This is a genomic window from Streptomyces sp. NPDC029956 (genome assembly GCF_055574655.1).
This window is the reverse complement of sequence record NZ_JBVHZJ010000017.1, coordinates 1-56,669: the sequence shown is the minus strand read 5'-3', so window position 1 is coordinate 56,669 and position 56,669 is coordinate 1. Positions and strand designations below refer to the sequence as shown.

Below are 56,669 nucleotides of genomic sequence, written 5' to 3'. Positions count from 1 at the left end.
AACCCCCGGCCGTCCGGTCCCGGGCCGGTGGCCACCGTCCCGCCGTGTGCGGCGGCCCGCTCCCGGATACCGGTGAGGCCGTGGCCGCCGGGGCCGCGTCCGGCCGGTACCTGCGAGGGGCCGCGTCCGTCGTCCGTCACCGTGACCCGCAGGACGCCGTCGGCGTGGGCGAGCCGGACGTCGGCCCGGCGGGCGCCCGCGTGCCTGACGACGTTCGTCAGGGCCTCCTGCACGATCCGGTAGGCGCTCGCGCCCGTCGCCGCCGGCAGCGCCCGTACGCCGCCCTCCGTCGTGTACTCCACCTGCAGACCGCCGGACCTCACCCGCTCCACCAGGGCGGGGATCCCGGAGAGGTCCGGCTGCGGCTCGCGGGGCGGCGCCCCCTCGGCGCCCTCCCGCAGCAGCCCCAGCATCTGCCGCAGCTGGGTCATCGCCTCGCGGCCCGTCTCCGAGATCGCGTCGAACGCCGCCTCGGCGCGCTCCGGCGCCGTGCGCACCGCCACGGGGCCCGCCTCCGCCTGCACGATCATCAGGCTCACCGCGTGCGACAGGATGTCGTGCATCTCCCGTGCGATCCGGGCCCGTTCCCGTGCGGCGGCCTGCTCGGCCTCGATCAGGTGCGCCCGCTGCCGGGCGTCCTGGAGCCGGCCGAAGACATAGGCGGCCCCGAACACGAAGAGCGAGAAGGTCAGTTCACGGGCCGACTGGGTGTTGAGCCACACCGAGGCCGGCACCGCGACCGTCATCAGTCCTGCCGTGGTGAGCCGTTTCCACGCCGGCGAGTGCAGCGCGATCGTGTAGACGATGACGAGCCCGGTGTACGGCAGCGGCTGGCCCGGCCCGTCCAGGGCCAGCACGTACAGCGTGCTCGTCGCGAGGATCGCCAGGAGTACGGCCACCGGCGCCCGCCGCCGCCAGACGAGCGGGATCACCGTGAGCGTCGTCAGTCCGTACGCGGGCCAGGTCGCCGGTTCGATCTCGGGCGGGCGCGGCACCACGAACGGCATCGTCATCGCCGCCTGGACGAGCAGCGCGATCCCGAGGTCCACCGCCCACGGGTTGGCACCGCTCCAGCTCCGCGCCCGCTCCCACCGGTCGCGGAGGTTTCCCCGTACGCGCTCGTTCCCCCGTACGGCCACTACGGCTTGCGGCCCACCGCGCCGAGCTGCGCGACCACGGGGGCGTCCCCGGTCGTCGCGCGCCAGCGCGAGCAGGACAGGATGCCCGGCTCCAGGAGGTCGAGGCCGTCGAGGAAGGAGGCGAACTCGGCGCGGCTGCGGGCGGTGATCGGCGGGGTCGCGTTCTCGTTCCAGAAGGCCATGGCGGCCTCGTTGCCCTCGCCGCCGAGCTCCGGCTCCAGGGTGGGGTGGGTCAGGACCAGGTAGCTGCCGGAGGGGACGGCGTCCATCAGGGTGCGGACGATCGTCCGGGCCGCGCTGGTGTCCAGGACGAAGTTGAGGATGCCGAGCATCATCACGGCGACCGGCCGGGAGAGGTCGAGGGTCGCGCCGGCCGCCGCCAGGATCTTCTCCGGGTCGTGGGCGTCGGCGTCCACGTAGTCGGTGACGCCCTCCGGCGCGCTCGTCAGGAGCGCGCGGGCGTGGGTGAGGACGATCGGATCGTTGTCGACGTAGACGATCCGGGCGTCGGGAGCGGCCCGCTGGGCGACCTCATGGGTGTTGTCGGCGGTCGGCAGGCCCGTACCGATGTCGAGGAACTGGCGCACCCCGGCGTCCGCGGCGAGGAAGGTGACGGCGCGGCCGAGGAACGCCCGGTCCGCGCGGGCCACTTCGCCGATGCTCGGGTAGAAGCCGGTGACCTGGTCGCCGACCGCGCGGTCGACCGGGTAGTTGTCCTTGCCGCCGAGCCAGTAGTTCCACACCCGGGCGTTGTGGGCGATGTCGGTCCGGATCCGGTCGTTCATCCCTGGGCCTTTCGCAGGACGGCGGCGAGTGCGTCGACCCGGTTCGTGGTGATGGAGTCGACCCCGTTCCTGATCAGCTTACGCATGGTGCGGGAGGTGTCCGCCGTCCAGGCCGAGACGAGGAGACCGTCCCGGTGCACCCGGTCGGTCAGGGCCCGACTCACCAGGCCGAAGCGGTAGTTGAGCCAGCGGGGCCGGACCACGTCGAGCAGGATCGGGCGGGGCGGGGCGAGCGAGGTCCAGGTGAGGGCGATCTCGGCGGACGGGTCGGCGGCCCGCACCTGGAGCATGGCGACGGCCCCCGCGCAGTAGTAGACGCGCTCACCGGCGCCGCACTCGCGGACCGTACGGACGATGGTGCGGACCGAGTCCTCGTCGCCGCCCGGCAGGTCCAGCATCAGCCGCTTGTCCCCGGCGGTGAGCAGCGCCTCGCGCAGGGTCGGGACCCCGTCGTACGTGAGCTCCCGGACCTGCTCGTACGAGAGCACGGAGAGCGGGCGGTCATGGCCCCACAGGCGCTTGAGGGTGTCGTCGTGGAGGAGGACGGGCACGCCGTCCTTCGTCAGCCGGACGTCGACCTCGACCGCGTCCGCCCCCCGCTCGATCGCCGAGGCGATCGAGCCGAGGGTGTTCTCGCGGACGCGGTACGGGTCGCCGCGATGGCCCACGACGGTGACGGAGGCCGTGGTCTCGGCGGCTTTCAGGACGGCGGTCGGGTCCATGGCGGTGTCGGAGTCCATGGGCCCATTCTCGCCGTCGTGGGCGTGCGAGCGAGTCGTCAGCGCGCGAGCCAGGCGTCGGTGTACGCGTCGATCTCGGCGGCGATCCCGGCCTTCCCGGCAGGGTCGAGGAACGAGGCCTCCACCGCGTTCTTCGCGAGGGCGGCGACACCGCGCTCGTCGAGTCCGAGGAGCCGGGCGGCCACCGCGTACTCGTTGTTCAGGTCGGTGCCGAACATCGGCGGGTCGTCGCTGTTGATCGTGACGAGGACACCGGCGTCCACCATCTGCCGGATCGGGTGCTCGTCCAGGGTGGCGACGGCCCGGGTGGCGATGTTCGAGGTCGGGCAGACCTCCAGGGCGATGCGGTGCTCCGCGAGGTGGGCGAGGAGCACCGGGTCCTGGACCGAGCTGGTGCCGTGGCCGATGCGCTCGGCACCCAGGTCGTTGATCGCGTCCCAGACGGTCTGCGGGCCGGTCGTCTCGCCCGCGTGCGGGACGGAGTGCAGGCCGGCCGCCCGCGCCCGGTCGAAGTACGGCTTGAACTGCGGGCGCGGCACGCCGATCTCCGGGCCGCCGAGACCGAAGGAGACCAGGCCCTCGGGGCGCAGCCCGTCGGTGGTGGCGAGGCGGGCGGTCTCCTCGGCGGAGGCCAGGCCGGCCTCGCCCGGGATGTCGAAGCACCAGCGCAGGACGGTGCCGAACTCGGCCTCGGCCGCCTTGCGGGCGTCCTCGATGGCTTCCATGAAGGCGTGCTCGTCGATGCCCCGGCGGGTGGAGGAGTAGGGGGTGATGGTCAGTTCGGCGTACCGGATGTTCTGCCGGGCCATGTCACGGGCGACCTCGAAGGTCAGCAGCCGGACGTCCTCGGGGGTGCGGACCAGATCGACGACCGAGAGGTAGACGTCGATGAAGTGCGCGAAGTCGGTGAACGTGAAGTAGTCGGTCAGCGCCTCCGGGTCCGTGGGGACCTTGGAGTCGGGGTGCCGGGCGGCGAGCTCGGCGACGATCCGGGGCGAGGCGGAGCCGACGTGGTGGACGTGCAGCTCCGCCTTGGGCAGGCCCGCGATGAAGGGATGGAGATCGGTCATCCCGTCATCGTAGGCCGGACGGGTCCCCCTCAGGAGTGAGGCCGTAGCATGGCGGGACCATGATGGGGGAGGCCCATGTCTGACAACCAAGACCAGTCGCGGGGCGGGTACGACCCGACGGACCCGTGGGCTCCGCCGAACCGCGACGGGGTGGAACTGAGCAAGCCGACGACTCCGTCGCCGGTGCACGACCAGCAGACCGTCACGTCCGTTCCGCTGGCACAGCCCGGCCCCACCGACGTGCCGCCGCCACCGGTGGCACCCGGCGGGCCCGCGGCCACGCCCGGCGCGTACGGCTATCCGGCGGCGCCCGCCTCCGGCGGGTACGGGTACCCGTCGGCGGTGACCCCGCCGCCCGCCCCGGCGAGCTCGGGGTACGGCTATCCCGGCTATCCGTCGACCGGCGGCGGATACCCCGGCCAGCCCGGCTGGCAGCAGTCCCCGTCCAACGGCATGGGGACGGCCTCGATGGTGCTCGGCATCATCTCGGTGGCGGGCTTCTGCCTGTGGGGCTTGGGCGCGATCCTCGGCATCCTGGCGCTGATCTTCGGCATCATCGGCATCAAGAAGTGCGGCCGGGGCGAGGCGACCAACCGGGGCATGGCCGTCGCGGGCATCGTGCTCGGCTCCATCGGCACCCTGGTCAGCGCCGTCTTCCTGGGCTTCATCATCTGGGCGGCCTCGCAGGACTCGTCGTCGTTCGACGACTCCGGATACGACGAGGACCCGTTCGCGTCGAGCCTGGTGGTCGAGAGCGGCAGCCGCTGAGCGACCCACGGTCACTCCGGGGGTTATCCCACGGTCAAGGGCCCCGCACCTCGTCGAGGTGCGGGGCCCTCGGCGTCCCGCCGGTGCGTCTCACGCGCCCTGGCGCAGCCGCTCCCGTGCCTCCATCAGGGCGAAGCCCAGGAGGTTGCCGCCGCGCCAGCTCGCCGGGTCGTGGGCGCGGGGGTCGTCGGCCGCCAGGCCGATGCCCCAGACGCGGTCCACGGGGCTGGCCTCCACGAGGACCCGGGTGCCGGTGCCCAGGAGGTAGGCGCGCAGGGACTCGTCCGAGGAGAACTTGTGGACGCTGCCCTCGACGACGATCCCGAAGCGCTCCCGTGCCCACACCGTGTCGTCGAAGCCCCGGACGAGCCGGCCCGCCTTCTTGGCCTCCGCCGGGGTACGGGCGGACAGCGCGGCCCGTTCCGCCTCGGCGTCCTCGAAGAGCCGGGCCTTGGCCGCCATCATCCAGTGCTCGGCCGTCGCGTACGACACGCCGGAGACCACGAAGGGTGCAGGCCACCACTGGCTGAGACAGCTCGCCGAGAGCCGACCGTCCGGGTGCGGACGGTGACCCCAGAAGTGCAGCCACTTCACCCGGTCACCCCTGTTGACCTGCTGTATCAGAGACTCGAGCTCGCTCATGCACGCGAGTGTGGCATCCGCCACGGACACTTGGTACGGAGATATTCCGGCCGCCTCGACACATGGTCGACCGATTCCGTCGCGTAATCAAAAGGCAACAACGGAATCACTTGTTGGGACATCGTCCCTCTGTCAGGATCGGCACTCAATTCGAGCTGGAACAACGGAGAGCGTCATGGGCAACCGCTTCCAGGTGACGGACCGCTTCGCGGACGGCGCACAGTACATCGGCGGGCGGCTCCGCGCCGGAACCTCCGGTCAGGAACACAGCGTGATCGATCCGGCGACCGGGGAGAGCGTGTACACCTACGCGCTCGCCTCCACGGCCGACGTCGACGAGGCCGTCGCCGCCGCCAAGGCCGCTTTCCCCGGCTGGGCCGGCGCCACCCCCGGGGAGCGCTCCGACGCGCTCCACCGCTTCGCCGGCGTCCTCGCCGAGTGGGCCGAGGACTTCGCCCGCGTCGAGTCCCTCCAGTGCGGCAAGCCGCTCAGGCTCACCACCGAGTTCGACGTGCCCGGCACCGTCGACAACACCGCCTTCTTCGCGGGGGCCGCCCGTCACCTCCAGGGCCAGTCCGCCGCCGAGTACAGCGGCGACCACACCTCGTACATCCGCCGCGAACCCATCGGCGTCGTCGGCTCCATCGCCCCCTGGAACTACCCGCTCCAGATGGCCGCCTGGAAGATCCTCCCGGCCATCGCCGCCGGCAACACGATCGTCCTCAAGCCCGCCGAGCTCACCCCGCTGACCTCCCTGATGTTCGCGCAGGCGGCGAAGGAGGCCGGTATCCCCGACGGTGTGGTCAACATCGTCAACGGCGCCGGGAAGACCGTCGGCGAACACCTCGTCGGCCACCCCGACGTCGTCATGACCTCCTTCACCGGCTCCACCCCCGTCGGCAAGCGGGTCGCCGAGATCGCCACCGCCACCGTGAAGCGCCTCCACCTCGAACTCGGCGGCAAGGCCCCCTTCGTGGTCTTCGACGACGCCGACCTGGAGGCCGCCGCCCACGGCGCCGTCGCCGCCTCCCTCATCAACAGCGGCCAGGACTGCACCGCCGCCACGCGCGCGTACGTCCAGCGCCCGCTCTTCGACGCGTTCGTCGCACGCGTCGCCGAACTGATGGAGACCGTCCGGCTCGGCGACCCCTTCGACCCGGCCACCGACCTCGGCCCGCTCGTCAGCCACCGCCACCGCGACAGCGTCGCCGCCTTCGTGGAGCGGGCCCGCGGCTACGCCACCGTCGTCACCGGCGGTGAAGCACCTGGTGGAGACCTCAAGGACGGTGCGTACTATCGTCCGACCCTGATCACCGGCGCCGCGCAGGACAGTGAGGTCGTGCAGTCGGAGATCTTCGGCCCGGTCCTGGTGGCCCTGCCCTTCGACAGCGACGACGAGGGCATCCGGCTCGCCAACGACACCCCGTACGGCCTGGCCGCCTCGGCCTGGAGCCGGGACGTCTACCGGGCCAACCGTGCCACCCGGGAGATCAAGGCCGGCTGCGTCTGGGTCAACGACCACATCCCGATCATCAGCGAGATGCCCCACGGCGGCACCAAGGCATCTGGCTACGGGAAGGACATGTCGGCCTACTCCTTCGAGGAGTACACGCAGGTCAAGCACGTGATGTTCGACAACACCGCGGTCGCCGCGAAGGACTGGCACCGCACGATCTTCGGGGACCGTCCGTAACCGAAATGCGGCTACCGCCGCGTGGCATTCGCCGCCCGACCAGCGGCGCAACCATCCCGAAAGGGCACAGCGCATGGAGCAGTACGAGCCCGACAGCCTCTCCGCCGCGCAGACGGCGGCGATACGTCGCAGCCTGACGAGCGGCCGGGGCGCCCTCAGCCGCCGTTCGATGCTGCGCGCGGGCGGTGTCGGCGCGCTCACCGTCGGAGGCCTCGCGTCGCTGAGCGCCTGCGGCATCCCGCCGGCCAAGCGGGAGGGCCAGGGGCCCGCCTCCACCGACGTGTCGGCCAAGGAGAAGACCCTCGCCTTCTCCAACTGGACCGAGTACATGGACGTCAGCGAGGACGAGAAGTCCCGCCCGACCCTGGAGGCGTTCGCGAAGCGCACCGGGATCAAGGTCAAGTACACCGAGGACATCAACGACAACGTCGAGTTCTTCGGCAAGATCAAGCCGCAGCTCGCGGCCGGCCAGGACACCGGCCGCGACCTGATCTGCGTCACCGACTGGCTCGCCGCGCGGATGATCCGGCTCGGCTGGGCCCAGAAGCTCGACCCCTCGAACCTCCCCCACGCGTACGCCAACCTCTCCGCCCAGTTCCGCAGCCCCGACTGGGACCCGGGCCGCGCCTACTCGTACCCGTGGACCGGCATCTCCACGGTCATCGCGTACAACGCCAAGGCGACCGGCGGGAAGAAGGTCGACTCGGTCACCCAGCTCCTCGACGACCCTTCGCTCAAGGGCCGGGTCGGCTTCCTCACCGAGATGCGGGACTCCGTCGGGATGACGCTGCTCGACCTCGGCAAGGACCCGGGCGACTTCACCGACGCCGACTACGACGCGGCGATCGGACGCCTCCAGAAGGGTGTCGACAAGAAGCAGATCCGCCGCTTCACCGGCAACGACTACACCTCGGACCTGGACAAGGGCGACATCGCCGCCTGCCTCGCCTGGGCCGGCGACATCATCCAGCTCCAGGCGGACAACCCGGACATCAAGTTCTCGATCCCGTCCGCCGGTTACATCACCTCCAGCGACAACCTGCTCGTCCCCGCCCAGGCCCGGCACAAGACCAACGCCGAGAAGCTCATCGACCACTACTACGAGCTTCCCGTCGCCGCCCAGCTCGCCGCGTACATCAACTACGTGTGCCCCGTCGACGGGGTGAAGGACGAGCTCGCCAAGATCGACCCCGAACTCGCGAACAACACGCTGATCCTCCCGGACAAGGCCATGGCCAAGAAGTCGCACGCCTTCCGCTCGCTCACCAGCGCGGAGGAGACGGCGTACGAGGAGAAGTTCGCCAAGCTCATCGGCGCCTGAGGCCCCCGTCGTCCACCTCTCTCACTCCCCGGGACCACAACCCATGACTGACAAGACTGCTCACACCGGAAAGAACACTGGCGGCGGCGACGTCCGTCTCACCGGGATCAGCAAGTCGTACGGCTCCTTCACCGCCGTCCACCCGCTCGACCTGACCGTCCCCCAGGGCTCCTTCTTCGCCCTCCTCGGCGCCTCGGGCTGCGGCAAGACCACCACCCTGCGGATGATCGCCGGACTGGAGGACCCCAGCACCGGCACCGTCTTCCTCGGCGACAAGGACGTCACCGACCTCCCGCCGTACAAGCGGCCGGTCAACACCGTCTTCCAGTCCTACGCGCTCTTCCCGCACATGGACATCACCGAGAACATCGCCTTCGGTCTGCGCCGCCGCGGCATCAGGTCGGTGAAGAAGCAGGTCGACGACATGCTGGAGCTCGTCCAGCTCGGCGACAAGGCCCGGCACAAGCCGCACCAGCTCTCCGGCGGCCAGCAGCAGCGCGTCGCCGTGGCCCGCGCGCTCATCAACCACCCGCAGGTGCTGCTCCTCGACGAGCCGCTCGGCGCCCTCGACCTCAAGCTGCGCCGTCAGATGCAGCTGGAGCTCAAGCGGATCCAGACCGAGGTCGGCATCACCTTCGTGCACGTCACCCACGACCAGGAGGAGGCCATGACGATGGCCGACCAGGTCGCGGTGATGAACGGCGGCCGCGTCGAGCAGCTCGGCGCCCCCGCCGACCTGTACGAGAACCCGAGCACCACCTTCGTCGCCAACTTCCTCGGCACCTCCAACCTCATCGAGGCCGAGGTCGTCGAGACCGGCGGCGACGTGATCGTCACGGCCGGCGGCGGCAGGCTCCGGGTCCCCGGCGACCGCTGTACCTCCGCCGTCCGCCAGGGCGGCAAGGTGCTCGTGGGCGTCCGCCCCGAGAAGATCTCGCTGACGCACAAGGACGACGCCGACTCGATAGCCGACGGCCGCAACCGGGTCACCGGCCGGATCGCCGACTCCTCGTTCATCGGCGTCTCCACCCAGTACGTGGTGAACTCGCCGGCCGGTGCGGAGCTCCAGGTGTACGAGCAGAACGTCGACAGGCGCGCGGGACTCCTTCCCGGCGCCGAGGTCGTCCTGCACTGGAACCCGGCGCACACGTTCGGGCTCGACGCGGCTCAGGACATCGACGCGGGTGTGGAGACGGTGGAGGACGCCGGATGACCACCTCCACGCTCCAGAAGGAGGAGGCGGCACCGGTCGAGGAACCGGTTCTGCGCAAGCCCTCCACCCGCAAGCGACTCGTCCCCTACTGGCTGCTGCTGCCCGGCATCATCTGGCTGCTCGTCTTCTTCGCGCTGCCGCTGGTCTACCAGGCCTCGACCTCGGTCCAGACCGGCTCCCTCGAAGCGGGCTTCCAGGTCACCTGGCACTTCCAGACCTACTGGGACGCCTTCCAGGAGTACTGGCCGCAGTTCGTCCGCTCCCTGCTGTACGCCGGGACCGCGACCCTGCTCTGTCTGCTGCTCGGCTACCCGCTCGCGTACCTCATCGCCTTCAAGGCCGGCCGCTGGCGCAATCTGCTCCTCGTCCTCGTCATCGCGCCCTTCTTCACCAGCTTCCTCATCCGGACCCTGGCCTGGAAGACGATCCTCGCCGACGACAGCCTCGTCGTCGACGCGCTGAACGCGCTGCACGTCCTCGACGTGACCAGCTGGATCGGCTGGACCGAGGGCGACCGCGTCCTCGCCACCCCGATGGCGGTCGTCTGCGGTCTCACGTACAACTTCCTCCCCTTCATGATCCTGCCCCTCTACACCTCCCTGGAGCGGATCGACGGCCGGCTCCACGAGGCCGCGCAGGACCTGTACGCCTCCCCGGCGACGACCTTCCGCAAGGTGACCTTCCCGCTGTCGATGCCCGGCGTCGTCTCCGGCACCCTGCTCACCTTCATCCCGGCGAGCGGCGACTACGTCAACGCCGAACTGCTCGGCTCGACCGACACCAAGATGGTCGGCAACGTCATCCAGTCGCAGTTCCTGCGGGTCCTCGACTACCCGACGGCGGCCGCGCTCTCCTTCATCCTCATGGCGATCGTCCTTGTCATGGTCACCGTCTACATCCGCCGTGCCGGAACGGAGGACCTGGTCTGATGCGCTGGATACGACGCAACCTCGTCGTCATCGCGGGCCTGCTGACGCTCGCGTACATGATCCTGCCGAACCTCGTCGTCATGGTGTTCTCCTTCAACAGGCCGAAGGGACGCTTCAACTACTCCTGGCAGGAGTTCTCGCTCGACGCCTGGAAGGACCCCTGCGGCGTCGCCGACATGTGCGAGTCGCTCTCCCTCTCGCTCCAGCTCGCCGCCTGGGCGACGGTCGGCGCGGTCGTCCTCGGCACGATGATCGCCTTCGCGCTCGTCCGCTACCGCTTCCGGGCGCGCGGTGCGATCAACTCGCTGATCTTCCTGCCGATGGCGATGCCCGAGGTCGTCATGGCCGCCTCGCTGCTCACGCTCTTCCTCAACATGGGGATCGAGCTCGGCTTCTGGACGGTCCTGATCGCCCACGTCATGTTCTGTCTGTCGTTCGTCGTGACGGCGGTCAAGGCCCGGGTCATGTCCATGGACCCGCGTCTGGAGGAGGCCGCGCGCGACCTCTACGCGGGGCCGACGCAGACCTTCCTGCGCGTGACCCTGCCGATCGCGGCCCCCGGCATCGCCGCCGGCGCCCTGCTCGCCTTCGCGCTCTCGTTCGACGACTTCATCATCACCAACTTCAACGCGGGCTCCACCGTCACCTTCCCCATGTTCGTCTGGGGCTCGGCACAGCGAGGAACCCCCGTTCAGATCAACGTCATCGGCACCGCGATGTTCGCGCTCGCGGTACTGGTGGTCGTGGCCGGGCAAATCATTACGAACCGGCGCAAGAAAACAGCAACGGCCTGAGCAGAACGCAGCTCAGGCACCGAAGGAGTTGGAAACCATGGCCCCAGTCGCCATGCGTCTCGCTGCACAATCTCTCTCCGACGCCCAGCCCGTCCCCTTCTGGCTGGAAGACCCCGGCAAGCCCGGCGCCCTGCCCGCCCTCACCGGCACCGAGAAGTGCGATCTCCTCGTCGTCGGCGGCGGCTACAGCGGACTGTGGACCGCGCTCCTCGCCAAGGAGCGCGACCCCGCCCGGGATGTCGTACTGATCGAAGGCCGTGAGGTGGGCTGGGCCGCCTCGGGCCGCAACGGAGGCTTCTGCGCCGCCTCCCTCACCCACGGCTTCGGCAACGGGCTCGCCCGCTGGCCGGGCGAGCTGCCGAAGCTGGAGCAGCTCGGCGAGCGCAACCTCGACGGCATCGAGGAGGCGGTCGCCCGCTACTCCCTGGACTGCGACTTCGAGCGCACCGGCGAGATCGACGTCGCCACCGAGCCGTACCAGCTCGACGAACTCCACGAGATGTACGAGGAGATCGACCGGCTCGGTCTCGCGGACGGCCTGGAACTCCTCGACCGGGACGCCGTCCGGGCCGAGGTCGACTCGCCGACCTTCCTCGGCGGCCTCTGGGACCGCCGCGGCGTCGCCATGCTGAACCCCGCCAAGCTGGCCTGGGGCCTCAAGCGGGCCTGCCTGGACCTGGGCGTACGGATCTACGAGAACACCCCCGGCCTCGACCTCGTCTCCGTCGGCGCCGGCATGGGCGTCCGCACCCCGTACGGCCGCGTCCTCGCCCGCCGGGTCGCGCTCGGCACCAACGTCTTCCCGTCGCTGGTCAAGCGCGTGCGCGCGTACACCGTCCCGGTCTACGACTACGCCCTGACGACCGAGCCGCTCAGTCCCGAGCAGCTCGCCTCCGTCGGCTGGAAGAACCGGCAGGGACTCGGCGACTCCGCCAACCAGTTCCACTACTTCCGGATCACCGCCGACCACCGCATCCTCTGGGGCGGCTACGACGCGATCTACCCCTTCGGCGGCAAGGTCAGCGCCGAGATGGACCACCGCCCGGAGACCTACCTCAAGCTCGCCGAGCACTTCTTCCACTGCTTCCCGCAGCTGGAGGGGCTCCGCTTCAGCCACGCCTGGGGCGGCGCGATCGACACCTGCTCCCGTTTCTCGGCCTTCTTCGGTACGGCCTACCAGGGCAAGGTGGCGTACGCGGCCGGCTTCACCGGCCTCGGCGTCGGCGCCACCCGCTTCGGCGGCGACGTGATGCTGGACCTGCTGGCGGGGGAGCGGACCGAGCGCACCGAGCTCGAGATGGTCCGCCACAAGCCGCTGCCGTTCCCGCCCGAGCCGATCGCCTGGGCCGGCATCGGCATCACCAAGTGGGCGATGGCGCGCGCCGACGAGAACGGCGGCCGCCGGAACCTGTGGCTGAAGGCGATGGACCGGATGGGCCTCGGCTTCGACAGCTGAGACTCCACCTCCCGGGGTGCTGGTGTGGCCTACATCACAACCGATGGGTAGCTGAAACCGCGTAAGAGCAGCCGCCCGAATGGCTCTCTCCGTACGGACACCGTGTCCACACGGAAGGAGACCGTTGCGATGACTGGTACGGGGGCCTCGGGCGCCAAGAGCGCGGTGGAGTGGCTGGTTTCGGTCGCACCCGATCCCGACGCCTGCCGGTGGGAGTGGGAGCGCAACCCGCACGGGGTCGCGCTCCTGCCCGCGGGCAGGCGCTGGGACGTCCTGATCCTGCCGGCGGAGCTCGGTTACCCCACCCTCGACGTCCTGACCCGCCTGGTGGGCCGACCGGGCCCGGTCCTCGCCGACTTCGGCGACGCCCGGATGGGCTTCTTCGTCCCGCCGGGCACGGTGACCCGCTGGCTCGGCACCGGGGTGCGCGGCGCGGGCGCCGGGACCTGGATCGTGGTCCCGTACCCGGGCCGGGTGACCGGTGGGGTGCGCTGGCTGGTGGCGCCGGACGGTGCGGGCACCCTCACCGACGCCTCGCTCCTGGAGCTGGCGATGCATGAGGCGGCGGGGCGGATCGGGCGGGCGGGAGGGGGGACGTAGGGGGAGTGGTCCGTACGGTGGGCGGACCGGTTCGTCCGCCGTGCGGACGTCGGGAACAGAGGTCTTGACCACTCGATTGGTCTGGACCATGCTGTGGCGCGCTCCCACCTCGATTCCCCCACCCCCGGAGGCAGTTGTGGACCGCGCCAGACCTCTCACCCTGCTCCTCGCGGGCGTCCTAGCCGCCGGAGGACTCGCCGCACTCGGCCCCGCCGCCCAGGCCGCCGACGCCGAACTCGCCCGCAACGGCGGCTTCGAGGCCGGCCTCGACGGCTGGACCTGCACCGCCGGCAGCGGCACCGCCGTCTCCACCCCCACCCGCAGCGGCGCGAAGGCACTCCAGGCGACCCCTGCCGGCAGCGACAACGCCCGCTGCTCCCAGACCGTCACCGTCAAGCCCAACTCCTCCTACACGCTCAGCGGTTGGGTGCGCGGCAGCTACGTCTACCTCGGCGCCTCCGGTACGGGCACCACCGACGTGTCCACCTGGACGGGCTCCGCCCCCGACTGGCAGCGGCTCGCGACCACGTTCACGACGGGCGCCTCGACGACCTCGGTCACGATCTACACCCACGGCTGGTACGGCACCCCCGCCTACCAGGCCGACGACCTCTCCCTCTACGGCCCGGGCGGCGACCCGGTGCAGCTCCCGGCCGCCCCCACCGGCGTCGCGGCGGGCTCCCCGACCTCCACCACCGTGCCGCTGACCTGGTCCCCGGTCTCCGGCGCCACCTCGTACAACGTCTACCGGGGGACCACCAAGGTCCAGACGGTCAGCGGCACCTCGGCCACCGTCACCGGACTCACCGCCTCCACCGCGTACACCTTCCAGGTCAGCGCCGTGAACAGCGCGGGCGAGTCCCCGAAGTCGGCCACCGTGAGCGCGACGACGACCAGCGGCGGCAACCCGGGCAACCCCGGCCTGCCCGCGCACGCCCTCGTCGGCTACCTCCACGCCAGCTTCGCCAACGGCTCCGGCTACACCCGGATGGCCGACGTCCCCGCCTCCTGGGACGTCATCAACCTCGCCTTCGGCGAGCCGACCTCGGTGACCTCGGGCGACATCCGCTTCAGCCTGTGCCCGGCGACGGAGTGCCCGAACGTCGAGTCGGTCGCCGACTTCAAGGCGGCCGTCAAGGCCAAGCAGGCCGCCGGCAAGAAGGTGCTGATCTCGATCGGCGGCCAGAACGGCCAGGTGCAGCTCTCCACCACCGCCGCGCGGGACATGTTCGTCTCCTCCGTCTCGAAGATCATCGACGAGTACGGCCTCGACGGCCTCGACATCGACTTCGAGGGCCACTCGCTGTCCCTCCAGACCGGCGACACCGACTTCCGGAACCCGACCAGCCCGGTCATCGTCAACCTGATCCAGGCGGTCAAGACCCTCAAGGCCAAGTACGGCCAGAACTTCGTCCTGACCATGGCCCCGGAGACCTTCTTCGTCCAGCTCGGCTACCAGTACTACGGCTCCGGCCCCTGGGGCGGCCAGGACCCGCGCGCCGGCGCCTACCTGCCGGTCATCCACGCCCTGCGCGACGACCTCACCCTGCTGCACGTCCAGGACTACAACTCGGGCTCCATCATGGGCCTCGACAACCAGTACCACTCGATGGGCGGCGCCGACTTCCACATCGCGATGACCGACATGCTGCTCACCGGCTTCCCGGTCGCGGGCAACACCGACCGCGTCTTCCCGGCCCTCCGCCCCGAGCAGGTCGCGATCGGCCTCCCGGCCTCCACCCAGGCGGGCAACGGCCACACGGCCCCCGCCGAGGTGAACAAGGCCCTGGACTGCCTGACGAAGAAGACCGACTGCGGCACCTACCAGACCCACGGCACCTGGCCGGCCCTGCGCGGCCTGATGACCTGGTCGATCAACTGGGACCGCTTCAACCAGTGGCAGTTCTCGAACAACTTCGACGCGTACAACTGGAGCTGACCGCCAGGATCAGCAGCGACAGGCAGAGGCTGGCCAGCACGTCCAGCGGCCAGTGGTAGCCCCGTAGGACAAGCCCGGTCCCCGTCACCGCCGTCAGCACGGCGGCGACGGGGATCAGCCGGTTCGAGACCAGGAAGGCCGCGCCGAAGTAGGCGACGGCGGCCGTGGCCGTGTGGCCCGAGGGGTAGTAGCCGTGCGCCCAGGGTTCCAGCGGGCCGGGGCGGGCCGTCCACTCCTTGAGGGGGATCACCAGGAGGGGGACGGCGGCCATGGCCAGCCCCGCGTACAGGGCGGCGAGCCGTCGGCCGCGCCACACCGCGTACGCCATCGCGCAGGCGAGGACGGGCAGGGCGACGGTCATGTTGCCGAGGTCGGAGGCGAGTTCGGAGAGGGGCCGGGGGACCGAGTCCACCACGGCCCGGGACACCCGCTCGTCGAGCCTGGCCGAGGGGCCGTGGACGAGCACCTGCCAGGTCACGACGACGAGGGCGACGAGCGCCGAGAAGAGAGCCGGCCGCCCTGGAACAGGGGGGGTGGTTCCAGAGCGGCCGAGAGGATCGGATCGCCGCACGCCCCGGGGGGTGTGGGGCGGGCGGCCGTCCGATCGGTGAGGAGTTCCGGAGCACGAGGCTCCAGGGGTGTGCGCGACGGCACGGTGTGGACGGGGCTGGGGAGGCTCCGCCCGGGGTGTTTCTCTCATCTGCAGAAACCGTACGTCAGAGAAAGGGGGACCGACAGCAGGAAACGCGTCCCGCCATCGGCCCCCCACACAGTCTTCACACGGAGTGTCAGATCCGAGGCCGGATCCGAACTCCGGTCCGAACCCGGACGCGAACCCGGTCCCATGTCCGATCCGCACTCCGGTCCGGCCCCGGACCCGTGTCCGGCGCCGTGTCCGGACCTTCTGTCAGATCTGGGCGAACGCGTTCTCGATGACGTCGAGGCCCTCGTTCAGCAGGTCCTCGCCCATGACCAGCGGCGGCAGGAAGCGCAGCACGTTGCCGTAGGTGCCACAGGTCAGGACCAGCACGCCCTCGGCGTGGCAGGCCTTCGCCAGCGCGGCGGCGGCCTCCGCGTACGGCTCCTTGGTGTCGCGGTCCTTGACCAGCTCGATGGCGATCATGGCGCCGCGGCCGCGGACGTCACCGATGGCCGGGAACTTCTCCTGCATGGCGGTGAGGCGGGCCTTCATGACCTCCTCGATGCGCCGGGCCTTCGCGTTGAGGTCGAGCTCCTTCATCGTCTCGATGGAGCCCAGCGCGCCGGCGCAGGCCACCGGGTTGCCGCCGTAGGTGCCGCCCAGACCGCCGCCGTGGACGGAGTCCATGATCTCGGCGCGGCCGGTGACGGCGGCGAGCGGCAGACCGCCCGCGATGCCCTTGGCGGTGGTGATGAGGTCCGGGACGATGCCCTCGTCCTCGCACGCGAACCACTGGCCGGTGCGGCAGAAGCCGGACTGGATCTCGTCGGCGACGAAGACGATCCCGTTGTCGTTGGCGAACTTCACGATCGCCGGCAGGAAGCCCTTGGCCGGCTCGATGAAGCCGCCCTCGCCGAGGACCGGCTCGATGATGATCGCGGCGACGTTGTCGGCGCCGATCTGCTTGGTGATGTTGTCGATCGCCTGGGCGGCGGCCTCGGGGCCGCAGTTCTCCGGGCCGGTGGGCCAGCGGTAGCCGTAGGCCACCGGCACGCGGTAGACCTCGGGCGCGAACGGACCGAAGCCCTGCTTGTACGGCATGTTCTTCGACGTCAGCGCCATCGTGAGGTTCGTACGGCCGTGGTAGCCGTGGTCGAAGACGACGACGGCCTGGCGCTTGGTGTACGAACGGGCGATCTTGACCGCGTTCTCGACGGCCTCGGCGCCGGAGTTGAACAGCGCGGACTTCTTGGCGTGGTCGCCCGGGGTCAGCTCGGCGAGCGCCTCACAGACCTCCACGTAGCCCTCGTACGGCGTCACCATGAAACAGGTGTGGGTGAAGTCCTGGAGCTGCGCGGAGGCGCGGCGCACGACGGCCTCGGCGGAGGCGCCGACCGAGGTCACGGCGATGCCGGAACCGAAGTCGATCAGGCGGTTGCCGTCGACGTCCTCGATGATGCCGCCACCGGCCCGCTTGGTGAAGACGGGGAGCGTGGAGCCCACGCCACCGGCGACCGTGTCGAGACGGCGGGCCTGAAGCTCCTGCGACTTCGGACCGGGGATGGCGGTGACGATGCGCCGCTCCTGCGGGACAGCGTTCATGCGGGGCTCCTGGGGGTGTTCTGGACGCACTTGCGGGTTTCCTCCGCAGGCTAGGCGCGGGGGAGGGGCTGAGGCATGCGCCGATCGGGAGTGGTGGGGGGTGTGTCGTTGTCCGGGATGGACAGGGCGGGCCTCGGGGCGGGTCCCCGGGCCGTCCCACCACGGCCCGGGCACACGGGTGGGTGAAACCCCTCCAGGGCGTCCCCGGGCCACTAGATTGACGGTGGCACAGAGACGGCGACCTGGCTGTTCAGGGGGCAGGGGTTCATGGAGACCGACGGCACGTACGAGTCGCGCGACCCGTTCGGCGGTGCGGCGCCACCCCCCGCGAGACGTGTCCCCCCGCCGGTTCCGCGTCCCGCGGGGCCGCCGGCCACCGGTTCGCCGTCCGCCAGGCCGCCCGCGCATCCGCCGGCCACCCCGCCGCCGCCGACCGGCCTCCCGCCGGTGCCGCCCGTTCCCGCCCACACGCCGCCCGCCCCGCCTCGGCCCACCGGGGCCCCCGGGGTGAGGCACCCCGTCGTCGAGTGGCTGGACGCTCCTCGCCCCAAGGCCGGGCTCGGTATCTGGCGGTTCCGGCACGTTCCGCCGCCGCCCGCCGGGCCCGCGCGGCTCGCCCCCGCCACCGTCGCCGGGATGCTGATCCCCGTGGCCGTCGGCCTGCTGATCTGGTCGGCCTACCGGCGCGGCACGCTCCCGTACATGTACGTCGTGCTCCAGACCCTCACCCCGAGCGACTGGTGGTACCACGGCACCACGGCGCCACGGGACTGGCACGGCCAAGCGGCCCACGCCGTCTTCGGCGGTGTCGTCTTCGTCGGGCTCGTCTGCGCGGTCGCCGCGCTGGGCTCCTGGGGCAAGATCGTCCGTCACTACCTCGGCCGGTTCCGTGCGCCCGTCCGCGCCGGGCTCGCGGGTGTCGGAGCCCTGATCGCCCTGGCGTTCGTCTGGCCGGAGGCCTTCGGCCTCGGCTGGGACCCGCTGCCCCTCGGCCTGCCCCTGCTCTCGCTCGTCTCCCTCGTCGGGGGCGGCTACGACGTCCTCGAATCCCCCCTCCTCGTCTATCCGCTGTACGCGCTCATCACCGCCCTCGTGGTCTGGCCCTTCGCCCGCGTCGGCGAGTGGGCGAGCCTCTTCCGGGCCTGGCGCGCCCGCGCGGCCGCCGGTGCCACCGCCCCGGCACCCGACCCCGGACCCGGCGTACCCCGCTCCCAATGGCCCGAACTGCGGGAAGCGGGGCAGCAGCGAGCCGCCGATCTGCTCGTCGGCGAACTGACCACCGGCCGCATGAACGACGTCGACTGCGCCCGCGTCCGCCGCGCCTGGCGGGACACCGACCAGGACGCCGTACGCCGCGCCGCCCTCGTGAGGACGCTGATCGACCAGGGCGCGGCCACGGGCGCCCACCCGTCCGGCGACCGAGACCTGCCCCACCGCTCGGCCACCCACGATCTGCTCCTGGGCCAGGTCAGAATGGGCCGGTACGCGCCCGCCGAGCGCACCCCGCACGCCTACCACGGCGCCGGTCTCGCGCTCGACCCCGGACTCGTCGGCACCTCCGTCCTCGCGGTGGGCCCCTCCGGGACCGGCAAGACCCGCTCCCTCGTCGCGCCCGTCGTCGAGTCCCTCACCCTCCAGGCGCTCACGGGTGCGTGCGCCGTCGTCGTCGTCGGCTCGGCCCGAACCCCGCTCGGCCCCGACGAGGCGTACGACGTCGTGATCCGGCTCGGCGACCCGTCGTCCCGGTACGACCTCGACCTGTACGCAGGGGTCACCGACCCGGACGAGGCGGCCGCCTTCCTCGCCGAGGGACTCGTCGGCGACATGGAGGGCATGGAGACCCGGCGCGCCGCGACCGTCCTCGCCCAGCTCATCGGCCCCTACCGGGCCGCGTACGGGTTCTTCCCGACCGTGCCGGTCCTGCGGGAACTGCTCGAAGCCCGCCCCGAGACCCTCGCGGCGCTGCTCGACCTGCTGCCCGCCGACGGTGCGCAGACCATGCGCCGGGAGCTGGACTCCCGGATCCGCCAGGTCGGCACGGCGACCGACCTGGGTCCGGTGCTCGCCGACCGGCTCGCCGCCCTCGACCGGCCCGTCTTCGCCGAGTTCTTCGGCGGCGGCCGCGAGGTGCGGCCCTTCTCCCTGGCTGCCGTCGCCCAGCACCCGATGCGGGTGCGGATCAGTCTGCCGGAGGGCGGCCACGAAGAAGCCGGGCGGCTCCTGAACCGGCTGCTCCTCGCCCAGTTCCAGTCCGTCACCCGGGACCGGTCGGGTCGCGGCCACACCGCCTTCCTGGCACTCGACGACGCGGCCGGCGCGCTCACGCCCGGGACCGTACGGGCCCTCCAGCGGCTGCGACCGCAGAAGGCGGCCGTCGTCCTCGCCCTCCGTACCCTCGCGGAGGTCCCCGAGGCGCTGCACGGGCCGCTCCTCGCGGTCGTCGGGTGCCGGATGGCCTTCTCCGGCCTGCCCACCTGGGACGGCCGGGCCTTCGCGGAGGCGTGGGGCACCGAACGGGTGGAGACCACCGAGGTGGCCCACCACACCGTGTTCGCGGATCAGCCCATGACCCGGGCCTTCCACGCCCTGCGCAAACTGGTGACGGGCAAGGCCGTGACCACCGAGGCCGTGACCGTACGGGAAGTGGAGCGACAGCGGTGGTCGGCATCCGATCTCGCCCACGACGTCCCCGCCGGGCACGCCGTCCTGTCCCTCACCCATGTGCGCGGCGAACACACGCCACCCCTGCTCGTGGACCTGCGGGGCTGAGACGGGGCAGGCGCATGGCCGGGGAGGGCCGAGGCGCGGGGCCGGCGGTCGGGTAATCGCCCCCGACGCGTCACCCTCGCCCGCGGCGTGCCACCCGCGCGTCCCCGAGCCGGAGCGGGCATCGCCCCGCCCTGGCACAATCGGGGGCGCCGCTCGGCTGAGCGGCGGCCCCTCGCTCAAAGGTCCGACGGTCCCCAATGCCGCCCACCCTCGCCTCCCTCGTCCAGCACTCCTCCCTGAAGCTCGTCGTCCGGGCGGGGGAGGACCGGCTGGACACCCCCGTCCGCTGGGCGCACGTCAGCGAGCTCAGCGACCCCGTCCCGTACATGGAGGGCGGCGAACTCCTCCTCACCACCGCGCTCACCCTCGACGCGGAGGACCTGGAGGCGATGCGCCGCTACGTGCGGCGGCTGCTCGGCGCGGGGGTCGTGGGGCTCGGCTTCGCCGTCGGCGTCAACTACGACGAGATCCCGTCCGCCCTGCTCGACGCCGCCCGCGACGAGCACCTGCCCCTCCTCGAAGTGCCGCGCCGGACCCCCTTCCTCGCCATCAGCAAGGCCGTGTCCGCGGCCATCTCCGCCGACCAGTACCGCGCCGTCACCGCCGGATTCGAGGCCCAGCGCGAGCTGACCCGCGCCGCGCTCGCCGAGGGCCCCGAGGCCGTCGTCGCCCGGCTCGCCGCCCACGTCGACGGCTGGGCCGCGCTCTACGACACCTCCGGCACCGTCGTCGCCGTCTGGCCCGAATGGGCGGCACGCCGGGCCGCCCGCCTCACCCCCGACGTCGAGCGGCTGCGCGACCGGCCCGCGCCCGCGAGCGCCGTCGTCGGCGGTACGGACGACCGCGTCGAGCTCCAGTCGCTCGGCACCGGACGGCGCGTGCGCGGCGCCCTCGCCGTCGGCACCGGCGCGCCCCTCGGGACGGCCGAGCGGTACGCCGTGCACTCGGCGATCGCCCTGCTCACCCTCACGACGGAACGCTCCCGTTCGCTCCAGGCCGCCGAACAGCGGCTCGGTGCCGCGGTCCTGAAGATGATGCTCGCCGGTCAGCCGGACCACGCGCGCGCGGTGGCCGGCGACGTGTACGGCGGGCTGCTCGACGCCCCCTTCCGGCTCCTCGTCGCCGAACCCGCCGGAGGCGACCCCACCGGCGAACCGGCGCTCCAGGTCCTCGCCGAGGCCCTGGAGTCGGCGGCCGCACGCGCGGGCGAGGCGGTGCTCACCGTCCCCGAGAGCGACCAGCGGCTCGTCGTCCTCGCGGGCGACGCGGGCGCGGTCGTCGCCGCCTGTGAGGGGTACGCCGAACGGGACGCCGAGGACGCCGGCCTCACCATCGGTCTCTCGGCCCCCGCCGGCCCGATCACGGCCGCCGCCGCGTACAAGCAGGCGGAACAGGCCCTCTCGGTGGCGAGGCGGCGCGGCAAGGCGCTCGTCGAGCACGAGGACCTCGCGGCGGGCTCGGTCCTGCCGCTCCTCGCCGACGATGCCGTCCGCGCCTTCGCCGACGGGATGCTCCGCGCGCTCCGGGACCATGACGCGACGGGCCGCGGCGACCTCGTCGCCTCGCTGCGCGCCTGGCTCTCCCGGCACGGCCAGTGGGACGCGGCCGCGGCCGACCTGGGCGTCCACCGGCACACCCTGCGCTACCGGATGCGGCGGGTGGAGGAGATCCTCGGCCGCTCGCTCGACGACCCGGACGTACGGATGGAGCTGTGGCTGGCGCTGAAGGCGACGGGGGAGGGCGGCGCGGAGTAGCGCCACGCCCCACGCGCCAAGCGCCGGGCGCGGGGCCGGTGGTCTTCGGTCTCCCGCCGCGGTCGCCCGGGGCGACGGCCTCTCGCGGCCCGCCGGGTGTCTCCGCCCCCGTCGCCGCAGGGACCCTAGTCGTCCCCGCCGCCGCCGTCCCCGCTCCCGACGCTCCTCCGCCGGTTGCTGCTGCGCACCATGCTCCCGAGCGCCAGGGTCACGGCGGCGACCCCTCGCACCCAGCGGGGCCCGCCCCGTGCCGCCCACACGACGCAGACGCATCCCCCGATCGCGAGCACCAGGACGCCGGTCAACGCGAGCACGATCATGCGAGTCCCCCTGTTCTTCGTCTCCGTCCACCGCTGCCGCGGTGGGGTGCGGACATCCTGCCATTCCCCGAAAACGGCCTCTACGCGACCGCCAACCGGCCTCCGCCTGCCCGAATACGGGCAATTCTCTTGGTCATCGGGCCCTTTACTCCTTACTCTCCTGCTCATGACAAGCCCCGCCGTCGATCCGGCTCCCGAGGTACCCCAGGTCGCTCCCGAGCCCGACTCCCGTGCCCCCGCGCGTGCGGTCGCGACCGCCGGAACCACCGCGACGACCGCGATGGCTGCGACGACCGTCGTCGACGCCGCCGCCACCGCCGTCCCGGCCCGCCGGATCACCGGGGCCGTCTGGGCCGCGCTCGGCATCGTCTACGTCGTCTGGGGCTCCACGTACCTCGGCATCCGGATCGCCGTCGAGACGATGCCGCCGTTCCTCTCCGCCGGCTTCCGCTTCGTCACCGCCGGCCTGCTCCTCGCCGGGATCATCGCCTGGCGCCAGGGTCCCGCCGCCCTCAAGGTCGACCGACGGCAGCTCGGGTCGGCCGTGCTCGTCGGTCTGCTCCTCATCCTCGGCGGCAACGCCCTCGTCGTCCTCGCCGAGACCTCCATACCCTCCGGCCTGGCCGCCCTCCTCATCTCCGTCGTCCCGGCCTGGGTCGTGATCCTGAAGGCCGCGACCGGCCAACGCCCGAGTGCCGGCGGGCTCGCCGGGGTGCTTCTGGGGCTCGTGGGACTCGCCGTGCTCACCGTGCCGGGGATCAGCGGTGAGGTGAAGGTCGGCGGGGTCGTCCTCGTCGTGGTCGCGACCCTGCTGTGGTCCGTCGGATCCTTCTCCTCGGCGCGCCTCCCGATGCCCGCGAACCCCTTCACGGCCAGTGCGTACGAGATGATCGCGGGTGGCCTCGCGGGCGTGGCCCTCGGCCTGTTCCGGGGCGAGCAGCACGGCCTCGACCTGGCCGAGATCTCGACCCGGTCGTGGGTCGCGCTCGGCTATCTGATCGTCTTCGGCTCGCTGATCGCCTTCACCGCGTACGCGTGGCTCCTGCAGGCCGCACCGCTCTCGCTGGTCGCCACCTACGCGTACGTGAACCCGGTCGTCGCGGTCGCCCTCGGCGCCCTCGTCCTCGACGAGGCGCTGTCGTGGCCCATCGTCCTCGGTGGCGCGATCGTCGTCGGCGGAGTCTGGCTCATCGTCTCGACGGAACGGCGCGGATGATCGACGTCCTCCGCCGGTACGGCGCCTCCTGAGCGGGCCCGTCCCCCGAGGCGAAGCCTCCTCTTCGGCCAATTCGGACAGAGGTTCCGACCCACCACTCCACACCGGACAAGCCCACGTCCGCCGCCCCGGCCCTAACGTGTCACGAGAGCAATCGCTCGCACCCCCCGATACGGAAAGGGCCGGGACGCAATGACGACCACCCACGCCTTCTGGCTCGCCGGCCGCGAGGCCACCGGCGAGGCCACCTTCGACGTCACGAACTCCTTCGACGGACGTCTGGTCGGCAAGGTCAGCGTGCCCACCGAGGCCCAGGTCGAGGAAGCCGTCGCCGCCGCGCACGCCGTCGTCGACGAGTTCGCCGCGACCCCGGCGCACGTCCGCGCCGCCGCCCTCGACCACGTGTCGAAGCGGCTCGCCGAGCGCACCGAGGAGATCGCCCTGGTGATCTCCGCCGAGAACGGCAAGCCCATCAAGTGGGCCCGCGGCGAGGTCGGCCGTGCCGTCTCCGTGTTCCGTTTCGCCGCCGAGGAGGCCCGCCGCTGGAACGCCGGCGAGGCCCAGCGCCTGGACACCGAGGCCGGCGGCGCGGGCCGTCTCGCGCTGACCCGCCGTATCCCCACGGGTGTCGTCCTCGGCATCGCGCCGTTCAACTTCCCGCTGAACCTCAGCGCCCACAAGGTCGCCCCGGCCATCGCCGTCGGCGCCCCGATCATCCTCAAGCCGGCGCCGTCGACCCCGATCTCCTCCCTGATCCTGGGCGAGATCCTGGCCGAGACCGACCTGCCGGCCGGCTCCTGGTCGATCCTGACCGTGCCGAACGACCGCATGCCCGCCCTCGTCAAGGACGAGCGCCTTCCGGTCATCTCCTTCACCGGCTCCGACACGGTCGGCTACGCCATCCAGCAGTCGGTGCCCCACAAGCACTGCACCCTGGAGCTGGGCGGCAACGCCGCGGCCGTCGTCCTCCCCGACTGGTCCTCCGAGGAGGACCTGGACTGGGCGGCGAGCCGCATCGCCACCTTCTCCAACTACCAGGGCGGCCAGTCCTGCATCTCCGTCCAGCGTGTGATCGTCGACTCCTCCGTCCACGACCGCCTGCTGCCGAAGATCGTCGCCGCCGTCGAGGCGCAGGTCACCGGTGACCCGTCCGACGCCGCCACCGACGTCGGCCCGCTGGTCGACGAGGCCGCCGCGAAGCGCGTCGAGTCCTGGGTGGACGAGGCCGTCGCCGCCGGCGCCAAGCTCCTCGCGGGCGGCAAGCGCGAGGGCGCGACCTACGCCCCGACCGTCCTCACCGAGCTCCCCGCGGACGTCACGCTGGCCCGCGCCGAGGTCTTCGGCCCGGTCCTGACCATCACCAAGGTCGACGGCGAGGCCGAGGCCTTCGCCGCGGTCAACGACTCCGACTTCGGCCTCCAGGCCGGTGTCTTCACCCGCGACCTCCAGGCCGCCTTCCGCGCCCACCGCGCCCTCGAGGTCGGCGGCGTGATCGTCGGCGACGTCCCCTCGTACCGCGCCGACCAGATGCCGTACGGCGGCGCCAAGCGCTCCGGCGTCGGCCGCGAGGGCGTCAAGTACGCGATGGACGACTACACCTACGAGCGCGTCCTCGTCCTGACGGGCCTCGCCCTCTAAGGACGACGCGTACGCGTCGCGAGACCAGGCGGTCCGAACCCACTGTGCGGGGGTTCGGGCCGCCTTTCGCCGTACAGCCCGGCGGCCTTTCGCCGTGCAGCCGGGCCGCCGTCGGGTCTCCCGCCTGTCCGAACCTCCCGAAATCGGGTACGACGGACAGTGAGACCGAGGAGGTGTCCATGTCCGCCCCCACCCAGCGGCCCAAGGTCACCGCGCACGAGGCCCGGCAGACCGCCGAGGCCGCACGTGAGCGGGACTGGCACAAGCCCAGCTTCGCCAAGGAGCTCTTCCTCGGCCGGTTCCGGCTCGACCTCGTCCATCCCCATCCGCTCCCCGCGGACGAGGACGCCCGCCGCGGCGAGGCCTTCCTGGCCTCGCTCCGCGCGTTCTGCGAGACCCGGATCGACGGCGCCCGCATCGAACGCGAGGCCCGCATCCCCGACGAGACCCTCGCCGGACTCAAGGAGCTCGGCGCGCTCGGGATGAAGATCGACCGGAAGTACGGCGGCCTCGGCCTCACCCAGCTGTACTACAACCGGGCCCTCGCGCTCGTCGGCTCCGCGAGCCCCGCGGTCGGCGCCCTGCTCTCCGCGCATCAGTCGATCGGGGTACCGCAGCCGCTGAAACTCTTCGGCACCCGGGAGCAGAAGGACGCCTTCCTGCCCCGGCTGGCCCGTACGGACATCTCCGCGTTCCTGCTCACGGAGCCGGACGTCGGCTCCGACCCTGCGCGGCTGGCCACCACGGCCGTACCCGACGGGGACACGTACGTCCTCGACGGCGTGAAGCTCTGGACCACCAACGGTGTCATCGCCGACCTGCTCGTCGTCATGGCCCGCGTACCCGCCTCGGACGGGCATCCCGGCGGCATCACCGCCTTCGTCGTCGAGGCCGGCTCGCCCGGCATCACCGTCGAGCACCGCAACGCCTTCATGGGTCTGCGCGGCCTCGAGAACGGCGTCACCCGCTTCCACGGCGTCAGGGTCCCCGCCGAGAACCGCATCGGACCCGAGGGCGCCGGCCTCAAGATCGCCCTCACCACCCTCAACACCGGCCGTCTCTCCCTCCCCGCCGCTTGCGCGGGCGCCGGGAAGTGGTGTCTGAAGATCGCCCGCGAGTGGGCGGGAGTCCGCGAACAGTGGGGCGGACCGGTCGGCCGGCACGAGGCCGTCGGCACCAAGATCTCCTTCATCGCGGCCACCACCTTCGCCCTGGAGGCGGTCGTCGACCTCGCCTCCCAGATGGCCGACGAGGACCGCAACGACATCCGCATCGAAGCCGCCCTCGCGAAGCTGTACGGCTCCGAGATGGCCTGGCTCATCGCCGACGAACTCGTCCAGATCCGCGGCGGCCGCGGCTACGAGACCGCCGACTCTCTCGCCGCCCGCGGTGAACGAGCCGTCCCCGCCGAACAGGTCCTGCGCGATCTGCGGATCAACCGGATCTTCGAGGGCTCGACCGAGATCATGCACCTGCTGATCGCCCGCGAGGCCGTCGACGCCCACCTCTCCGTCGCGGGGGACCTCATCGACCCCGGAAAGTCGCTCGCCGACAAGGCGAAGGCCGGTGCGCGGGCAGGCGGCTTCTACGCCCGCTGGCTGCCGGGACTCGTGACGGGTCCCGGGCAACTGCCGCGCTCGTACGCCGAGTTCGGAGAGCTGGCAGGGCACCTGCGGTACGTGGAGCGGACCTCCCGCAAGCTCGCCCGCTCCACCTTCTACGCGATGTCCCGCTGGCAGGGCCGGATGGAGCTCAAGCAGGCCTTCCTCGGCCGGATCGTCGACATCGGCGCGGAACTCTTCGCGATGAGCGCGGCTTGTGTACGGGCCGAACTGCTGCGCACCACGGGCGACCACGGGCGGGAGGCCCAGCAGCTCGCGGACGCGTTCTGCCGGCAGGCCCGGCTGCGGACCGAGGAGCTGTTCGGACGCCTCTGGTCCAACACGGACGAGGTCGACGGGCGGGTCGCCGAGGGGGTCCTGGCGGGCCGGTACACGTGGCTGGAGCAGGGGATCGTGGACCCGGGGGACGCGGGCCCATGGATCGCGGACGCGACCCCGGGCCCGTCGACCGAGGAGAACGTCCACCGCCGCGTCCCCTGACGGCCCGGCGGGTGGCTCGGCCGCCTGGAGCAGCTCCGGTGGTCGCCGTCCGGGGCCGCTCCTAGCGTCGGTGGGGCAACTCCACGAACACCGGGACACCAGGAGACCCACGATGGCGGACACCGACGCGATGGCCGAAACGGCCCCAGAGGACACCAGCGGCGTGGTCGGACTGGGGGTGACCGGGGTCGCCGGATACGCCCGGCCGGCCCCCCGGGACGAGGCCAAGGAGCGGGAGACGCGCGCGGGTGTCCTCGGCATCGGCGACGCCGACGCGCACTCCCCGGGAGTGGCCGGTTTCGGCGAGATCGGCGTGGTCGGCAGAGGGACCCGGTGCGGTGTGCGCGGCCGCGGGGAGACCGGTGTGCGGGGGGAGACGCTCTTCAGTGAAGGTGTTCACGGGGTGTCGAGGGCGACCGGCGCGGGAGTCGTGGGGGAGAGCAAGGACGGTCCCGGAGTCATCGCCCAGAGCCAGGGCGACGTGGGTCTGCGCGCCACGTCCGCGGCGGAGGTCGGCGGAACCTTCGGTTCCGCGAAGGCTGCGCAGATCGAGCTCGTGCCGCTGCGGGCCGAGCCCCCGGAGACCACCGCCCGGCTGCCCGAGGCGGGACGGCTCGGACAGCTCGCCGCCCTCAGCGACGACGCCGTGACCTGCCGCCTCTACCTGTGCGTCGAGGCACAGGACGGAACTCCGGCCAAATGGGCCGAGGTCCGACTGGGCGACCCGATCGAGCGCCGCCCTTCCTAGGTCCTGTCGTCACACGCCCACTGCCCCGTCCAGGGGTGCCCCCGCTCACCGGACCCGCAGTGGCGGGGCCCCGTCCCCCTTCCCTACCGCACTTCCGAGGAGCTGCCATGGCCGCCCTGGACCGCCTCCCCGCCGGCACGATCCTGCTCAGCGACTCCCGGGCCTTCGGCTGTGCCGGCGCGGTGTTCCGCGTCGACCCGGCGACCAGGGAGCAGCACCTGCTCTCTGTGGCCGGCGACCTCCAGGGGGCGAGTGGGATCGCCCTGGAGGCCGATGGCAGCGTCCTGGTCAGCAAGGACCGGTTCTTCCCCGGGACAGGTGCCCTGCTGCGGCTGCCCGCGGGCACCGGAACACAGGTCGAGGTGACGTCGGGCGGAACGTTCGCCACGCCGGCCGACGTGGCCGTCGAGGCCGACGGCCGCATCCTGATCGCCGACGCCTTCTCCGGAGGTTCCGGCGCGGTGCTCCGCGTCGACCCCGCCACGGGTGAGCAGACCGTCCTGTCCCGGGGCGACGGAGAGGGCGACACTCCGCCACGGCCCGTGAAGCTGTGCACGGCCCCGGACGGCACGATCCTCGTCGTCGAACAGGCCATGGTGGGCGGCGAGGACCTCTCGTCCCGTGTGGTCCGGGTCGACCCGGTCACCGGGGCACGGACGACGGTGACCTCGGGAGGCGAACTGCGCAGCCCGATCGGGCTGGCCGTGGCCGAAGACGGCGGCATCCTGATCGCCGACGCCAATGCCTTCGCAGGCTTCGGCGGCGGCGTGATCAGGGTGGATCCGGTCAGCGGGGCCCAGACCACCGTGGCCTCCGGCGGCGGCTTCGTCGGCCCGCGCGCGCTCGCGGTCGAGGCCGACGGCAGCCTGCTGGTCACCGACAACGAGGCCCTGAACGGCGTGGGGACCCTGTTCCGGGTGAACCCGGCGACGGGGGAGCAGCAGGTGCTCTCCTCCGGCGGTGAGTTCAGGTTCCTGACCGGGGTGGCGGTCGTACCGGCGACCTCGGGGTGAGGGGCGTGCGGGACGAGGGACGTACCGGGTGAACCGACGGCCCGAGAGGACGGGCGGACGGCGCGGGTCGACGGGACGAGCCGAGTGGCCCGGCGCGGGCGGCCCCGGCGCGGACGGGGCGTTCCGCCATGCGGAACGCCGGCCGCCCGGACGGGAAAGCCCGGCAGGATGGCCCCGTGACCGTCATCCACATCCCCGGCTCCAAGTCCGTCACCGCCCGCGCGCTCTTCCTCGCCGCCGCGGCCGAGGGCACCACCACCCTCCTCCGGCCCCTCGTCTCCGACGACACGGAGGGCTTCGCCGAGGGGCTGACCGCACTCGGCTACGCCGTCCGCCGCGAGAGCGAGGCCTGGCACATCGAGGGCCGCCCCGCCGGCCCCGGCGCGGACTCCGCCGACGTCTACTGCCGTGACGGCGCCACCACCGCCCGTTTCCTGCCCACCCTCGCCGCCGCCGGCCACGGCACGTACCGCTTCGACGCCTCCGCCCAGATGCGCCGGCGCCCCCTGGGCCCGCTCAGCACCGCCCTGCGCGAGCTCGGTGTCGACCTGCGGCACGGAGGGCAGGAGGGGCACCATCCCCTGGACGTCCATGCCCACGGCGTGAAGGGCGGCGCGCTCACTCTCGACGCCGGCCAGTCCTCCCAGTACCTGACGGCCCTCCTCATGCTGGGCCCGCTCACCGCCGAGGGCCTGGACATCACCGTCACGGACCTGGTCTCGGAGCCGTACGTCGAGATCACCCTGGCGATGATGCGGAGCTTCGGCGCCGAGATCCGCCAGGAGGGGCGTACGTACCGCGTCGCCCCCACCGGCTACCGGGCCCGGACGTACGGCATCGAGCCCGACGCCTCCACCGCCAGCTACTTCTTCGCCGCGGCCGCCCTCGAACCCGGCCGTTCCGTCACGGTCCCCGGTCTCGGCACCGGCGCCCTCCAGGGCGACCTCGGCTTCGTCGACGTGCTGCGCCGCATGGGCGCCGACGTCGAGATCACCGACACGGGCACCACCGTCCGCTCCACCGGCACCCTGCGCGGCCTCACGGTCAACATGCGGGACATCTCCGACACGATGCCGACCCTCGCCGCGATCGCGCCCTTCGCGGACGGCCCGGTCCGCATCGAGGACGTGGCCAACACCCGGGTCAAGGAGTGCGACCGCCTCGACGCGTGTGCCGAGAACCTGCGCCGCCTCGGCATCACCGTCGAGACCGGCCCCGACTGGATCGAGATCCACCCGGGCACGCCCACCGGGCCGGTGGAGATCGCCACCCACGGCGACCACCGGATCGTCATGTCCTTCGCGGTCACCGCCCTGCGCACGCCCGGCATCACGTTCGACGACCCCGGCTGTGTGAAGAAGACGTTCCCGGACTTCCACCGGGTCTTCGACACGTTCGTCCACACCCCGTGAAGCCCGCCCCCGTGAAGACCGCACGGCGTTTGCGGCAAGAATGGGGGGCATGAGCGACCGCCCCTCTCCTCTCGCCGACCCCCATATCGCCTTCGACGTCTCCGAAGGACGCCGGGACATCGTCGTCCTCGGCTCGACCGGGTCCATCGGCACGCAGGCCATCGACCTGGTGCTGCGCAACCCCGACCGCTTCCGGGTCACCGCCCTGGCCGCCTCGGGCGGCCGGGTCGCGCTGCTCGCCGAGCAGGCGCACCGGCTCAAGGTCGCCGCGGTCGCCGTGGCCCGCGAGGACGTGGTGGAGGAGCTCCGTACGGCCCTGAAGGCGCTGTACGGCTCCGAGCCGCTGCCCGAGATCCTCGCCGGGCCCGACGCGGCCACCCAGCTCGCCGCCTCGCCGTGCCACACCGTCCTGAACGGCATCACCGGCTCCATCGGCCTCGCGCCGACCCTGGCCGCCCTCGAAGCCGGCCGTACCCTCGCCCTCGCCAACAAGGAGTCGCTGATCGTCGGCGGCCCCCTGGTGAAGGCGCTCGCGAAGCCCGGCCAGATCATCCCGGTCGACTCCGAGCACGCGGCCCTCTTCCAGGCGCTCGCCGCGGGCACCCGTGCCGACGTCCGCAAGCTGGTCGTCACCGCCTCGGGCGGCCCGTTCCGCGGCCGTACGCGCGCGCAGCTCGCCGGCGTCACCCGCGAGGACGCGCTCGCCCACCCGACCTGGGCCATGGGCCCGGTGATCACGGTGAACAGCGCCACCCTGGTGAACAAGGGCCTGGAGGTCATCGAGGCGCACCTCCTCTACGACATCCCGTTCGACCGCATCGAGGTCGTCGTCCACCCGCAGTCGTACGTGCACTCGATGGTCGAGTTCACCGACGGCTCCACGCTCGCCCAGGCCACCCCGCCCGACATGGGCGGCCCGATCGCCATCGGCATCGGCTGGCCCGAGCGGGTCCCGGACGCGGCCCCGGCCTTCGACTGGAGCAAGGCCTCCACCTGGGAGTTCTTCCCGCTCGACACCGAGGCGTTCCCGGCGGTGGGCCTGGCCCGGCAGGTCGGCGAGCTGGGCGGCACGGCCCCCGCCGTCTTCAACGCGGCCAACGAGGAGTGCGTCGAGGCGTTTCTCGCCGGACGGCTGCCGTTCAACGGAATCATGGATACGGTCACAGCGGTCGTCGCGGAGCACGGCGTTCCCGCCGCGGGAACCTCCCTCACCGTGCCGGACGTCCTCGAAGCGGAGACCTGGGCGCGCGCCCGGGCCCGAGAGCTCGCAGCGAAGGCAACAGCGGAGGCCCGCGCATGACCGAAATGCTCCTGTACATCCTGGGCCTCGTGCTGTTCGCCCTCGGCCTCCTCGTCTCCATCGCCTGGCACGAGCTGGGCCACCTCTCCACGGCCAAGCTCTTCGGCATCCGTGTGCCGCAGTACATGGTCGGCTTCGGCCCCACGATCTGGTCGAAGAAGCGCGGCGAGACCGAGTACGGCATCAAGGCCATCCCGGCCGGCGGCTACATCCGCATGATCGGCATGTTCCCGCCGGGTGAGGACGGCAAGATCGAGGCCCGTTCCACCTCGCCCTGGCGCTCCATGATCGAGGACGCCCGGGAGGCCTCGTACGAGGAGCTCAAGCCCGGCGACGAGACCCGGCTCTTCTACACGCGCAAGCCGTGGAAGCGCGTGATCGTGATGTTCGCCGGTCCGTTCATGAACCTGGTCCTCGCGGTGGCGCTGTTCTTCGGCTCGATGATGACGCTGGGCATCGAGGGCCAGACGACGCAGGTCGCGGGCGTCCAGAAGTGCGTGATCGAGCAGGACGAGAAGCGCGACAAGTGCGTTGCGGGCGACCCCGTCTCCCCGGCCTTCAAGGCCGGCCTGAAGGACGGCGACAAGATCGTCGCCTTCAACGGCACGCCGGTGAGCGACTGGGACACCCTCTCCGACCGCATCCGCGACACCATCGGCCCCGCGACGATCACCGTCGAGCGGGCCGGGCAGCGCGTCGAGCTGCACCCCAGCCTCGTCGCCAACAAGGTGCTGGCGAAGGACGAGGACGGCAAGGTCGTCCAGCCGGTCAGGTACGTCGACGCTGGCTACCTCGGCTTCGCCTCCAGGACCGAGGTCGCGCCCCTCAGCTTCGGTGAGACCACCGACCGCATGGGCGACCTCCTGGAGAACGGCGTCCACTCGGTCATCGCCCTCCCCGGCAAGATCCCCGGCCTGTGGGACGCCACCTTCGGGGACGGCGAGCGCGCGGACGACTCGCCGGTCGGCGTCGTCGGCGCCGCCCGCATCACCGGTGAACTGATGACCGTCGAGGCCCCGCCGACGACGATCCTCGTGATGTTCATGAACCTGCTCGTCGGGTTCAACGTGTCGCTGTTCCTGTTCAACATGCTCCCGCTGCTGCCGCTCGACGGCGGTCACATCGCGGGCGCCCTGTGGGAGTCCGTACGCCGTCACACGGCCCGGATCTTCAAGCGCCCCGACCCGGGCCCCTTCGACGTGGCGAAGCTGATGCCCGCCGCGTACGTGGTGGCCGGAATCTTCGTCTGCTTCACGCTGCTCGTCCTCGCCGCCGACCTCGTCAACCCGGTGAAGATCACGTAGCCCGCAGGGGGGCCGGACCCATCGGTGTCCGGCCTCCCGCCCCCGGGGCGGTAACCTCGGAGACCTGAGCCCGCCGACGCACAACCTTGAGGTTGCACAAAAGATGACCGCGATTTCTCTCGGTATCCCGACCGTCCCGACCCGGCTCGCCGAGCGGCGCAAGAGCCGCCAGATCCAGGTCGGCAGTGTGGCCGTCGGCGGTGACGCACCCGTCTCCGTGCAGTCGATGACCACGACCCGCACGTCCGACATCGGCGCCACGCTGCAGCAGATCGCCGAGCTGACGGCCTCCGGCTGCCAGATCGTGCGCGTGGCCTGCCCCACCCAGGACGACGCCGACGCCCTCGCGGTCATCGCGCGGAAGTCGCAGATCCCGGTGATCGCCGACATCCACTTCCAGCCGAAGTACGTCTTCGCCGCGATCGACGCCGGCTGCGCGGCCGTCCGCGTCAACCCCGGCAACATCAAGCAGTTCGACGACAAGGTCAAGGAGATCGCCAAGGCGGCCTCCGACGCCCGCACCCCGATCCGCATCGGTGTGAACGCCGGCTCGCTCGACGCGCGTCTGCTCAAGAAGTACGGCAGGGCCACCCCCGAGGCGCTCGTCGAGTCCGCCCTCTGGGAGGCCTCCCTCTTCGAGGAGCACGGCTTCCGCGACATCAAGATCTCGGTCAAGCACAACGACCCGGTGATCATGGTGGAGGCCTACCGTCAGCTCGCCGCCCAGTGCGACTACCCGCTGCACCTCGGTGTCACCGAGGCGGGCCCGGCCTTCCAGGGCACCATCAAGTCGGCCGTCGCCTTCGGCGCGCTGCTCTCCCAGGGCATCGGCGACACCATCCGCGTCTCGCTCTCCGCGCCGCCGGCCGAGGAGATCAAGGTCGGCATGCAGATCCTGGAGTCGCTGAACCTGCGCCAGCGCCGCCTGGAGATCGTCTCCTGCCCGTCCTGCGGCCGCGCCCAGGTCGACGTCTACAAGCTCGCGGAGGAGGTCACCGCCGGCCTCGACGGCATGACCGTCCCGCTGCGCGTCGCCGTCATGGGCTGCGTCGTCAACGGCCCCGGCGAGGCACGTGAGGCCGACCTCGGCGTCGCCTCCGGCAACGGCAAGGGCCAGATCTTCGTGAAGGGCGAGGTCATCAAGACCGTCCCCGAGTCGAAGATCGTCGAGACCCTCATCGAAGAGGCCCTGAAGATCGCCGAGCAGATGGAGAAGGACGGCGTCGCCAGCGGCGAGCCGTCGGTCGCCGTCGCGGGCTGAGCCTCCCGGCTCCCCACGAGGCCGGCTCCCGGCTCCTCCCGAAGCCCCCTCCTCCCTCCGGGGAGGAGGGGGCTTCGCGTCCGTGGAGGGCCCCGCCACAGGCGAGAGGGGTAAAGTGCGGAGACCACGTAGAACCGTACGGTGAGGCCCCCTCGTGCTGACACAACCCGCCACCCGGGTGCTCGAACCCGCCGACCTCGGCGCCGCACTCGCCGTTCTGGAGAGCGCCCCCGTCGAGAACGCCTTCGTGACCGCCCGCGTCCAGGTCGCCGGGCTCGATCCCTGGCGGCTCGGCGGCGAGATGTGGGGCTGGTACAGCGAGGGCCGGCTGCGGTCGCTCTGCTACTCCGGCGCCAACCTCGTGCCGCTCTGCGCGACGCCCGAGGCCGTCCGCGCCTTCGCCGACCGTGCGCGGAGGACCGGCCGCCGCTGCTCCTCGATCGTCGGGCCCGCCGAGCCCACCACCGAGCTGTGGCGGCTCCTGGAGCCGAGCTGGGGTCCCGCGCGGGACGTCCGCGCCCGGCAGCCGCTGATGGTCGCCGAGGAGCCCTCCGTGACCGTCGCGCCCGATCCGCTCGTGCGCCGCGTCCGCAAGGACGAGATGGACGTGATCATGCCCGCGTGCGTGGCCATGTTCACCGAGGAGGTCGGCATCTCCCCGCTCGCCAACGACGGCGGACTGCTCTACCAGGCCCGGGTCGCCGAACTCGTCGGCGCAGGCCGCTCCTTCGCCCGCATCGAGGACGGCAAGGTGATCTTCAAGGCGGAGATCGGCGCCGCCACCCGCCAGGCCTGCCAGATCCAGGGCGTCTGGGTCGCCCCGGAGCACCGCGGCAAGGGCCTCTCCGAGTCGGGCATGGCCGCCGTCCTCCAGTACGCCCTTGCGGACGTCGCGCCCGTGGTCAGCCTGTACGTGAACGACTACAACACCCCGGCGAGGGCCTCGTACCGCCGTGTCGGCTTCCAGGAGACCGGTGCCTTCATGAGCGTGCTGTTCTGAGGCCACGGCCGCTTGTAGGGTGCGCCGCATGGATGACGCAGAGGTCATGATCGGGCCGGTCAATCTCGCCGCCCGGGTGGACGAGGCACTCGCCGTGCAGGCGCTCGCCTTCGGCCTGGACCAGGACGAGATCGCCGTACGCCGCCACATCGTGCTGCGCCACCTGCTGAACCCAGGCGCCCGCGCCTACGGGGCCACCACCCCCGAGGGAAAGCTCGTCGGGTTCGTGTACGGGATGCCCAACGACCGGAGCCACTGGTGGTCCACCGTCGTCGAGTCGTACCTGCGCGCCACCGGCACCGCCGACTGGCTCCAGGACTCCTTCGTCATCACCGAACTCCACGTCCACCCGGCCCACCAGGGCCGCGGCGTGGGCCGTGAACTGATCACCACCATCACCGACGGGGCCGCCGAACCGCGCTCGATCCTCTCCGCGATCGACACCGACAGCCCGGCCCGCGGCCTCTACCGCTCCCTCGGCTACCAGGACCTCGCCCGCCAGGTGCACTTCCCGAGCGCCGTCCGTCCGTACGCGGTCATGGGCGCGTCCCTGCCGCTCAAGCGCCGGAACTGATTTCTCCGACCCGGGGAGGCCCGGCTAATCTCGGGGCCATCATCCTTACCCGGCAGGAGTACGAGAACCATGGCCAACGCACCGGTCCAGCGCATGTCCCAGTTGATGGCGAAGACGCTGCGCGACGACCCGGCCGACGCCGAGGTCCTCAGCCACAAGCTCCTCGTCCGCGCCGGTTACGTGCGCCGCACCGCCGCCGGCATCTGGAGCTGGCTGCCCCTCGGCAAGAAGGTCCTCACCAACATCGAGCGCATCGTCCGCGAGGAGATGGACGCGATCGGCGCGCAGGAGGTCACCCTCCCCGCGCTGCTGCCGCGTGAGCCGTACGAGGCGACGGGCCGCTGGGACGAGTACGGCGCCGAGCTCTTCCGCCTCCAGGACCGCAAGGGCGGCGACTACCTTCTCGGCCCGACGCACGAGGAGATCTTCACGCTCCTGGTCAAGGACCAGTGCTCGTCGTACAAGGACCTGCCGGTCATCCTCTACCAGATCCAGAACAAGTTCCGTGACGAGGCCCGCCCCCGTGCCGGCATCCTGCGCGGCCGCGAGTTCCTGATGAAGGACTCGTACTCCTTCGACACGGAGGACGAGGGCCTGGCCCAGTCCTACGCCCTGCACCGCCAGGCCTACCAGCGGGTCTTCGAGCGCCTCGGCCTCGACTACCGCATCGTCGCGGCCACCGCCGGCGCCATGGGCGGCTCGAAGTCCGAGGAGTTCCTGGCCCCGGCCGAGGCCGGCGAGGACACCTTCGCCGACTGCCCGAACTGCGACTTCGCGGCGAACACCGAGGCGATCTCCTACGAGCTGCAGACGGTCGACGGCTCCGCCGTCCCGGCCGCCGAGGAGATCCCCACCCCCGACACCCCGACGATCGAGACCCTGGCGGCCTCCCTCGGCGTCCCGGCCTCCGCCACGCTGAAGAACCTCCTGGTGAAGGTCGACGGCGAGATCGTCGCCGTGGGCGTCCCCGGCGACCGCGAGGTCGACCTGGGCAAGGTCGAGGAGCACTTCGCGCCGGCGACCGTCGAGATGGTCACCGAGACCGACTTCGCCGAGCGCGCCGACCTCGTACGGGGCTACGTCGGCCCGCAGGGCCTGGAGAAGGTCACGTACATCGCCGACCCGCGCGTGGCGCCCGGCACCGCGTGGATCACGGGTGCCAACAAGGACGGCATGCACGCGAAGAACGTCGTCGCGGGCCGTGACTTCGAGGTCGAGGAGTACGTCGACGTCGTCGTCGTGCAGGAGGGCGACCCGTGTCCCACGTGCGGCACCGGCCTCAAGCTGGACCGCGCCATCGAGATCGGCCACATCTTCCAGCTGGGCCGCAAGTACGCCGACGCCCTCAAGCTCGACGTCCTCGGCCAGAACGGCAAGCCGGTCCGCGTGACCATGGGCTCGTACGGCATCGGCGTCTCGCGTGCCGTCGCCGCGCTCGCCGAGCAGACGGCCGACGAGAAGGGCCTGTGCTGGCCGGCCGAGGTCGCCCCGGCCGACGTGCACGTCGTCGCCGCGGGCAAGGCCCTCCAGATCGAGCTGGCCCTGGAGGTCTCCGACAAGCTGTCCGCCGCGGGCCTCCGCGTCCTGGTCGACGACCGCGCGGGCGTCTCGCCCGGCGTCAAGTTCACCGACGCGGAGCTCATGGGCGTCCCGAAGATCCTGGTCGCGGGCCGCCGTTCGGCGGAGGGCGTCGTGGAGCTGAAGGACCGCCGGACGGGCGACCGCGAGGAACTGACGGTCGACGAGGCGCTCGCCCGCCTCACCGCCTGATCGCGGGAGACATGAGGGAGGGGCGGGGGCCCGGGGCCCCCGCCCCTCCCGCGCGTCGGGGGAGGCTCAGGCGCCCTCCTCCGGTGGTGCCGGATCCACCGACGCCCCCGTCAGGTCGCCGACCGGCTCCACCCGTTCCGCCGCATGGGCCGCGCCCTTCAGATACGCGTCACTGACCGGCGGCGTCGACGGAGCCGAGGGCGTCGACGGAGCCGAGGGCGTCGACGGAGCCGAGGGCGTCGACGGAGCCGAGGGCGTCGACGGAGCCGAGGGCGTCGACGGAGCCGAGGGTGGCGACGAGGACGGTGCCGTGGAGGGGGACGGTGCCGTCGACGGGGCGGGCGCTGCCGACGCGTCCGACACCACGGCGGGCGCCTCGCTCCCGGCCGCCGCCTGCCCCATCGTCGACCGTTCCAGGAACCGCAGCAGCTCCACCGGGAACGGCAGCACCAGCGTCGAGTTCTTCTCCGCCGCCACCGCCACCACCGTCTGCAGCAGCCGCAGCTGCAGCGCGGCAGGCTGGTCGGACATGACCGCCGCCGCCTCCGCCAGCTTCTTCGAGGCCTGGAGCTCCGCGTCCGCGTTGATCACCCGCGCCCGGCGCTCCCGGTCCGCCTCCGCCTGCCGGGCCATCGAGCGCTTCATCGTCTCCGGCAGCGAGACGTCCTTGATCTCGACCCGGTCGATCTGCACGCCCCAGCCGATCGCGGGGGAGTCCAGCATCAGTTCCAGGCCCTGGTTGAGCTTCTCCCGGTTCGACAGCAGGTCGTCGAGATCGCTCTTGCCGATGATCGACCGCAGGGACGTCTGCGCCATCTGCGAGACCGCGAACTTGTAGTCCTCGACCCGGATCAGCGCCTCCGCCGCGTCGACGACCTTGAAGTAGACGACCGCGTCGACCCGCACCGTCACGTTGTCCCGCGTGATGCCCTCCTGCGCGGGCACGGGCATCGTGACGATCTGCATGTTCACCTTGTGGAGGCGGTCCACCCCCGGAATGATCATCGTGAACCCGGGCACGCGCACGTCGTCGCGCAGCCGGCCGAAGCGGAAGACGACTCCTCGCTCGTACTGCTTCACGACCCGCGCGGCCGCACCGGCGTAGACGGCCATCGCCGCAGCCGCCCCGGCAGCCGCCACCAGCAGCTCTTCGATCATCACGGCCCCCTGGATTGAGCCGAACGGTACAGAAAGGGTATTCCCCTACAGCCAGCTCGCGAACTCCAGAAGCAGCTCGGCGTCCTGCCGCCGCCCCGCCGTCAGCGCCCGCGTGCCCGACTCGACCGCGCGGAACAGCGTCCAGCCGCGCAGCCGCTCCCGGTCGAGATCCAGGGAGTCGGCCAGCTTGTTGACCCGCCGCCGGGCCGCCGAGGCGCCCGAGGACGCGGCCACCAGATCCTCGACCCGGTCCCGTACGAGCCGGGCGAGGTCGTACGCCCGCTCGCCGACCAGCGGCTCGGGGCCCACGGCCAGCCAGGGCGCCCGGTCACCGCCGAGCACCTTGCCCTGCCGGAAGTTCCCGTGCAGCAGCATCGTCTCGGAGGAGGCGGCCACCAGCTCCTCGCGCGCCGCGAGCGCCGCCGTCGTCAGCTCGGCGGTCGCCGCCCCGGTCAGATGCGGGACCATCGCCGCCGCCTGCCGGGCGGTCCGCTCGGCCACCGTCTCGAAGCCGTGCTCCGCCGCCGGCTCGACCCACAGCTTGCGTACGGTCCCGGCCGCCTCCAGGAGCGCCTTCGCCTCCGGGAGCGAGCGCAGCGAGACCTCGGGGTGCAGCCGTTCGAGGACGAGCGCGCCCTCCGCGGTCTCGTCGAGGAGCTGGACCGCGCCCCAGCCGTTCCAGTGCGCGAGCGCGTCCCGCTCCAGGTCGGGCCGGGCGAACGCGGGTGCGATCTTGAGCGCGGCGGGGGAGCCGTCGGACCGCCGGACGAGCACGACCAGGCTGCTGCGTCCGCCGGGTGCCATCACCCGTTCGCTGTCCAGGGAGGCGTGGTCGAGCACCTGGGCGGCGAACTCGGGCAGCTTCCCGAGCCACTCGGCCGCCGCGGCGTCCCCGTACGTCTCACCGAGCGTCCTGATCAGTCGCTGCGGCGGTTCGAAACCCATGCGTACGTTGTTCCTTCGGTCGGGGCGGGGCTCACACCCGCTCGGCGAGCCCAGGAAAGGTTACGTCGCTGCCGCGCCAGCGCACCGCGCGTACGGCCGCCTCCCGCAGCGCGGCGGCCGCCTCGCTGCGCCGCGGGCCCTCGGTCGCCCGGACGAGGTCGGAGTAGACCCCCGCCACCCGGTCCTCCAGGACGGCCGCGAGGCGTACGGCGCCGGCCGGGTCCGCGACCCGGAAGGGCAGCTCGTACGCGGCCTCCGCCACCACCGGCGTACCACCGAGGTCGCGCACGCTCCGGCGCAGCGCGTCCCGGCGCGCCCGGTGGGCCTCGTACGCGGAGGTGGCCTCGGCCCGCCGTTCCGTACCGATGCGGCCGCCGACGACCCCGTACCCGTACACCGCCGCGTGTTCGGCGGCCAGTGCGGCCTGGGTCGCGTCGAGGGCGCTCATGCCCGGGCTCCTTCGGTCAGCAGGTAGGCGTGGACGGCTCCGGCGGCGGCCACGGAGGCCAGCAGCCGGGCGTACTCGGGCGGGGCGGTGACGAGGGCGGCGGTGTGGGCGTCGGAGGCCGTGCGCTCGGCCGCCGCGAGCTCCTTCAGCGCCGACCGGGGGTCGGCCGCGACGGGCACGGGGGGCGCGGTGGGCCGCGCGGAGGCGGAGGCACCGGCGGAAGGGGAGGCGGAGGCGGTCGGCGGGGCCGTCGCCGGTCGCACCGTCGTACCGCCCTCGCCGAGCGCCTCGGCGTGCGCCGCCACGGAGCGTCGCAGCGGGGTCAGCAGGGGTGCGAGGGCCGGGTGGGCGCCGAGCACCGCGTCGTGACGTTCCAGCAGGGTCCTGGAGGCGGTCACGGAGCGCAGCCGCAGCGCGGCCTCGGCGCGTGCCACCCGTTCGGCCTCGACCTCGGCCGCATCCGGCTTCCGGGGACCGGGGTCCACGGAGGCGGTGCAGCCCGGGAGCGCCGCCGCGGCGACGGCCGAGACCGCCGCCGTCAGGAGTGCGCGCCTGCCCGTCGTCGTCACGCTCTCTCCCTCAGCTGTGGTACGTCGTCGAAGATCGTCGGGATCACCGCAGGCGAGCGTACCCGCGGGCCCCGGGGCGGTGGACGGCAACACCCTCCCGGACCGGATACCCTTTGGTCTGACACGCGAGGAAGACGCGACGAACCCACAACAGCACACGCGGCCGAGGAGTCACCCGGATGAGCACCACCCAGAGCGACAGGCTGCGCGGACTCGTGGAGCCGCTGGTCCACGCGAAGGACCTGGATCTGGAAGAGATCGAGGTGTCCCGGGCCGGCCGCCGTGGACTGGTGAGGATCGTCGTCGATTCGGACGAGGGCGTGGAACTGGACGCCTGTGCCGAGCTGAGCCGCGCGATCTCCGAGAAGCTCGACGAGACCGACGTGATGGGCGAGGGCGAGTACGTCCTCGAAGTCAGCTCCCCCGGCGCCGACCGCCCGCTGACCGAGCACCGCCACTACGTGCGGGCCGTCGGCCGCCTCGCCAAGCTCCAGCTGACCACCGACGGCGCCGCCGAGGAACTGGTCGCGCGGATCCTGGCCGTGGACGAGGACGGCCTCGACCTCGAAGTGCCGGGCGTGAAGGGGCGCAAGCCCACCGCCCGCCGGGTCGCGTTCGCCGACATCGTCAAGGCGCGTGTCGAGCTCGAGTTCAACCGCAAGGACAAGAAGGAAGAGGAGGCGTAGCCGTGGACATCGACGTGAAGCTGCTCAAGGGCTTGGCGCATGAGAAGGAGATCTCCTTCGACCTGCTGGTCGAGGCGATCGAGTCGGCCCTCCTCATCGCCTACCACCGCACCCCCGACGCCCGCCGCCACGCGCGTGTGGAGCTGGACCGGCTCACCGGTCACGTGACGGTGTGGGCGAAGGAAGACCCCTCCGATCTGGAGGAGGGCCAGGAGCCCAAGGACTTCGACGACACCCCGTCGGACTTCGGCCGGATCGCGGCGAGCACCGCCCGCCAGGTGATCCAGCAGCGTCTGCGGGACGCCGAGAACGACGTGACGTTCGGCGAGTACGCCCGCCGTGAGGGCGACGTCGTCGCCGGTGTCGTGCAGCAGGGCAAGGACCCGAAGAACGTCCTGGTCCGCCTGGACGACAAGCTGGAAGCCATTCTTCCGGTGCAGGAGCAGGTGCCGGGCGAGGACTACACGCACGGTCTGCGGCTGCGGACGTACGTCGTCCGGGTGGCGAAGGGTGTGCGCGGTCCGTCCGTCACTCTTTCGCGCACCCACCCCAATCTGGTGAAGAAGCTCTTCGCCCTCGAGGTGCCGGAGATCGCCGACGGCTCGGTCGAGATCGCGGCCATCGCCCGTGAGGCCGGTCACCGCACCAAGATCGCCGTCCGTTCCACCCGTTCGGGCCTGAACCCCAAGGGCGCCTGCATCGGCCCCATGGGCAGCCGCGTCCGCAACGTGATGGCGGAGCTGCTCGGCGAGAAGATCGACATCGTCGACTGGTCGGACGACCCGGCCGAGATGGTGGCGAACGCGCTCTCCCCGGCGCGGGTGTCCAGGGTCGAGGTCGTCGACATGGCGGCCCGTTCCGCCCGCGTGACGGTGCCGGACTACCAGCTGTCGCTGGCGATCGGCAAGGAGGGCCAGAACGCCCGCCTCGCCGCGCGTCTCACCGGCTGGCGGATCGACATCCGTCCGGACACCGAGCCGAGCGGTCCGGAGGACTGAGACCGTTTTTGGCCAACAACTGTTCGATTCTTGCCCCAAACAGGTGAGGTCGGTACGGGGAGGTAGACTTAATCGTGTCTGGCCGGACGCATGCCCGCGCGTGCCCTGAGCGAACCTGTGTGGGATGCCGGGTGCGAGCGGCCAAGAGCGATCTGCTGCGGATCGTGGTGAACAAGGACGAGTGCGTTCCTGATCATCGCGGTACGCTGCCCGGCCGGGGTGCGTACCTGCATCCCGCCGTGGCTTGTCTCGATCTGGCGGTCCGCCGCCGGGCGTTCCCGAGGGCCTTCAAGGTCCAGGGTCCGCTCGAAACAGCGGAACTGCGTCATCACGTCGAACAGCCGGCACCGCAGTGAACAAGAAGTACGGCACGGAACACCGTGCGGTCAGGTACCTCGCGAGTTGGAAGTAGGTCGAGATTGCGATGAGCACTCGATGAGTACGCGATGAGTACGCCCATGAAGTAGCGACGGTCCGGCGGTAACCCGGACCTCACAAAGGAGCAAAGTGGCTAAGGTCCGGGTATACGAACTCGCCAAGGAGTTCGGTGTGGAGAGCAAGGTCGTCATGGCCAAGCTCCAAGAACTCGGTGAATTCGTCCGTTCGGCGTCCTCGACGATCGAGGCGCCGGTCGTGCGCAAGTTGACTGACGCTTTGCAGGGTCCCGGCGGCAACGCCGGCAAGACCGCTGCCAAGCCCGGCGCGCCCCGCAAGGCGGCGCCCTCCCCCGCGGCGCCGTCTCCGGCCGCCGCGGCTCGTCCCGCTGCCCCCAAGCCCGGCGCCCCGGCCCCCAAGCCGGCCCCCGCCGCGCCTGCGGCGCCGGCCCCGGTCACTCCGGCCGCGCCCGCCGCGAGCAGCACCCCCTCCCCGGCTCCGGCCGCCTCGGGCCCCCGCCCGGGCCCGAAGCCCGCGCCCAAGCCGGTCACGCCGGCTCCGGCCGCCCCCGAGTTCACCGCTCCGCCGTCGGCTCCCGCCGCCGGCCAGCGCCCCGGTGGCGCCGGGCAGGGAGCCCGTCCCACCGGCGACCGCCCCGAGCGTCCGGCCCGTCCGGGTCAGGGCGCGCCGCGTCCGCAGGGCCAGGGTGCCCCGCGTCCGCAGGGTCAGGGCGCTCCGCGTCCGGGCGGTGCCCGTCCGGCCGGTCCGCGTCCGGGCAACAACCCCTTCACCTCGGGTGGCTCCACCGGCATGGCGCGTCCGCAGACGCCCCGTCCCGGTGGCGGCGCTCCCCGTCCCGGCGGCGCCGGTGCCGCTCCGGGCGCCCCGCGTCCGCAGGGTGGCCCCGGCGGCGCTCCGCGTCCGCAGGGTCAGGGCGGCGCTCGTCCGACCCCCGGTGGCATGCCTCGTCCGCAGGCTCCCCGTCCGGGCGGCGCGCCCGGCGGTAACCGTCCCAACCCGGGCATGATGCCGCAGCGTCCCGCTGCCGGCCCGCGTCCCGGTCCTGGCGGCGGTGGCCGTGGTCCCGGCGGCCCCGGCGGCCGTCCGGGTGGTCCCGGCGGTGGCGGCGGCGGTCGTCCCGGCTTCGCCGGTCGTCCGGCCGGTCCCGGCGGTGGCGGCGGCGGCTTCGCCGGTCGTCCCGGTGGTCCCGGTGGCGGCGGCGGTCGTCCGGGTGGTCCCGGCGGCGGTGGCGGCGGCTTCGGCGGTCGTCCCGGTGGCTTCGGTGGCCGTCCCGGTGGTCCCGGTGGCCGTGGTGGCACGCAGGGCGCCTTCGGTCGCCCCGGCGGTCCCGCGCGTCGCGGTCGCAAGTCGAAGCGTCAGAGGCGCCAGGAGTACGAGGCCATGCAGGCCCCGTCCGTGGGCGGCGTGATGCTGCCTCGCGGCCACGGCGAGACCATTCGCCTGTCGCGCGGTGCCTCCCTCACCGACTTCGCCGAGAAGATCGGCGCCAACCCGGCGTCGCTCGTCGCGGTGATGATGAACCTCGGTGAGATGGTCACGGCCACGCAGTCCGTCTCCGACGACACGCTGACGATGCTCGGCGAGGAGATGAACTACACCGTTCAGATCGTCTCGCCGGAGGAAGAGGACCGCGAGCTCCTCGAGTCCTTCGACATCGAGTTCGGCGAGGACGAGGGCGGCGAAGAGGCTCTGGTCTCCCGTCCGCCGGTCGTCACCGTCATGGGTCACGTCGACCACGGTAAGACCCGACTTCTCGACGCGATCCGCAAGACGAACGTCGTCGCGGGCGAGGCCGGTGGCATCACCCAGCACATCGGTGCCTACCAGGTGGGTACCGAGGTCAACGGCGAAGAGCGTCGCATCACCTTCATCGACACCCCGGGTCACGAGGCGTTCACCGCCATGCGTGCCCGTGGTGCGAAGTCGACCGACATCGCGATCCTCGTGGTCGCGGCCAACGACGGCGTCATGCCGCAGACGATCGAGGCGCTCAACCACGCCAAGGCCGCCGGCGTCCCGATCGTCGTCGCGGTCAACAAGATCGACGTCGAGGGTGCGGACCCGACCAAGGTCCGCGGTCAGCTGACCGAGTTCGGTCTGGTGGCCGAGGAGTACGGCGGCGACACGATGTTCGTCGACATCTCCGCCAAGCAGGGTCTGCACATCGACTCCCTGCTGGAGGCCGTCGTCCTCACCGCCGACGCCTCGCTCGACCTGCGGGCCAACCCGAACCAGGACGCGCAGGGTATTGCGATCGAGTCCCACCTCGACCGCGGTCGCGGTGCCGTCTCGACCGTCCTGGTCCAGCGCGGAACGCTGCGCATCGGCGACACCGTGGTGGTCGGCGACGCGTACGGCCGCGTCCGGGCGATGCTCGACGACAAGGGCAACAACGTCGAGGAGGCGACCCCGTCGACTCCCGTCCTGGTCCTGGGTCTCACCAACGTCCCGGGTGCCGGCGACAACCTCCTGGTTGTCGACGAGGACCGTACGGCCCGTCAGATCGCCGAGAAGCGCGCGGCGCGTGAGCGCAACGCCGCCTTCGCCAAGCGCGTCCGCCGGGTGTCCCTCGAGGACCTCGACAAGGTGCTCAAGGCCGGTCTCGTCCAGGAACTCAACCTCATCATCAAGGGCGACGCGTCCGGTGCGGTCGAGGCTCTCGAGGCCTCGCTGCTCCAGCTCGACGTCGGCGAAGAGGTCGACATCCGTGTCCTGCACCGCGGTGTGGGTGCGGTCACCGAGTCGGACATCGACCTGGCCATGGGCTCCGACGCCATCGTCATCGGCTACAACGTCCGTGCGGCCGGCCGTGCCGCGCAGATGGCGGAGCGCGAGGGCGTCGACGTCCGGTACTACTCGGTCATCTACCAGGCGATCGAGGAGATCGAGGCGGCGCTCAAGGGCCTCCTCAAGCCGGAGTACGAAGAGGTCGAGCTCGGCACGGCGGAGATCCGCGAGGTCTTCCGCTCGTCCAAGCTGGGCAACATCGCCGGTGTCCTCATCCGCTCCGGCGAGGTCAAGCGCAACACCAAGGCGCGCCTCGTCCGCGACGGCAAGGTCATCGCCGAGGACCTCACGATCCACGGTCTGCGCCGCTTCAAGGACGACGTCACCGAGATCCGCGAAGGCTTCGAGGGTGGTATCAACCTCGGAAACTTCAACGACATCAAGATCGACGACGTCATCGCGACGTACGAGATGCGCGAGAAGCCGCGCGCCTGATCGCGTCCGATCGCAGCAGTGAGCCGGGGCCGGTCGGCGGAAACTATTCCGTCGATCGGCCCCGGCCGTTGCGTGTACGGTTTCGGATGTCCCCGCCGAGTGGTCGGCGGGCACACCGAACCCGAACCGGCGGGATATCCGGACATACATGTATGTGGGGACACTGTCCTTCGATCTGCTCCTCGGCGACGTTCGTTCGTTGAAGGAGAAACGCTCCGTCGTCAAGCCGATCGTCGCCGAGCTCCAGCGGAAATTCGCGGTGAGCGTGGCGGAGGTCAGCGGCCAGAACCTCCATCGACGGGCCGAGATCGGCGTCGCGATGGTGTCGGGGGACCCGGGACACCTCAGCGACGTACTGGACCGGTGCGAGCGGCTCGTCGCCGCCCGCCCCGAGGTGGAGCTGCTGTCGGTGCGCCGCAGGCTCCACACTGATGAAGACTGATGTTGAGCAAGGCAAAGAAGGAGAAGGACCAGTGGCCGACAACGCGCGGGCGAAGAAGCTGGCAGACCTCATCCGGGAGGTGGTCGCCGAGAAGCTGCAGCGCGGCATCAAGGACCCCCGCCTGGGCACGCACGTGACCATCACGGACACCCGTGTCACCGGCGACCTGCGGGAGGCCACGGTCTTCTACACGGTCTACGGCGACGACGAGGAGCGGGCGAGCGCCGCAGCCGGACTGGAGAGCGCCAAGGGCATCCTCCGTTCGGCCGTGGGCCGCGCGGCGGGGACCAAGTTCACCCCGACCCTGGCCTTCGTGGCGGACGCCCTCCCGGAGAACGCGAAGACGATCGAGGACCTCCTCGACAAGGCGCGGGCCTCGGACGCCCAGGTGCGGGAGGCGTCCTCGGGCGCCCACTTCGCGGGCGACGCCGACCCCTACAAGAAGCCGGGCGAGGACGAAGCCGCCGAATGAGCAACGCAGCAAAGGTGCCCGACGGCCTTGTCATCGTCGACAAGCCGTCGGGCTTCACCTCGCACGACGTCGTGGCCAAGATGCGCGGGATCGCGAAGACCCGCAGGGTCGGCCACGCCGGCACGCTCGACCCCATGGCCACCGGCGTCCTCGTCCTCGGCGTGGAGCGGGCGACGAAGCTCCTCGGTCACCTCGCGCTGACCGAGAAGGAGTACCTGGGCACCATCCGCCTGGGCCAGACGACGATCACCGACGACGCCGAGGGCGAGATCACGGCGTCCGTCGACGCGTCCAAGGTGACCCGAGAGGGCATCGACGCGGGTGTCGCCGAGCTGACCGGCGCCATCATGCAGGTGCCGTCGAAGGTCTCCGCGATCAAGATCGACGGCAAGCGGTCGTACGCGCGCGTGCGTGGTGGCGAGGAGTTCGAGATCCCGGCCCGCCCGGTCACCGTCTCCTCCTTCCAGGTGTACGACGTCCGTGAGGCGACCGCCGAGGACGGCACCCCCGTCGTCGACCTGGTCGTCTCCGTGGTCTGTTCGTCCGGTACGTACATCCGGGCGCTCGCGCGGGACCTCGGCGCCGGACTCGGCGTGGGCGGGCACCTGACCGCGCTGCGCCGCACCCGGGTCGGCCCGTACAAGCTGGACGCCGCGAAGACGCTCGACCAGCTCCAGCAGGAGCTCACGGTCATGCCGGTCGCCGACGCGGCCTCGGCGGCGTTCCCCCGGTGGGACGTCGACGAGAAGCGGGCCAAGCTGCTGCTCAACGGGGTCCGCCTGGAGATGCCCGAGTACCCGGCGGGTCCCGTCGCGGTCTACGGGCCCGGGGGGACGCTGCTGGCGCTCGTGGAGGACCAGCGGGGCAAGGCCAAGAGCCTCGCCGTCTTCGGCTGATCCGAGCGGTTCGGAGCTCATCGTCGGCTCACAGTGAGGGCGGGCACGCGCGCGTGCCCGCCCTCACGTGTCTCCCCCCCCTGTTTCCCCCGCGAGATCCTGTCCGGCGAAACGCCGAAGAATCACCCGATCAGGGAGGCGCTCGGAGTGAAGGGGGGAGTGCCAGGGGGCGCGTTCCCCTCTCGTGGTCCTCCGTGTGATCACCGGCGACCTACCGTCGACCCCATGGGACGCGGGGACCTGGCGACGCTGGTGCGGATCTGCGATCTGGCGGGCCGGCCTCGCGGTACCGGATTCCTCGCCGACCACCACGGAACGGTCGTCACCAGTCACGAAGCCGTCGACGGGCTCAGCCGTGTCGTCCTGCACGCTCCCGGCGACCGGACCTGGCTCGCCGAGGCAGAGGCCGTCACCCCGCTGCCGGAGAACGGCCTCGCGCTCGTACGGACCGAAGGCCTCGGCGTACGGCCGCTGCCGCTCGCGACCCGAACCGAGATCGAACCCGGCACATACGTGCGGATCGCCGCCCACGGCTGGCGCGAGGCGCGCGTGCTCGGCCCCACCGCCGTCACGTACACCGCCACCGACCGCTTCCACGTGCTCGCCGACGCCCTCGAACTCGCCATCGGCACCGAAGGCGCAGAGGCCCTCCGCCTCGGCGGCCAGGCCGCCGGCGGCCCCGTCCTCGACACCACCACCGGCACCGTCCTCGCCGTCCTCGGCACCGCCCTGCACGGCGACCGTCCCGCCGCCGGATACGCGGTGCGACTGCGCCCCGAAGGCCCCTTCGCCGCCCTCCTCCGGCGCAACGCGGCCACCGTCCCCGCCTACGGCCCCGACCTCAACCTCGCCGGAATCCTGGAACTCACCGCCACCTCCACCGGACCCGTGCGGGACCCCGACCCCTGGCCCGAGCCCGTCGAACGCCCCGAGTGCGTCCGCGGGTTCGCCCGCTTCGCGGCGGGCGAGGCGCCGGTCCTCGCCCTCGTCGGAGCCCCCGGCACCGGCCGCACCACCGCCCTGGCCTCCCTCTGCGCCCGCCGCGCCCGGGGCGTCGCACCCGCCCCCACCGTCCGGCTGCGCGGGGCCGACCTGCGCGCCGGGGACCGCTCGCTCGCCGAGGCCGTCGGCCGCGCGCTCCAGCAGGCCGGCCGGATCGCCGCCGCCTCCGGGGCCCTCGGCGACACCACCACCGCCACCCCCGAACGGGCCGCCGCCCTCGCCCACGAGGCGGGCCGCCCGCTCCTCGTCGTCCTCGACGGCCCCGAGGAGATGCCGCCGCACCTGGCCCACCGGCTCGCCGACTGGACGACCGCCACCGAGGACTGGCTCCGCGCCCACCGCGTCCGCCTCGTCACCGCCTGCCGCCCCGAGCACTGGGAACGCGCGGGCGCCCTCTACCGGCCGGGCGCGTTGCACCGGCCGGCGCCGGGCCCCCGCGGCGGAGCACCCGGCGGACCGCAGGCCGCCCTCGTCCTCGGGCCGTACTCCGCGGCCGAGGCCCAGGCCGTACGCGAGGGGTACGGGCTCGGCGAGACGGACCTCGCCGAGGCCGACGCCCGCCACCCGCTGGCCCTGCGGCTGCTCGCCGAGGTGCGGGCCGCGCTGCCGGGCGACGTCCCCGGGCGGCCGGGACGCGAGGAGATCTTCACCGCGTACCTCGACCTGATGTGCCTGCGGATCGCCGTCCGGATCGCCGCGGGCTCCCGGCCCCTGCCCCCGGGGAGCGCCGTACGCCGCCTGGCCGCCCGCGTCACCGGCCAGGTCCACGAGGCGGCCCGCCGCTGCCTCGGCCCGGGGCACGGCGTCCTCGACCGGCCCTCCTTCGAGGAGCTCTTCCCCTGGCGGGCCGGCTGGGCCTCGGCGGTCCTCACCGAAGGCCTCCTCGTCCCGGCCGGCTCCGGCTACCGCTTCGCCCACGAGGAACTCGCGGACTGGGTGCAGGCGGCCCACCTGGACCTGGACGGCGCCCTGGAGGCACTGCTCTCCCCGGGGCTCGGCTCCCTTGCCGGCCCCGGGGCCGCGGCCGTTCCCGCCGCCCTCGCCGACCCCCTCGCGCCGCCCGCCGTCCCCCGGCAGCGGACCCCCGACGAAGCGCCCCCGCCCGTCCCGCGCCATCGCATCGGCCCCGTCCTCCAGGCCCTCCTGCTGCTCCACCGGGAGCGAGGTCCGGCCGGCCTCGCCCCACGGCTCGCCGTGCTCGCCGAGGCCCTCGGGCGGTACGCCGACGAGGCGGACGGAGCCTCCGGGGACGGGCCCTGGTGGGCCGCCCGGCTGTTCGGCGAGAGCGTGCGGAGGCTGCCGGACCTCCGGCCGTACCTCCCCGTCCTGCGGCTGCTCGCCGACCGGATCGGGGGCGGGGCCGAGGCGCACGACGCCGGCGCCGGCCGGATCGGCGCCCGTGGCGGGCGGCACGCGGTGTTCGCCGCGTTCGGGCCGGAGTTCTGGCTGGGGCTGCCGCTCGGGGAGGACGAGCGGATCGACCTGCTGCGGCGGCTCGTCCCCGCCGACCCGCCCCCAGCCGCCCCGCCCGCCGGCGAGGACCGCGGCGGCGACCTGGGCGAGGACCGGGGCGAGGGCCAGGGCGAGGACCTGGGAGAGGACCCGGGCGGCGGCCCCGGCGGCGGCCGGGCCCTCGCCGCCGTCGCAGGGATGCTCGCCGCCGACCCCCGGGGCGTCCAGCCGCTGCTCTGCCGCTGGTTCGTCGACGACCGCGCCCTCCCCGCCGTCCCGGGCGCGACCGTCGCCACCGCCGCCCAGGCCCTTCTGCACACCCATCGGGCGCTCGCCGTCGACGATCTCTGCGAGGCGCTCGTCGCCACCGCCCACCCGCTTGCCGACGGCCTCCTCGCCGCCCTCGCCGAGGACGAGCCCTCCGCCGTCTGCCGGGCCGTCGACCGCTGGGCCCACGACGACGGGCGCCCTGAACGGAGGGTGGCGGCCGCCACGTACGGGCATCTCGTCGCCGGTCACGCCACCAGCCCCACCGACCGGGAACTCCTCCGCTTCGCCGCCCTCGCCCTCCTCGCCCGACCCGGCGACCAGAGCCTCCACGGCGCCGCCCTGGGCCTGCTGATCCGCGACCCGCACACCCGGGACCGCCACCTGCCCCGCGCCCTCGCCGAGCCCCGGGTGCCCGCGAGCGCCCTCGTCGAGGCCCTCGCGGCCGACCCCGGACCGGTCCTCGCCGCCTTCGGGGCCCGGCTGGACGGCACCGGCGAGGTGCCCGCCGCCGCCCTGCGGGCCCTCGCCGACGTCGACACGCCCGCGCTCGCCCGCCGGGTGGCGTCCCTCGTCCGCGGGTACGTCGCCCGCCACCCGGAGGGCGCCGGGCACGTGGCCGACTTCGTCGACCGGCGCTTCGAGTACGGCCCGGCCGCCCGGGCCGTACTCTTCCCGCTGGTCTCCGGCCTGATCCGGGGCCGTCCCGCGCGGGTCCGCGGCGCCCTCGCCCCCGTCCTCGCCGCGCCCGGCACCGGCGCCTCCCGGCATCTGCGCGCCGAACTCCTCGACGTACTCCTGGAGCACGAGCGCTACGAGGCCGAGACCGGGGAGTTCACCGTTCTGGCCGTCCTCCTGGAGGCCGCGGCGGAGGGCGCCGAGCGGCGCAGCGAGCCGCGCAACCGGGCGCTCACCCACCAGGTCGGCGCCCTGTGGGCCCGTACGCCCGAAGGCGCGAGGCAGCTCGACCCGTTCCTCGCGGGACTCGTCCGCGCGCGGCCCGCGTTCGCCACACAGCTCGCCCGCTGGACGGTCGGCGACCCCGCGGCATGGGCGCCGCTGCTCGGTCCGGAGACCCTCCGGGCGCTGCGGAGCCACGGCACTTCCATGCCGATGCGAACCGACGGCCTCGGGCATGGCAGTCTTAGACCTGCGTAATCGGCGAACAGGCGGACGAGGAGCGGTCACAGTGCAGCGCTGGCGTGGCTTGGAGGACATCCCCCAGGACTGGGGGCGCAGCGTCGTCACCATCGGCTCCTACGACGGTGTGCACCGCGGGCACCAGCTGATCATCGGGCGGGCCGTCGAGCGCGCCCGGGAACTCGGCGTCCCCTCCGTGGTGGTCACGTTCGACCCGCACCCCTCCGAGGTCGTGCGGCCCGGCAGCCACCCGCCGCTGCTCGCCCCGCACCACCGGCGTGCCGAGCTGATGGCCGGCCTCGGCGTGGACGCGGTGCTCGTGCTGCCGTTCACCGCCGAGTTCTCCCAGCTGTCACCGGCCGACTTCATCGTCAAGGTGCTCGTCGACAAGCTGCACGCGAAGGCCGTCATCGAGGGCCCCAACTTCCGTTTCGGACACCGGGCCGCCGGCAACGTCGCCTTCCTGTCCGAGCTCGGCGCCACCTACGACTACGAGGTCGAGGTCATCGACCTGTACGTCAGCGGCACCGCGGGCGGCGGCGACCCGTTCTCCTCCACCCTCACCCGCCGGCTCGTCGCCGAGGGCGACATGACCGGCGCCGGTGAGATCCTCGGCCGTCCGCACCGCGTCGAGGGCATCGTGGTCCGCGGCGCGCAGCGCGGCCGCGAACTCGGCTTCCCGACGGCCAACGTCGAGACCCTCCCGCACACCGCGATCCCGGCCGACGGCGTCTACGCCGGCTGGCTGACGGCCGACGGGGAGCGGATGCCGGCGGCCATCTCCGTCGGCACGAACCCGCAGTTCGACGGTACGGAGCGGACGGTGGAGGCCTACGCGATCGACCGTGTGGGCCTCGACCTGTACGGACTGCACGTGGCCGTGGACTTCCTCGCGTACGTCCGAGGGATGCTCAGGTTCGACACCCTGGACGACCTGCTCGAGGCGATGGCCGGCGACGTGAAGCGCTGCCGGGAGCTGACGGAGGCGTACGACCTGGAGAACCCCCAGGCCGGCTAGGGCCTGCCGTCGCCCTCCCGCCTGCCGGGCGACGAGGGGAGTTCGACGACACCCCCTAGCCCCGCGCCACCCAGTGGCAGGCCACCTCCTGCTCCCCGCCGCCGCCCAGGACCGGCAGGCTCTCGCCGCGGCAGCGGTCCGCGACCGCCGCCGCCTCGCCCGAGGCGAGGATCTGGCAGCGGGCGTGGAAGCGGCAGCCGGACGGGATGCGGGACGGGTCCGGGGGCTCGCCGGTCAGCACCACCGGAGCGCCCTCCGATTCCGGAAGCACCGACAGCAGCGCCCGGGTGTAAGGATGCCGGGGCCGGGTCAGGACGGACTCCACCGTGCCGGTCTCCACGACCCGGCCCAGGTACATCACCGCCACCCGGTCCGCGATGTTCCAGGCGAGACCCAGGTCGTGCGTCACCACCAGGGCGGAGAGGCCGAGTTCGTCCCGCAGGCGCAGCAGCAGCGCCAGGATCTCGCCCCGTACGGAGGCGTCAAGTGACGCCACCGGCTCGTCGGCGACGATGAGTTCGGGCTCCAGGACCAGCGCGCCCGCGATGACGACGCGCTGCCGCTGACCACCGGACAGTTCGTGCGGGTAGCGCAGGAAGAAGCGCTCCGGCGGGCGGAGCCCGGCCCGCGCGAGGGCTCCGGCGACGGCCTCCCGCTCGTCACCCGTGTACCCGTGGATCCGCAGTCCCTCCGCCACCGCGTCGTACACCGTGTGCCGGGGGTTCAGCGAGCCGCTCGGGTCCTGGAGGACCAGCTGGGCCCGCTTCCGGTACGCCTTGAGGGCCCCGGCGCCGTACGCGAGCGGCTTCCCGTCGAAGGAGACCGTCCCCGCCGTGGGCCGGACCAGGCCGAGGAGCGAGCGGGCCAGCGTCGTCTTGCCGCAGCCCGACTCCCCGACGAGGGCCACGATCTCGCCCGCGCCGATGTCCAGGTCCACCCCGTCGACCGCCCGTGCGGGCGGCGCGCCGCGCCGCCCGTGGAAGGTGACGTGCAGTCCGCGCGCCGACAGCAGTGACGCCGCCGTCGTCTCCGTACGCACGGCCGTCTCGGTGCTCATGACGCGCTCCCCACATGGACGCAGGCGGCCCGGTGATCCGCGCCCGCCTCCCGTAGTTCCAGATCGATCTCTCCGCACGCGTCCACCGCCACCGGGCAGCGCGGACGGAAGGTGCAGCCGCCCGGCAGGTCCGCCGGGTCCGGCGGGTCGCCCGGCAGTCCGCGCGGCGCACGCCGGGACGCGAGGTCCCCGACGCGCGGGAACGCCGAGGACAGTGCCCGGCCGTAGGGGTGCCGGGCGGCCTCGTACACCGCCCGGGCCGGACCCTCCTCGACGACCCGGCCCGCGTACATCACGGCCAGCCGGTCACAGGTGTCGGCGAGGACCGCGAGGTCGTGGCTGATCATCAGGAGGCTGATGGACTGCTCGGCGACGAGTCGCTCGATCAGCCGCAGGATCTGCGCCTGGATCATCACGTCGAGCGCGGTCGTCGGCTCGTCCGCGACGATCAGCTGCGGATCGCAGGCCAGCGCCATCGCGATCATCACGCGCTGCCGCTGTCCGCCGGACAGTTCGTGCGGGTAGGCGGCCGCGCGCGCGGCGGGCAGACCGACGTGTTCGAGTAGTTCGCCGGCCTTTCTGCGGGCCGCCGCCGGGGTCGCCCGGCCGTGGACGAGCAGCGGTTCGGCGATCTGGTCCCCGATCCGGTGCACGGCGTTGAGCGAGTGCATCGCGCCCTGGAAGACGATCGACGCCCCCGCCCACCGCACGGCCCGGAGCCGGCCCCACTTCATGGTGAGGACGTCGTCGCCGTCGAGCAGGATCCGCCCCTCGATCCGCGCCGACGCCGGAAGCAGGCGCAGCAGCGCGAGGGCGAGTGTGGACTTGCCGCAGCCGGACTCGCCCGCGACACCCAGTTTGCGGCCCGGTTCCAGGGTCAGGTCGACCCCGCGCACGGCGGGCACGGCGGCCGCGCCCGATCCGTACGTCACCCTGAGGCCCCGTACCTCCAGGAGGCTCCGCGTACTCATCGGCTCACCCCCAGCTTCGGGTTGAGCACGGACTCGACGGCCCGGCCGCACAGGGTGAACGCCAGCGCGACCAGGGCGATGGCGATGCCGGGCGGGGCCAGGTACCACCAGTGCCCGGAGGAGACCGCGCCGGCCTCGCGGGCGTCCTGGAGCATGCCGCCCCAGGAGACGACCGTCGGGTCGCCGAGCCCGAGGAAGGCGAGCGTCGCCTCGGTGAGGATGGCGGTCGAGATGCCGAGCGTGGTCTGCGCGAGCACCAGCGGCATGACGTTCGGCAGCACGTGCCTGCTCATGACGTGCCCGTGGCCGCCGCCGAGCGCGGTCGCCCGTTCGATGTACGGGCGGGACTCGACGGCGATCGTCTGGGCCCGCACCAGGCGGGCCGTGGTCGGCCAGGAGGTCACTCCGATGGCGATGACGACCGTCCACATCGACCGGGACATGACGGTGGCGAGCACGATCGCGAGGACCAGGGTCGGCATCACCAGGAACCAGTCGGTGATCCGCATGACGACGGTCGAGAACCAGCCGCCGTAGTGCCCGGCGATGATTCCCACGAGGGTGCCGATGGCGACCGAGAGCGCTGCCGCCAGCAGTCCGACGAGCAGCGAGATCCGCGCTCCCCAGATCAGCAGACCGAGCAGCGAGCGGCCGAACTGGTCGGTGCCCAGCGGGAATTCGGCGCTCGGCGACTCCAGGGCGGTGCCCGGGGCCTGCGTCACGGACTGCACGTCGGCACCGACGGTCCACGGGGCGGTGAGTGCGAGCAGCGCGATGAGGGCGAGCCCGGCGAGGCCGTAGAGCCCGGCGCGGTGGGTGCGGTACGCCTTCCAGAAGCGGGACACCGAGCTGCGGCGGCGTTCCCACCGCAGCGAGGAGGCCGACGGCAGCGCCGGCTCGGTCGAGGTCATCGGCCCACCCTGGGGTCGAGCAGCGGATACAGCAGGTCGGCGATCAGGTTCATCAGGATCATCGCCCCGGCGAAGACGACGAAGAGGCCCTGCACGAGCGGCAGGTCGGGCACGCTCAGGGCCTGGTAGAACAGTCCGCCGAGCCCCGGCCAGGAGAACACCGTCTCCACCAGGATCGACCCGGCCGCCACATGGCCCAGATTGATGAAGATCATGGTCACGGTCGGCAGGAGCGCGTTCGGCACGGCGTGCCGGCGCCGCACGTCGTCGTCGCGCAGGCCCTTCGCCCGCGCCGTCGTCAGGTAGTCGCCGCCCATCTCGTCGAGGAGCGAGGAGCGCATCACGAGCAGGGTCTGCGCGTATCCGACGGCCACCAGCGTGACGACCGGCAGGACGAGGTGGTGGGCGACGTCGAGGACGTACGCGAAGCCGGTCTCGCCCGTGCCCGACTCCATGCCGCCGGTCGGGAAGAGCCCCGGGACCGGGCCGATGCCGACGGAGAACACGATGATGAGCAGCAGCCCGAGCCAGAAGGAGGGCACCGACCACAGCGTCAGCGCGATCCCGGTGTTGAGCTTGTCACCGAGCCCGCCGTGGCGCCAGGCCGAGCGGGTGCCGAGCCAGAGGCCGAGCGCCGAGTAGATCACCACGGCGACGCCGGTGAGCAGCAGCGTCGCGGGCAGTTTCTCCGCGATGAGGTCGCCGACCGGGGCGCGGAACTGGAACGAGGTGCCGAGGTCGCCGCTCAGCGCCTTCGCGCAGTAGTCGGTGAACTGCTGCCAGAGCGGCAGGTCGAGTCCGAACTGGCGCCGCAGTGTGGCGAGTTGTTCGGCGGAGGTGGGCACGCCGTGCGTCATCGCCTTGACCGGGTCGCCGGGGATGATCCGGAACAGGAAGAAGCTGGTGACGAGGACGGCGAAGAGGGAGACGAGTGCGCCGCCCAGCTTGCCCGCCGCGTGGCGGAGGTAGCCGGGGGAGAGACCGGTGCGGGGTGCGCCGTCCGTGGGGGGGGGGGGGGTTGGCCCGCCCCCCCCCCCCGGGGGGGTCCTTTTTTTTCCTGCCCCCCCCCCCCCCGTCCCGGGGGTGTGGCAAGGGGCGGGGGAACCA

General features: G+C 72.3%; 48 protein-coding genes (1 of these 48 running past the window's edge). 32 read left to right on the top strand and 16 right to left on the bottom strand.

Features of this window, described 5'->3' with window-relative positions; all coding sequences use genetic code 11:
• The 4 genes in view from ACZ4XX_RS16235 to ACZ4XX_RS16220 are tightly spaced (at most 38 nt apart) and all read right to left on the bottom strand, a layout consistent with a single transcriptional unit that may run on beyond the window.
• Positions 1-1,139, bottom strand: partial view of a sensor histidine kinase gene (locus ACZ4XX_RS16235; RefSeq protein ID WP_468508573.1) — the 5' portion only. Its footprint begins 52 nt before the window's first position; only the first 1,139 of its 1,191 coding nucleotides appear in the window; its start codon is at positions 1,137-1,139; the stop codon falls past the left edge of the window.
• Positions 1,139-1,924: an SAM-dependent methyltransferase gene (locus tag ACZ4XX_RS16230; RefSeq protein WP_468508572.1), complete on the bottom strand. Its 786-nt coding sequence runs from the start codon at positions 1,922-1,924 to the stop codon at positions 1,139-1,141. The genes ACZ4XX_RS16235 and ACZ4XX_RS16230 overlap by 1 nt, the downstream gene beginning before the upstream one ends.
• Positions 1,921-2,664 carry a glycerophosphodiester phosphodiesterase gene (locus ACZ4XX_RS16225; RefSeq protein WP_468508571.1) on the bottom strand — a complete coding sequence of 248 codons (744 nt, stop codon included), beginning with the start codon at positions 2,662-2,664 and terminating at the stop codon, positions 1,921-1,923. The genes ACZ4XX_RS16230 and ACZ4XX_RS16225 overlap by 4 nt, the downstream gene beginning before the upstream one ends.
• Positions 2,665-2,702: 38 nt before the next feature.
• Positions 2,703-3,734, bottom strand: a complete 1,032-nt coding sequence (locus ACZ4XX_RS16220; protein ID WP_468508570.1) for an adenosine deaminase — start codon at positions 3,732-3,734, stop codon at positions 2,703-2,705.
• A gap of 75 nt (positions 3,735-3,809) precedes the next feature.
• Here ACZ4XX_RS16220 and ACZ4XX_RS16215 point away from each other — a divergent pair, with 75 nt between their 5' ends.
• A complete protein-coding gene (locus ACZ4XX_RS16215; RefSeq protein WP_468508569.1) occupies positions 3,810-4,502 on the top strand; it encodes a DUF4190 domain-containing protein in 693 nt (230 codons plus the stop codon).
• Between the two features lie 90 nt (positions 4,503-4,592).
• On the opposite strand, the gene ACZ4XX_RS16210 is transcribed toward ACZ4XX_RS16215, so the two are convergent.
• Complete coding sequence (locus ACZ4XX_RS16210; RefSeq protein WP_468508568.1) at positions 4,593-5,144, bottom strand: NADAR family protein; 552 nt, start codon at positions 5,142-5,144, stop codon at positions 4,593-4,595.
• Between the two features lie 175 nt (positions 5,145-5,319).
• On the opposite strand from ACZ4XX_RS16210, the gene ACZ4XX_RS16205 reads away from it, so the two are divergent.
• The 8 genes from ACZ4XX_RS16205 (at position 5,320) to ACZ4XX_RS16170 (ending at position 15,089) form a co-directional block, all read left to right on the top strand.
• Entirely contained in the window at positions 5,320-6,837 is a 1,518-nt protein-coding gene (locus ACZ4XX_RS16205) for a gamma-aminobutyraldehyde dehydrogenase (RefSeq protein WP_468508567.1), read from the top strand.
• A 73-nt stretch (positions 6,838-6,910) separates the two neighbouring features.
• Positions 6,911-8,158, top strand: a complete 1,248-nt coding sequence (locus tag ACZ4XX_RS16200) for an ABC transporter substrate-binding protein (RefSeq protein ID WP_468508566.1) — start codon at positions 6,911-6,913, stop codon at positions 8,156-8,158.
• Positions 8,159-8,201: 43 nt separating this feature from the next.
• On the top strand, positions 8,202-9,371 hold the full coding sequence (locus tag ACZ4XX_RS16195) for an ABC transporter ATP-binding protein (protein ID WP_468508565.1): 1,170 nt from the start codon (positions 8,202-8,204) through the stop codon (positions 9,369-9,371).
• Positions 9,368-10,300: an ABC transporter permease gene (locus tag ACZ4XX_RS16190; protein ID WP_468508564.1), complete on the top strand. Its 933-nt coding sequence runs from the start codon at positions 9,368-9,370 to the stop codon at positions 10,298-10,300. Before ACZ4XX_RS16195 ends, ACZ4XX_RS16190 begins: the two co-directional genes overlap by 4 nt.
• Positions 10,300-11,094: an ABC transporter permease gene (locus ACZ4XX_RS16185; protein ID WP_468508563.1), complete on the top strand. Its 795-nt coding sequence runs from the start codon at positions 10,300-10,302 to the stop codon at positions 11,092-11,094. The genes ACZ4XX_RS16190 and ACZ4XX_RS16185 overlap by 1 nt, the downstream gene beginning before the upstream one ends.
• A gap of 37 nt (positions 11,095-11,131) precedes the next feature.
• On the top strand, positions 11,132-12,550 hold the full coding sequence (locus tag ACZ4XX_RS16180) for an NAD(P)/FAD-dependent oxidoreductase (RefSeq protein ID WP_468508562.1): 1,419 nt from the start codon (positions 11,132-11,134) through the stop codon (positions 12,548-12,550).
• A 129-nt stretch (positions 12,551-12,679) separates the two neighbouring features.
• On the top strand, positions 12,680-13,150 hold the full coding sequence (locus ACZ4XX_RS16175; RefSeq protein WP_468508561.1) for a hypothetical protein: 471 nt from the start codon (positions 12,680-12,682) through the stop codon (positions 13,148-13,150).
• Between the two features lie 136 nt (positions 13,151-13,286).
• Entirely contained in the window at positions 13,287-15,089 is a 1,803-nt protein-coding gene (locus ACZ4XX_RS16170; protein WP_468508634.1) for a chitinase, read from the top strand.
• On the opposite strand, the gene ACZ4XX_RS16165 is transcribed toward ACZ4XX_RS16170, so the two are convergent.
• Together ACZ4XX_RS16165 and gabT are read right to left on the bottom strand one after the other, a co-directional pair.
• The gene (locus tag ACZ4XX_RS16165; protein ID WP_468508560.1) at positions 15,040-15,789 is read right to left on the bottom strand and encodes a phosphatase PAP2 family protein; all 750 of its coding nucleotides are present in this window, start codon (positions 15,787-15,789) and stop codon (positions 15,040-15,042) included. The genes ACZ4XX_RS16170 and ACZ4XX_RS16165 overlap by 50 nt on opposite strands.
• A gap of 207 nt (positions 15,790-15,996) precedes the next feature.
• Positions 15,997-17,331 carry a 4-aminobutyrate--2-oxoglutarate transaminase gene (gene gabT / locus ACZ4XX_RS16160; protein ID WP_468508559.1) on the bottom strand — a complete coding sequence of 445 codons (1,335 nt, stop codon included), beginning with the start codon at positions 17,329-17,331 and terminating at the stop codon, positions 15,997-15,999.
• Positions 17,332-17,598: 267 nt separating this feature from the next.
• Between gabT and ACZ4XX_RS16155 the strand changes: the two genes are divergently transcribed.
• Both ACZ4XX_RS16155 and ACZ4XX_RS16150 read left to right on the top strand, forming a co-directional pair.
• Positions 17,599-20,100, top strand: a complete 2,502-nt coding sequence (locus ACZ4XX_RS16155) for an ATP/GTP-binding protein (protein ID WP_468508558.1) — start codon at positions 17,599-17,601, stop codon at positions 20,098-20,100.
• Between the two features lie 197 nt (positions 20,101-20,297).
• A complete protein-coding gene (locus ACZ4XX_RS16150) occupies positions 20,298-21,854 on the top strand; it encodes a PucR family transcriptional regulator (protein WP_468508557.1) in 1,557 nt (518 codons plus the stop codon).
• Positions 21,855-21,979: 125 nt separating this feature from the next.
• On the opposite strand, the gene ACZ4XX_RS16145 is transcribed toward ACZ4XX_RS16150, so the two are convergent.
• Positions 21,980-22,174, bottom strand: a complete 195-nt coding sequence (locus ACZ4XX_RS16145; RefSeq protein ID WP_468508556.1) for a hypothetical protein — start codon at positions 22,172-22,174, stop codon at positions 21,980-21,982.
• A 166-nt stretch (positions 22,175-22,340) separates the two neighbouring features.
• Between ACZ4XX_RS16145 and ACZ4XX_RS16140 the strand changes: the two genes are divergently transcribed.
• From ACZ4XX_RS16140 to ACZ4XX_RS16085, 12 genes are all read left to right on the top strand, one after another.
• Positions 22,341-23,390, top strand: a complete 1,050-nt coding sequence (locus tag ACZ4XX_RS16140) for an EamA family transporter (RefSeq protein ID WP_468508555.1) — start codon at positions 22,341-22,343, stop codon at positions 23,388-23,390.
• A gap of 192 nt (positions 23,391-23,582) precedes the next feature.
• Positions 23,583-25,028, top strand: a complete 1,446-nt coding sequence (locus ACZ4XX_RS16135; RefSeq protein WP_468508554.1) for an aldehyde dehydrogenase family protein — start codon at positions 23,583-23,585, stop codon at positions 25,026-25,028.
• A gap of 179 nt (positions 25,029-25,207) precedes the next feature.
• On the top strand, positions 25,208-27,130 hold the full coding sequence (locus ACZ4XX_RS16130; protein ID WP_468508553.1) for an acyl-CoA dehydrogenase family protein: 1,923 nt from the start codon (positions 25,208-25,210) through the stop codon (positions 27,128-27,130).
• Between the two features lie 112 nt (positions 27,131-27,242).
• On the top strand, positions 27,243-27,878 hold the full coding sequence (locus ACZ4XX_RS16125) for a PE-PGRS family protein (RefSeq protein ID WP_468508552.1): 636 nt from the start codon (positions 27,243-27,245) through the stop codon (positions 27,876-27,878).
• 107 nt (positions 27,879-27,985) lie between these two features.
• A complete protein-coding gene (locus tag ACZ4XX_RS16120; protein ID WP_468508551.1) occupies positions 27,986-28,891 on the top strand; it encodes a Vgb family protein in 906 nt (301 codons plus the stop codon).
• 176 nt (positions 28,892-29,067) lie between these two features.
• A complete protein-coding gene (gene aroA, locus ACZ4XX_RS16115; RefSeq protein WP_468508550.1) occupies positions 29,068-30,303 on the top strand; it encodes a 3-phosphoshikimate 1-carboxyvinyltransferase in 1,236 nt (411 codons plus the stop codon).
• A 49-nt stretch (positions 30,304-30,352) separates the two neighbouring features.
• Complete coding sequence (gene dxr, locus ACZ4XX_RS16110; RefSeq protein WP_468508549.1) at positions 30,353-31,603, top strand: 1-deoxy-D-xylulose-5-phosphate reductoisomerase; 1,251 nt, start codon at positions 30,353-30,355, stop codon at positions 31,601-31,603.
• Positions 31,600-32,907, top strand: coding sequence for a M50 family metallopeptidase (locus ACZ4XX_RS16105; protein ID WP_468508548.1), 1,308 nt, complete (start codon positions 31,600-31,602; stop codon positions 32,905-32,907). Before dxr ends, ACZ4XX_RS16105 begins: the two co-directional genes overlap by 4 nt.
• 103 nt (positions 32,908-33,010) lie before the next feature.
• Positions 33,011-34,168: a flavodoxin-dependent (E)-4-hydroxy-3-methylbut-2-enyl-diphosphate synthase gene (gene ispG, locus ACZ4XX_RS16100; RefSeq protein WP_030322406.1), complete on the top strand. Its 1,158-nt coding sequence runs from the start codon at positions 33,011-33,013 to the stop codon at positions 34,166-34,168.
• Between the two features lie 154 nt (positions 34,169-34,322).
• The gene (locus ACZ4XX_RS16095) at positions 34,323-35,168 is read left to right on the top strand and encodes a GNAT family N-acetyltransferase (protein ID WP_468508547.1); all 846 of its coding nucleotides are present in this window, start codon (positions 34,323-34,325) and stop codon (positions 35,166-35,168) included.
• 28 nt (positions 35,169-35,196) lie between these two features.
• On the top strand, positions 35,197-35,742 hold the full coding sequence (locus ACZ4XX_RS16090) for a GNAT family N-acetyltransferase (protein ID WP_468508546.1): 546 nt from the start codon (positions 35,197-35,199) through the stop codon (positions 35,740-35,742).
• Between the two features lie 69 nt (positions 35,743-35,811).
• On the top strand, positions 35,812-37,512 hold the full coding sequence (locus ACZ4XX_RS16085) for a proline--tRNA ligase (protein ID WP_468508545.1): 1,701 nt from the start codon (positions 35,812-35,814) through the stop codon (positions 37,510-37,512).
• A 66-nt stretch (positions 37,513-37,578) separates the two neighbouring features.
• Here ACZ4XX_RS16085 and ACZ4XX_RS16080 read toward each other — a convergent pair whose 3' ends face one another.
• Genes ACZ4XX_RS16080 through ACZ4XX_RS16065 form a run of 4 tightly spaced genes read right to left on the bottom strand, consistent with a single transcriptional unit; the run spans position 37,579 to position 40,632 of the window.
• Positions 37,579-38,670: a slipin family protein gene (locus ACZ4XX_RS16080; protein ID WP_468508544.1), complete on the bottom strand. Its 1,092-nt coding sequence runs from the start codon at positions 38,668-38,670 to the stop codon at positions 37,579-37,581.
• A gap of 45 nt (positions 38,671-38,715) precedes the next feature.
• Positions 38,716-39,615: an aminoglycoside phosphotransferase family protein gene (locus tag ACZ4XX_RS16075; protein ID WP_468508543.1), complete on the bottom strand. Its 900-nt coding sequence runs from the start codon at positions 39,613-39,615 to the stop codon at positions 38,716-38,718.
• Between the two features lie 31 nt (positions 39,616-39,646).
• Complete coding sequence (locus ACZ4XX_RS16070; protein ID WP_468508542.1) at positions 39,647-40,063, bottom strand: ferritin-like domain-containing protein; 417 nt, start codon at positions 40,061-40,063, stop codon at positions 39,647-39,649.
• Positions 40,060-40,632: a hypothetical protein gene (locus ACZ4XX_RS16065; protein WP_468508541.1), complete on the bottom strand. Its 573-nt coding sequence runs from the start codon at positions 40,630-40,632 to the stop codon at positions 40,060-40,062. The genes ACZ4XX_RS16070 and ACZ4XX_RS16065 overlap by 4 nt, the downstream gene beginning before the upstream one ends.
• A gap of 179 nt (positions 40,633-40,811) precedes the next feature.
• Between ACZ4XX_RS16065 and rimP the strand changes: the two genes are divergently transcribed.
• The 9 genes from rimP to ACZ4XX_RS16020 all read left to right on the top strand — a co-directional run bounded on the left by rimP (position 40,812) and on the right by ACZ4XX_RS16020 (position 52,623).
• The gene (gene rimP / locus ACZ4XX_RS16060) at positions 40,812-41,318 is read left to right on the top strand and encodes a ribosome maturation factor RimP (protein ID WP_468508540.1); all 507 of its coding nucleotides are present in this window, start codon (positions 40,812-40,814) and stop codon (positions 41,316-41,318) included.
• A gap of 2 nt (positions 41,319-41,320) precedes the next feature.
• Positions 41,321-42,316, top strand: coding sequence for a transcription termination factor NusA (gene nusA / locus ACZ4XX_RS16055; protein ID WP_073913073.1), 996 nt, complete (start codon positions 41,321-41,323; stop codon positions 42,314-42,316).
• Between the two features lie 74 nt (positions 42,317-42,390).
• A complete protein-coding gene (locus ACZ4XX_RS16050) occupies positions 42,391-42,672 on the top strand; it encodes a YlxR family protein (protein WP_468508539.1) in 282 nt (93 codons plus the stop codon).
• Positions 42,673-42,823: 151 nt separating this feature from the next.
• Positions 42,824-45,934: a translation initiation factor IF-2 gene (gene infB, locus ACZ4XX_RS16045; protein ID WP_468508538.1), complete on the top strand. Its 3,111-nt coding sequence runs from the start codon at positions 42,824-42,826 to the stop codon at positions 45,932-45,934.
• Positions 45,935-46,082: 148 nt separating this feature from the next.
• Positions 46,083-46,376, top strand: coding sequence for a DUF503 domain-containing protein (locus ACZ4XX_RS16040; RefSeq protein WP_030322425.1), 294 nt, complete (start codon positions 46,083-46,085; stop codon positions 46,374-46,376).
• A gap of 31 nt (positions 46,377-46,407) precedes the next feature.
• Positions 46,408-46,848 carry a 30S ribosome-binding factor RbfA gene (gene rbfA / locus ACZ4XX_RS16035; protein WP_030322427.1) on the top strand — a complete coding sequence of 147 codons (441 nt, stop codon included), beginning with the start codon at positions 46,408-46,410 and terminating at the stop codon, positions 46,846-46,848.
• On the top strand, positions 46,845-47,744 hold the full coding sequence (gene truB, locus ACZ4XX_RS16030; protein WP_468508537.1) for a tRNA pseudouridine(55) synthase TruB: 900 nt from the start codon (positions 46,845-46,847) through the stop codon (positions 47,742-47,744). Before rbfA ends, truB begins: the two co-directional genes overlap by 4 nt.
• Before the next feature lie 225 nt (positions 47,745-47,969).
• A complete protein-coding gene (locus ACZ4XX_RS16025) occupies positions 47,970-51,623 on the top strand; it encodes a trypsin-like peptidase domain-containing protein (RefSeq protein ID WP_468508536.1) in 3,654 nt (1,217 codons plus the stop codon).
• 31 nt (positions 51,624-51,654) lie between these two features.
• Positions 51,655-52,623 carry a bifunctional riboflavin kinase/FAD synthetase gene (locus ACZ4XX_RS16020; protein WP_468508535.1) on the top strand — a complete coding sequence of 323 codons (969 nt, stop codon included), beginning with the start codon at positions 51,655-51,657 and terminating at the stop codon, positions 52,621-52,623.
• Positions 52,624-52,678: 55 nt separating this feature from the next.
• On the opposite strand, the gene ACZ4XX_RS16015 is transcribed toward ACZ4XX_RS16020, so the two are convergent.
• The 4 genes from ACZ4XX_RS16015 to ACZ4XX_RS16000 are packed head-to-tail and all read right to left on the bottom strand — an operon-like array spanning position 52,679 to position 56,506.
• Complete coding sequence (locus ACZ4XX_RS16015) at positions 52,679-53,680, bottom strand: ABC transporter ATP-binding protein (protein WP_468508534.1); 1,002 nt, start codon at positions 53,678-53,680, stop codon at positions 52,679-52,681.
• Entirely contained in the window at positions 53,677-54,651 is a 975-nt protein-coding gene (locus tag ACZ4XX_RS16010) for an ABC transporter ATP-binding protein (RefSeq protein ID WP_468508533.1), read from the bottom strand. Before ACZ4XX_RS16010 ends, ACZ4XX_RS16015 begins: the two co-directional genes overlap by 4 nt.
• Positions 54,648-55,562, bottom strand: coding sequence for an ABC transporter permease (locus tag ACZ4XX_RS16005; protein ID WP_468508532.1), 915 nt, complete (start codon positions 55,560-55,562; stop codon positions 54,648-54,650). The genes ACZ4XX_RS16010 and ACZ4XX_RS16005 overlap by 4 nt, the downstream gene beginning before the upstream one ends.
• The gene (locus ACZ4XX_RS16000) at positions 55,559-56,506 is read right to left on the bottom strand and encodes an ABC transporter permease (RefSeq protein WP_202491700.1); all 948 of its coding nucleotides are present in this window, start codon (positions 56,504-56,506) and stop codon (positions 55,559-55,561) included. Before ACZ4XX_RS16000 ends, ACZ4XX_RS16005 begins: the two co-directional genes overlap by 4 nt.
• Between the last annotated feature and the right edge of the window lie 163 nt (positions 56,507-56,669).

Excerpts from the sequence above, each read along its gene's own strand:
- ACZ4XX_RS16230 (WP_468508572.1), bottom strand. The coding sequence starts at position 1,924 with ATGAACGACCGGATCCGGACCGACATCGCCCACAACGCCCGGGTGTGG.
- ACZ4XX_RS16225 (WP_468508571.1), bottom strand. The coding sequence starts at position 2,664 with ATGGACTCCGACACCGCCATGGACCCGACCGCCGTCCTGAAAGCCGCC.
- ACZ4XX_RS16220 (WP_468508570.1), bottom strand. The coding sequence starts at position 3,734 with ATGACCGATCTCCATCCCTTCATCGCGGGCCTGCCCAAGGCGGAGCTG.
- ACZ4XX_RS16215 (WP_468508569.1), top strand. The coding sequence starts at position 3,810 with ATGTCTGACAACCAAGACCAGTCGCGGGGCGGGTACGACCCGACGGAC.
- ACZ4XX_RS16210 (WP_468508568.1), bottom strand. The coding sequence starts at position 5,144 with ATGAGCGAGCTCGAGTCTCTGATACAGCAGGTCAACAGGGGTGACCGG.
- ACZ4XX_RS16205 (WP_468508567.1), top strand. The coding sequence starts at position 5,320 with ATGGGCAACCGCTTCCAGGTGACGGACCGCTTCGCGGACGGCGCACAG.
- ACZ4XX_RS16200 (WP_468508566.1), top strand. The coding sequence starts at position 6,911 with ATGGAGCAGTACGAGCCCGACAGCCTCTCCGCCGCGCAGACGGCGGCG.
- ACZ4XX_RS16195 (WP_468508565.1), top strand. The coding sequence starts at position 8,202 with ATGACTGACAAGACTGCTCACACCGGAAAGAACACTGGCGGCGGCGAC.
- ACZ4XX_RS16190 (WP_468508564.1), top strand. The coding sequence starts at position 9,368 with ATGACCACCTCCACGCTCCAGAAGGAGGAGGCGGCACCGGTCGAGGAA.
- ACZ4XX_RS16185 (WP_468508563.1), top strand. The coding sequence starts at position 10,300 with ATGCGCTGGATACGACGCAACCTCGTCGTCATCGCGGGCCTGCTGACG.
- ACZ4XX_RS16180 (WP_468508562.1), top strand. The coding sequence starts at position 11,132 with ATGGCCCCAGTCGCCATGCGTCTCGCTGCACAATCTCTCTCCGACGCC.
- ACZ4XX_RS16175 (WP_468508561.1), top strand. The coding sequence starts at position 12,680 with ATGACTGGTACGGGGGCCTCGGGCGCCAAGAGCGCGGTGGAGTGGCTG.
- ACZ4XX_RS16165 (WP_468508560.1), bottom strand. The coding sequence starts at position 15,789 with ATGAGAGAAACACCCCGGGCGGAGCCTCCCCAGCCCCGTCCACACCGT.
- gabT (WP_468508559.1), bottom strand. The coding sequence starts at position 17,331 with ATGAACGCTGTCCCGCAGGAGCGGCGCATCGTCACCGCCATCCCCGGT.
- ACZ4XX_RS16155 (WP_468508558.1), top strand. The coding sequence starts at position 17,599 with ATGGAGACCGACGGCACGTACGAGTCGCGCGACCCGTTCGGCGGTGCG.
- ACZ4XX_RS16150 (WP_468508557.1), top strand. The coding sequence starts at position 20,298 with ATGCCGCCCACCCTCGCCTCCCTCGTCCAGCACTCCTCCCTGAAGCTC.
- ACZ4XX_RS16145 (WP_468508556.1), bottom strand. The coding sequence starts at position 22,174 with ATGATCGTGCTCGCGTTGACCGGCGTCCTGGTGCTCGCGATCGGGGGA.
- ACZ4XX_RS16140 (WP_468508555.1), top strand. The coding sequence starts at position 22,341 with ATGACAAGCCCCGCCGTCGATCCGGCTCCCGAGGTACCCCAGGTCGCT.
- ACZ4XX_RS16135 (WP_468508554.1), top strand. The coding sequence starts at position 23,583 with ATGACGACCACCCACGCCTTCTGGCTCGCCGGCCGCGAGGCCACCGGC.
- ACZ4XX_RS16130 (WP_468508553.1), top strand. The coding sequence starts at position 25,208 with ATGTCCGCCCCCACCCAGCGGCCCAAGGTCACCGCGCACGAGGCCCGG.
- ACZ4XX_RS16125 (WP_468508552.1), top strand. The coding sequence starts at position 27,243 with ATGGCGGACACCGACGCGATGGCCGAAACGGCCCCAGAGGACACCAGC.
- ACZ4XX_RS16120 (WP_468508551.1), top strand. The coding sequence starts at position 27,986 with ATGGCCGCCCTGGACCGCCTCCCCGCCGGCACGATCCTGCTCAGCGAC.
- dxr (WP_468508549.1), top strand. The coding sequence starts at position 30,353 with ATGAGCGACCGCCCCTCTCCTCTCGCCGACCCCCATATCGCCTTCGAC.
- ACZ4XX_RS16105 (WP_468508548.1), top strand. The coding sequence starts at position 31,600 with ATGACCGAAATGCTCCTGTACATCCTGGGCCTCGTGCTGTTCGCCCTC.
- ispG (WP_030322406.1), top strand. The coding sequence starts at position 33,011 with ATGACCGCGATTTCTCTCGGTATCCCGACCGTCCCGACCCGGCTCGCC.
- ACZ4XX_RS16090 (WP_468508546.1), top strand. The coding sequence starts at position 35,197 with ATGGATGACGCAGAGGTCATGATCGGGCCGGTCAATCTCGCCGCCCGG.
- ACZ4XX_RS16085 (WP_468508545.1), top strand. The coding sequence starts at position 35,812 with ATGGCCAACGCACCGGTCCAGCGCATGTCCCAGTTGATGGCGAAGACG.
- ACZ4XX_RS16080 (WP_468508544.1), bottom strand. The coding sequence starts at position 38,670 with ATGATCGAAGAGCTGCTGGTGGCGGCTGCCGGGGCGGCTGCGGCGATG.
- ACZ4XX_RS16075 (WP_468508543.1), bottom strand. The coding sequence starts at position 39,615 with ATGGGTTTCGAACCGCCGCAGCGACTGATCAGGACGCTCGGTGAGACG.
- ACZ4XX_RS16070 (WP_468508542.1), bottom strand. The coding sequence starts at position 40,063 with ATGAGCGCCCTCGACGCGACCCAGGCCGCACTGGCCGCCGAACACGCG.
- rimP (WP_468508540.1), top strand. The coding sequence starts at position 40,812 with ATGAGCACCACCCAGAGCGACAGGCTGCGCGGACTCGTGGAGCCGCTG.
- ACZ4XX_RS16040 (WP_030322425.1), top strand. The coding sequence starts at position 46,083 with ATGTATGTGGGGACACTGTCCTTCGATCTGCTCCTCGGCGACGTTCGT.
- truB (WP_468508537.1), top strand. The coding sequence starts at position 46,845 with ATGAGCAACGCAGCAAAGGTGCCCGACGGCCTTGTCATCGTCGACAAG.
- ACZ4XX_RS16025 (WP_468508536.1), top strand. The coding sequence starts at position 47,970 with ATGGGACGCGGGGACCTGGCGACGCTGGTGCGGATCTGCGATCTGGCG.
- ACZ4XX_RS16015 (WP_468508534.1), bottom strand. The coding sequence starts at position 53,680 with ATGAGCACCGAGACGGCCGTGCGTACGGAGACGACGGCGGCGTCACTG.
- ACZ4XX_RS16010 (WP_468508533.1), bottom strand. The coding sequence starts at position 54,651 with ATGAGTACGCGGAGCCTCCTGGAGGTACGGGGCCTCAGGGTGACGTAC.
- ACZ4XX_RS16005 (WP_468508532.1), bottom strand. The coding sequence starts at position 55,562 with ATGACCTCGACCGAGCCGGCGCTGCCGTCGGCCTCCTCGCTGCGGTGG.